This window comes from Streptomyces sp. NPDC015125 (genome assembly GCF_043080045.1).
Lineage (GTDB): Bacteria > Actinomycetota > Actinomycetes > Streptomycetales > Streptomycetaceae > Streptomyces.
The window spans coordinates 57,044-114,714 of sequence record NZ_JBIBVF010000010.1; the positions used below are offsets into that span (position 1 = coordinate 57,044).

Genomic DNA, 57,671 nt, shown 5'->3' on the forward strand with positions numbered 1-57,671 from the left:
CGGTTTGTCGGCGATCACGATCCGCTCGTCGCGGTGAATGATCCGCACCTCGAACGGCACCGGCACCTCCGGCGCGAAGTCCCGGTGGAACCAGACATACCGTCCGGGCTCGTACGGCTCGTGCCCGCCGAGCGCCCCACTGATCCCGACGAACCGCCCCGCGCCCAGCATCGCGTCCACCCGCTGCGCCCCGATCGCCCCCTGGAACCGGTCGACCAGATGCTCCCGGACCGTGCCCCACCTCCCGTCCGGATCGGCGGGCAGCCGCACCCGTACGGGATCGATACCGTCGCGCTGGGGGAGCGGGGCGGGAGGGGCCGGGGATCTGCGTCTCACCCGGCAAGAGAACCCCAACCGGTCCGGCACCGCAAAGCGGGCCCGGGACGGCTCCGGGGCCCGGCCCGCTTTGTGCCTGTGGCAGACGCCGGCCGCGGGTCGTACGCCCGCCGTGACCAGGACATTCCGGCCCGCGACCGGGAAACGCAAAAGGTGCCGGTCGAAGATCGACCGGCACCTCTGTGCGTGATGGTGTCCGAGGGGGGACTTGAACCCCCACGCCCGATAAAGGGCACTAGCACCTCAAGCTAGCGCGTCTGCCATTCCGCCACCCGGACAAGGTGTCTGCCGGTGCGGCCTGGGCCGTTCCGACGTGGAAAACAATAGCAAACGTTCGCGGGTGGTCGATCACCCCTGCATTCGGCCGGAAGCGGGGCTGTGACCAGGGCGTGTCGGGAGTATTGCGGCCTTGGGCGCAGCGGGCGCCGGGTGGAGGATGGCAGTGGACCCGGCCGCGGGCCGTGCCCTCGGGGGCGCGACGCGGCCTTGAAGCCAGAGGAGGCACAGTGAGCGAGCTCGGCGAGCGAACCATGGAGAGGTGCGAGCCCTGCGGATGCGGGGCCGAGCGAAGCGAGGGCGCGGCATGAGCGAGTCGCAGTCGGGCCGTGCGGTGACCGGTGAGGACGAGGTCGTCGACCTGTGCCGGGATCTGATCAGGATGGACACCAGCAACTACGGCGATCATTCGGGCCCGGGAGAGCGGGCCGCCGCCGAATATGTCGCGGAGAAGCTCGCCGAGGTCGGCCTGGAGCCGCAGATCTTCGAGTCCCACCAGGGCCGCGCCTCGACCGTCGCCCGGATCGAGGGCGAGGACCGCTCGCGGCCCGGGCTGCTCATCCACGGGCACACCGACGTGGTGCCGGCCAACGCCGACGACTGGACCCACCACCCGTTCTCCGGGGAGATCGCCGACGGCTGCGTCTGGGGCCGGGGTGCGGTCGACATGAAGGACATGGACGCGATGACGCTGGCCGTCGTCCGTGACCGGCTGCGCACCGGGCGCAAGCCGCCGCGGGACATCGTGCTGGCATTCCTCGCGGACGAGGAGGCGGGTGGCACCTATGGCGCGCGCTACCTCGTCGACCACCACCCGCATCTCTTCGAGGGCGTCACGGAAGCGATCAGCGAGGTCGGCGGCTTCTCCTTCACCGTCAACGAGCAGGTGCGGCTCTACCTCATCGAGACGGCCCAGAAGGGCATGCACTGGATGAAGCTGACGGTGGACGGCAATGCCGGGCACGGTTCGATGATCCACAAGGACAACGCGATCACCGAACTGTCCGAGGCGGTCGGCCGGTTGGGCCGGCACGAGTTCCCGGTGCGCGTGACCAAGACACTGCGGTCCTTCCTCGACCAGCTCGGGGACGCGCTGGGCACCGAGCTCGACCCCGAGAACATGGACGCCACGCTGGCCAAGCTCGGTGGTATCGCCAAGCTGATCGGCGCCTCGCTCAAGAACACCGCCAACCCGACGCAGCTGGGCGCCGGCTACAAGGTCAACGTCATCCCGGGACAGGCCACCGCGCATGTCGACGGCCGTTTCCTGCCGGGCCACGAGGAGGAGTTCCTGGCCGACCTGGACCGGATCCTGGGCCCGCGGGTGAAGCGGGAGGACGTCCACGCGGACAAGGCGCTGGAGACCACCTTCGACGGTGCGCTGGTCGAGGCGATGCAGTCGGCGCTGCAGGCCGAGGACCCGATTGCGCGCGCCGTCCCGTACATGCTCTCCGCCGGTACGGACGCCAAGTCCTTCGACGATCTCGGGATCCGCGGATTCGGCTTCGCCCCGCTCAAGCTGCCGCCGGAGCTGGATTTCGCAGGGATGTTCCACGGGGTGGACGAGCGGGTGCCGGTGGACGGACTGAAGTTCGGGGTGCGGGTGCTCGATCGGTTCATCGACCAGAGCTGAATTCGGCGCGGATTACCTGCCTTTCGCGCCGGCTTCGCTGAAAAGGGTGAACGCGCCGATGTGTTCGTAGCTTCAACAGCATTTTTCTCGTTGCAGTGAGTGCGGTCCGCGGCTGGGATCGTATTGCCTACAAGGAGGAATAATGATCAAGAAGGTCGTCGCCGCTGCGGCAGTGGCCGGTGGTGTCGTGCTCGCCGGTGCGGGCCTGGCCGTTGCTGACTCGGGTGCCCAGGGCGCTTCCCTGAACTCCCCTGGTGTGGTGTCCGGTAACACCATCCAGGTTCCGGTGCACGTTCCGGTGAACGCCTGCGGCAACACGGTCTCCGTGATCGGGCTGCTGAACCCCGCGTTCGGCGCGGGCTGCGTCAACAAGTGACCTTCTGGCGTCCTTTGGCGTTGTATTTGCATCCGTAAGGGTCTGACTCGGTCCGGCTCCGGAAGGCGCACCATGCATTCCGGAGCCGCTGGGTATTCGGCGGGCCGGTGGATCTTTCCGAAGATCGTCACTTGCCCGTATTCCTGTAAGGCACTAGGCAGGGGAACAACCTATGAGACAGGTCGCACGAAAGGGCCTGATCACCATGGCGGCCGCCAGTGGCGTACTTGCCATGGCCGCCGGCTATGCACAGGCCGACGCGGGAGCCGCCGGAGGCGCGGCGAACTCGCCCGGTGTGGGATCCGGCAACAATGTTCAGGTACCGGTGCACGTACCGGTGAACGCCTGTGGCAACACCGTCAATGTCGTCGGGCTGCTGAACCCCGCGTTCGGCAACCACTGCGCCAACGTCGGCAGCGGTCGGCACGTCGGCGGGCACCAGGGCGGGCACCAGGGCGGTGCGAATGCCGCAGGCGGGGCTTCGAACTCGCCCGGTGTCGGGTCGGGCAACAGTGTCCAGGCTCCGGTCGACGTACCGGTGAACGCCTGTGGCAACAATGTCTCGGCGGCCGGGCTGCTGAACCCGGCCTTCGGCAACCACTGCGCCAATGGGTCGACGCCGGCCCCGGGCAGGCCGCACCACCCGGGGAAGCCCCACCACCCCGGCAAGCCGCAGCACCCGGGCAAGCCTCACCAGCCCGGGCAGCCGCACCACCCGGGCAAGCCCCATCAGCCGGGCAAGCCCAGCCAGCAGTCGCCGCACATCCCGGGGACGAAGCCGCAGACCGGGGGCCACAGCCAGATCGTGACGCCTCCCAAGCCTGTCGGGCACCTTGCGCAGACGGGTGCCGGAGGGGTCGGCTACGCGATTCCGGCCAGCGCCGGGCTGCTGCTCGGGGGCGCCTTGATCTACCGCAAGGCGCGCACCGCCCGCCGGTGAGCGGCAGCGGATAGCGCACTGGCGCTCCACGGAGCGGGCCCTGCCCAGCGGGGCCCGCTCTGCCGTGCTCAGGCGCCGGTGGCGCTCACCAGGTGGCGCGGAGCTGGCGGATGATCCGGCGGCGCAGCCGCACCTTGCGGCTCCCGTCCGGGTTCAGGCGCAGTCGGTCCAACTCCCAGTGTCCGTACTCGGCATGGTCGGTCAGCAGGCGAGTGGCGGCCTTCCGGGACACTCCCCGAGGCACGTACACATCGCAGAATTCGTATTCCGGCATCGCATCTATTGTGCGGGACCGGCCCCGGTACGGATAGCGTCTGCACTATGTCTGATGCTGCGCAGCCTTCCGCTGCCGAGGTACGTGCCGCCGCCGAGGCGGTCAAAGCCGCACTGGACCGTCACCTCGACGCGGTCGAACGCCGCTCGGGGCAGGACGATCCGGCCGTCTACGCCGCGTTCGACGAGCTCGCCGCGGCGGCTGAGGTCTATGACGAGCTGCTGTACGACACCTACGACGAGGTCACCCCCTTCGAGATCCCCGGGAGTGACGCACTGCCCGCCTACGCGGGTCCGGAGGAGCCGAGTGCGCTGAGTGTGCTGATCCGGCGCGACTACACCGTCGCCGAACCGCAGCGGCTGCTGCATCAGGCCCAGCGCATCGCCGACCTCGATCCGGATGCCGCCGACGAGGCCACGGGCAACGGCGCCGACGCCGCGGCGGTCGTCGGTACCAGCGTGCATGCGGCGCTGGGTGTGCTCTTCGGGGAGTTCGAGCCGGACGAGATCGCCTCCCGGCACAAGGAGTTCGGCCTGGAGGAGGGCGACTCCACCCTGTGGGTGGCGGCCGCCGACGACCCGGCCGAGCCGGGGGAGTGGCTGTCCGCACCGTTCGATCAGACAGATCCCCAGCGGGTGGTGTGCCGCTTCGACGTCAGCGCGGTCTTCGATGAGGAACTGGGCGACGACGAACTGGAATCGCCCGACCACGGAAGGTGAGGCCGTCCGTGGGGGCGCCCTGATCCGCCACCGCGGCCTGGCCCGCGTGCACCGACCGCTGCCCCGGTCCGTCGGCAGGAGACTGCTGACCGGCCGGGGCAAGCGGCTGTCGGGGGCGTGCGTGCGGGGGAGCGGGCGGGTATCCGGTCAGCCGGCCGCCGGCGGCTCCTCGGCGCTCTGGACACTGTGCTGCAGCAGGGTGCGCAGCCGGGTGGTGCGTTCCTTGACGGGTACTTCGGCGACCGCACGGGGCAGTGCCTGGTCGACACCCTGGACGACCGACAGGTGCTGCTCGCCGCGGCTGAAGGCGGTGTAGACCCAGGCGCGGGTCAGACCGCCGGCGGCGTCCCCGGGCAGGACGACCACCGCGGCGGGCCAGCGCATCCCGGCCGCCTGGTGCGCGGTGAGCGCCCAGCCGTGGCGTACGGCTCCCGCACCGACCTGCTCACGCGCCACCACGGCAGCGGTGCCGTCGCAGTCGAGATGCAGCCCGGACGCGTCCGCGCCGGTGACCGTGCCGGGCACCGTGCGGCCGGGGGCCGGGGTGTAGGCCACGCGGTCGCCGGGGTCGAAACCGCCGAACCGGCCGGGGCCGGGATTGAGCCGTTCCTTGAGGGCGGCGTTCAGTGCGCGGGTGCCGGCCGCGCCGCCGTGGCCGACGGTGATGACCTGGGTCTGCTCCGTGGGGACACCGAGCGCCCGGGGCACGGAGTCGGCGACCAGCTGGACGGTGCGGTGCACCCCTTCTCCGGCATCCCGCGCCGGCACGATCACCACTTCCTTGCCGGGCGCCTCGACCTGGCTCAGCTCGCCGATGCCGATGCCCGAGACCAGCTCGCCGATCGGGCCGAAGTCCGGGGTGCGGGAGGCGACCTGAGGGCAGAAGCGGGCCGCGAGCAGATCGGCGAACAGCCGGCCGGGACCGGCGGACCACAGCACCCCCGGGTCGCCGCTGAGCACCAGACGGGTCCCGTCGGTCAGCGACTCGACGAGCAGCGCGGCGGTCTCCAGATCCAGCTGCGGGGCGTCCAGCACGACCAGCAGATCGAGCGCGAGGGCGCCGTCGGCGTCGCGGCCCGGGCCCTGGCGGCCGGACAGCAGGCCGGACACGGTCACCGCGGCCGTGCCGGGGTCCATGGTCGCGTCAGCGACCTCCGGGGTGCTGGTGGTGAGGTGCGCTGCCAGGCGCCGCCGGCCGTTCTCGGTGTGCGTGGCGCCGAACGCCCGCAGGCCCAGCGAGCGGGCCGCGGCGATCAGCGCGGCAGGCTCGGCGCGGGCCGCCTCGGCACCGGTGTGCGCCACCAGGCCGCTGTGTGCGGCGGCGCGGACGAGCTCCGCGGCCGACGGCGACGGTGCGGCGGCCGCCGCGGCCTCCCAGGCGGCGGCGGAGGGGCGTACGGGCCGGGGGGTGGTGTCGTCGGCGTCGGCGGGGGCGTCGGCGGCTGCACCGGTGCCCGGGGCGCCGGGGGCGGGGGCGTCGGCGCCCTCCGTGGCCGGGCTCCGGTCGGCGTCCGCGGGCTCCATGGCTGCCGTGTCGTCGCCGGGCCCCCCGGCGTCCGCGGCGGTGTCCTGCCCCGGCTCCGCCACCGCTTCGAACGTGTTCAGCAGCCGCGCCAGGCCGTCGGCGACGCTCTCCTCGGCCATCGCGAACCGGTCCAGGCCGAGCAGGATCCGGACCGGCTGCTCTTCCTCCTCGTCGCCCGTGGTGGGACGGGCCCGGCCCGGTTCCTCGATTGCGTCCTGGAAAACCAGCACGGCACCGTCCGCGATGGCGGTCTGCAGGGCCTCGTCGGGGTCGGGCACCGAGCGCTGGGCGAGCGCAGCGCGCAGCGCGGCGGCCTCCAGGGCGGAGTGCCCCGCGACGGCGGCCTGTTCCAGCAGCCAGCCGACCAGCGCCTGTGCGCGCCGTTCGTCGCCCGGCCCGCAGGCGGGGCCGAGCAGTGCCCGGGCAAAGCCGTCGGCCTGCTCGGGGCGCACCCCGGGCACACCGAGCAACTGCCAGGGGTCCTCGCTCAGCGCCTCGGCCGCCCGCTCCCCGAGCACCTCCGCGGCGGGCTCCGCCAGCGTCTGGGGGGCGCCGCCCGCCGCGAGGACCTGTCGTACGCCCTCGATGCCGGGGGCCGTGGCCACGGCGGGGCGGGGGGCGGGAACCGGGCCGGCCGGAGCCGGTGCGGCGGCCGGGTTCATGGCGCCGGTGTCCGTGACGGGGGGCCGGGCCGGGCCGCCGGCGTCGTGTGCGGTGTGGGGCCGGGCGGCCTCCGGGGCGGGGCCGCCCGGTGCGCCCTGTGGGGTGCGGCCGACGGTGTCCGGGCCCTCCCCGGGGGGCCGGGTGGCGGGTGCGGCCTGCCTGGCGGGGCGGGGGGCGTCGTTGAAGAACGAAGCGGCCGTGCGCTCGCCGCTCTCCACCGCGCGTACCGCCGCAGCCAGCGCGTCCGCGGTGGCGTTGGCCGGCGCGGACACCGTGGGCTCCCGCACCGCACCGGAGCCGGGAGCCGGGGCCTCGGCGCCGGGTGCCGCGGGCGCCGGCTCGCTCACCGGCGTCGTCGTGTCCGCGGGCCGTGTCCGGGAGTCTTCCGGCGCTGTCGCGTCGGTGTCCGGTGCGGTGGTGTTTTCCGGTGCCGTCGTGTCCGTGTCCGTGTCCGTGTCCGTGCCCGGCGCCGTGGCGTCCTCCGCTGCCGCGGGGGCCTCCGGTGCCGCGGGGTGGTCGGGTGTCTGGGCATCCGCAGTCCCGGGCGCGGCCTCCTGCTCGGGCGGGGTTTCGCCGGCGAGGCGGTCGGTACTCACAGCGTGCTCCAGTCGTGATCGGGGTAGTGGTGCACCGGAGCCGAAACATCGTCCAGCGCCCGGCGGATCTCGTCAGGAAGACTAAGGGTCTCCACTGACAATGCGGCTCTGAGCTGCTGCTCCGTGCGGGCGCCCAGGATCGGCGCGGTCACTCCGGGGCGGTCGCGGACCCAGGAGAGCGCGACCTGGACCGGGGTGACGGCCAGCCCGTCGGCGGCGGTGGTGACCGCTTCGACGACCCGGCCCGCCGTCTCGTCGAGATAGGGCGCGACGAACGGCGCCAGCTGTTCCGAGGCGCCCCGCGAGTCGGCCGGCGTCGCATGGCGGTACTTGCCGGTCAGCACGCCCCGCCCGAGCGGCGACGACGGCAGCAGGCCCATGCCGAGATCGAGGGCCGCCGGCAGCACCTCCCGCTCGATGCCGCGCTGGAGCAGGGAATACTCCATTTGAGTGCTCGCCAGCCGGGTGCGTACACCGGGCGCAGCCAGCTGCCAGGTGCCCGCCTTGGCGAGCTGCCAGCCGGAGAAGTTCGACAGCCCCACATAGCGCGCCCGGCCGCTGGTCACGGCCAGGTCGAGGGCCTGCAGGGTCTCCTCCAGCGGCGTGTGCGGATCGAAGGCGTGCAGCTGCCACAGGTCGACGTACTCGGTGCCCAGCCGCTCCAGGGAGGCGTCGAGGGCGGCGAGGAGATGGCGCCGGGAGCCGTCGACGCGGCGGTCCGGCTCCAGGACGCTGCCGGCCTTGGTCGCGATGACCAGGTCCTCGCGCGGAACGAGCCCTTCCGTCAGCCGGCCCAGGAGGTACTCGGCGCCGCCGTCGGCGTAGATGTCGGCGGTGTCCACCAGAGTGCCGCCGGCCTCCCAGAACGCCTTGAGCTGGTCGGCGGCTTCCTGCTCGTCCGTGTCGCGGGCCCAGTTCAGGGTGCCGAGCCCGAGGCGGGACACGCGAAGGCCCGTACGGCCGAGGTGCCTTTGCTCCATGGGCCTTGAGATTACTGGCCGCGAGCCGGGAACAGGGGACCTGTGGACAACCCGCCGATGACGCCCGGCGGGGGCGCGCGCTACAGTCCCCGGAACAGCGACGTTACTGATCGGTAAGGGGAGCGGCATGAGGCTTGGCATCAACCTCGGCTACTGGGGCGCCGGTATGGACTCCGACAATCTCGCGGTGGCACAGGAGGCCGACCGCCTCGGCTACTCCGTCTGCTGGGCCGCGGAGGCCTATGGCTCCGACGCAGCCACCGTGCTCTCCTGGGTTGCGGCCCAGACCGAGCGGATCGACATCGGTTCGGCGATCTTCCAGATCCCGGCGCGTACGCCCGCGATGACCGCGATGACGGCCGCCACCCTGGATTCCCTCTCCGGGGGCCGGTTCCGGCTGGGGCTCGGTGTCTCGGGGCCGCAGGTGTCCGAGGGCTGGTACGGCGTCAAGTTCGACAAGCCGCTGGCGCGCACCCGCGAGTACGTGGACATCGTCCGCAAGGCCATGTCGCGCGAGCGGCTGTCCTACGAGGGCGAGCACTGGACGCTGCCGCTGCCGGGCGGCCCGGGCAAGCCCCTGAAGCTCACCGTCCATCCGCAGCGCGAGCACATCCCGCTCTACATCGCCGCGATCGGCCCGAAGAACCTCCAGCAGACCGGTGAGATCGCCGACGGTGCTCTGCTGATCTTCCCCTCGGCCGACCACCTGGAGGAGACCGCGATCTCGCACCTCCGGGCCGGGCGCGAGAAGGCGGGCAAGACGCTGGACGGCTTCGACGTCTGCCCGACGCTGCCGCTGGCCGTCGGCGCGGACCAGGACGTCAGCACGCTCGCCGACATGTTCCGTCCGTACACCGCCCTGTACGTCGGAGGTATGGGCAGCCCGAAGCAGAACTTCTACAACCAGCTCGCCCAGCGCATGGGCTACGGGAAGGAAGCCGCCGAGATCCAGAGCAAGTACCTGTCCGGCGACAAGGAAGGCGCCGCCGCCGCGATCCCGGAGCAGCTGATCGACCAGACCACGCTGCTCGGCTCCGTCGAGCGGATCGCCGAGCGGATGCAGGCCTACGCGGCGGCCGGAGTGACCACGCTGACGCTGGCCCCGGCGGGCTTCACCCTGGAGGACCGCCTCGCCTCGCTGCGGGCCGGCACCGAGGCGCTGGAGCGGGCCGGCCTGGCGTAGGCCACCGGGCCGGCCTGGCGTAGGCCACCGGGCCGGCAGGCTCGTACCGGAAACCGTCCGGGCGCCGGCACACGGCCCGGTGTGCCCGCGGTGCCGGGCCGGTCGGGCCCGCCGCGGCCGTGGCGGGGGCTCGGGGGATCTTCCCCGCCGCGGCCGTCGGGCAGCACAACGCGGTGAAGCACGCCCGGGTTACGCCCGCCACCGGGAAGGACATCGACCGAACGGCCGCACGGGCCGCCGCTCCGGTTGCCTCCCGCGGAACACCCGCTTTGACTTTTCCTACGGGTGTGTCCGTTCGGAGGTGGCGCAGATGATCTCGGCCCGAAGCCTGTTCCAGGAGATCGTCGACAACGACGACTCCTACCGCCTGTTCTGCTCCATCGCGGCCAGCGGAGAGGCTCAGGGCGGTTGGGAGAACGGCCGGATCGCCGCCCTCATGCCCGCCTCGCTGCGTGCGCTGGCGCCCAAGGTCACCCGGCACGGCGCGGACGAGGACAAGCACGGCCGGATCTTCCACGCCCTGTTGCGCAAGCGCGGCCTGACGCCCGCCGAAGTCCCCGCGGAGACCGACTACACCGCGCTGCTGGAGCGGCAGGGCATCGGCCTGGCACACGACAAGCTGCGCCGCGACGAACCGCTCACCGAGCTCGACATCATCACCTACCTCGCCCACAGCCGGGTCACCGAACAGCGTGCCGCCGACCAGATGGTGATGCTCAACAAGTACTTCGGCGACCACCCCGAGGTGGGCAAGGCGATCCGGATGATCTCCCACGACGAGGACAATCACCTGGCGTACTGTCACGAGGAACTGCTGCGGCTGGCCCGCCTCGGCCACGGCCGGACCATCCAACGGATCCTGCACGACTGCGCCCATGCCGAGATGGTCGTCTACCGGGACGTCAGCCTGGCCGTGATGGACCACATGGGCCGCATCCTGCGGTGGCCGAAAGGGAAAAACGGCGGGATCACCACCGGGATCCGGGCGATGTACGGCTATGAGCGGCTCGGCGGCTGGCGGCGGATGGTCAGCCTCCGGATGCCCGAGCGCCGGGACGCGCTGGGTGGCCCGGCCACCTCGGCGCCGGAATTCGCCTGAGCCCTCCGGGGCGCACGGTTGCCGGGACCGCCCACGTCACAGCCAGCCGCGGCGTTTGAACAGCCGGTAGAGCGAGACCTCGATGACGACCATCACCAGCAGGATCGTGGGATAGCCCAGGTGCCACTTCAGCTCCGGCATGTAATCGAAGTTCATGCCGTAGATGCCGGCGATCAGGGTCGGTACGGCCGCCAGCGCCGCCCAGGCCGAGATCTTGCGCATGTCGTCGTTCTGCCGTACGCCCATCTGCGCCAGATGGGCGGCGAGGATGTCCGAGAGCAGCCGGTCCAGGCTCTCCACCGACTCGTTGGCGCGGGTGAGGTGGTCGTCGACGTCGCGGAAGAACGGCCGGGCGTGGTCGTGCACGTACGGCACGCCGGGGTTCTGCAGGAGGGTCATCGGCGCGGCCAGGGGGCCGGTCGCCCGCCGGAATTCCAGCACCTCGCGCTTGAACGCATAGATTTCAGCCGCGGTGTTCTTGGTGTCCCGCCGCACCGGCGCGAACACCTCCGCCTCCAACTCCTCCAGATCCAGCTGGAGTTCGGAGGCCACGTCGATGTAGTGGTCGACCACCGCGTCGCAGACCGCGTACAGCACCGCCCCGGGGCCGTGCCGGAGGATCTTCGGGTGTTCCTCCAGCCGCCGGCGCACCGCCGCCAGCGGGCTGGCCTCGCCGTGCCGGACGGTGACCACGAACGCCTCGCCCAGGAAGACCATCACCTCCGACGCGGTCACCGTGGAGGCCTCGTCGTCGTAGGTGATCGGCTTCAGCACCATGAACAGCGAGTCGTCGTAGACCTCCAGCTTGGGCCGCTGATGCGCCTTGAGCGCATCCTCGACGGCCAGCGGGTGCAGCCCGAATTCGCTGCTGACGAGATCGAACTCCCGCTCCGTCGGCTCGTACATCCCCAGCCACAGGAAGGCATCACCCTCGGCCCGCGCCTCCTCCAGCGCGCGGGAGAAGTCGGTCGCGCACTCGGCGCGGCGGCCGTCCCGGTAGATGGCGCAGTCCACGATCACACCTGGCATTCTCGCTCGTCACACCGCCGTCTGCCAGGAACACGGACCGGGAACGTAGGGTGGCGCTCATGCCCACGCTGATCCTGGTGCGGCACGGCCGCTCCACCGCCAACACCGCCGGAGTGCTCGCCGGGCGGGCCCCCGGTGTCGCCCTCGACGAGCGCGGTGGCGCCCAGGCCGCCGCCCTGCCCGCACGGCTGTCCCAGGTGCCGCTGACCGCCGTCGTCTCCAGCCCGTTGCAGCGCTGCCGGGAGACCGTGGCGCCGCTGCTGGAGGCCCGGCCGTGGCTCACGCTGCACATCGAGGACCGGATCAGCGAATGCGACTACGGCGACTGGTCGGGCCGCAAACTCGCCGAGCTGAGCGACGAGCCGCTGATGGAGGTGGTCCAGCAGCACCCCTCCGCGGCCGCCTTCCCCGGCGGCGAGTCGATGCGCGCGATGCAGGCCCGGGCGGTGGACGCGGTACGCGAGTGGAACGCCCGCATCGAAGAGGCGCACGGCCCCGAGGCGGCCTATGTCATGTGCTCGCACGGCGACCTCATCAAATCCCTGGTCGCCGACGCCCTGGGCATGCACCTCGACCTCTTCCAGCGGATCTCCGTCGAGCCCTGTTCGGTCACCGCGATCCGCTACACCCGGCTGCGCCCCTACCTCGTACGGCTCGGGGACACCGGTGACTTCGGATCTCTCGCGCCCCGGGAGGACGGCGGCAGCGCGGCGGCCGGCCGGGACGCGGCCGTCGGCGGTGGTGCGGGAGCAGCGTGATCAGTCGGCGCAGTAGGGTGGTGCGACGGCGCTGCCCGCCACGCACCTGCGATCCGCGCAGTGACCGCAGGACGTGCAGCGACCGCAGTGACCCCGCAGTCGAGCAATCGGAGCAGGACGTTGTCCCGTCAGGTGTTCTTCTACGACGCGCCGGACCGCTTCGTGGCCGGTACGGTCGGGCTGCCTGGCCGCCGTAGCTTCTACCTCCAGGCCACCGCCTCCGGCCGCACCACCAGCGTCGCCCTGGAGAAGACCCAGGTCGCAGCCCTCGCCGAGCGGATCGACGAGCTGCTGGACGAGGTCGTGCGGCGCAGCGGCGGCAACGCCCCGGTGCCCGCCGTCTCGCCCACCGAGCTGGCCGACGCCGCCCCGCTGGAATCGCCCGTCGAGGAAGAGTTCCGGGTCGGCACGATGGCGCTCGCCTGGGACGGCGAGGACGAGCGGATGATCGTCGAGGCACAGGCCCTGGTCGAGCTGGACGCGGACAGCGACGAGGACCTCGCCGACGCGGAGGAGCGGCTGCTCCAGGACGACGAGAACGGCCCGCCGATGCTGCGGGTGCGCCTGACCGGAACCATGGCCAGGGCATTCGCCAAGCGAGCCCTCGAAGTGGTCAACGCCGGCCGCCCGCCCTGCCCACTGTGCAGCCTGCCGCTCGACCCGGAGGGACACGTATGCCCGCGCCAGAACGGATACCGACGGGACGCCTGAGCGCCGTGCCCGCCGAACCGGCCGGGCGGGCCGCGCCGCTGCCCGGCCCCGTCGCACCCCAGGACCCCCCGTCGGCCGCGGCGGGGCCCACCGGCGACCTGTCGGACGCCTTGCTCACCGACGGCGAGCTGACCGTGCGCGGCCGCATCCAGGAGGCGTCCAACGCCGTGCTCTACTGCACGGTCGCGCAGAACGGCCGCAGTGCCGCCTGCGTCTACAAGCCGGTCGCCGGCGAGCGTCCGCTGTGGGACTTCCCCGACGGCACGCTCGCCCAGCGCGAGGTCGCCGCATACGAGATTTCCCGTGCCTGCGGCTGGGACCTCATCCCGGTGACGGTGCTGCGCGACGGCCCGTACGGCACCGGGATGGTCCAGGAGTGGATCGATCCGCCGGAGAGCAGCGACGAGGTACCCGAGCTGCTGGCCCTGGTGGAGGACGAGGAGCCGGGACCCGGCTGGAAGGCGGTCGGTTCCGCGCAGATCGGCGAGGGCCGCACCGCGCTGCTGGTGCACGCCGACGATCCACGGCTGCGGCGGCTCGCGGTACTCGACGCCGTGATCAACAACGGTGACCGCAAGGGCGGCCATCTGCTGCCCGGCGCCGGCGGGGAGTTCTTCGCCATCGACCACGGCGTCACGTTCCACGCCGAGGACAAGCTGCGCACGCTGCTGTGGGGGTGGGCGGGGGAGCCGCTGACCGACGAGGCGCTGGAGGTGCTGCGGGGCCTTCAGGAGGCACTGGAGGGCGCCGGACCGCTCGCCGCCCGACTGGCCGAACTGATCACACCGGACGAGATCGAGGCGCTGCGGGCGCGGGTGGCCGGGCTGCTGCGCAGCGGCCGGCACCCGGAGCCGAGCGGCGAATGGCCCGCCATTCCCTGGCCGCCGGTCTGAGATCCGCCGTGGGCGCGGCGGGACACCGCCGGATCCGCTTGCATGTTCGGCCACTGAACACAAGACCGCCTTTCCGGCCAGACCTCTGATCCCGTTCGTAGACGGAACATCCGTCCGGTTAGGCTCATGGCATGCATGCATGGCCCGCTTCTGAGGTCCCCGCCCTGCCTGGCCAGGGCCGCGACCTGAGGATCCACGACACCGCGACCGGCGGACGGGTGACCCTCGCCCCCGGTCCCGTCGCCCGTATCTACGTCTGCGGCATCACGCCGTACGACGCCACCCACATGGGGCACGCGGCGACCTACAACGCGTTCGACCTGGTTCAGCGCGTGTGGCTCGACACGAAGCGCCAGGTTCACTACGTGCAGAACGTCACCGATGTCGACGATCCGCTGCTGGAGCGGGCCGTCGCCACCGGCGTCGACTGGACGGCGCTCGCCGAGCGCGAGACCGCCCTCTTCCGCGAGGACATGACGGCCCTGCGGATGCTGCCGCCCCGCCACTACATAGGCGCCGTCGAGGCAATACCCGGCATCGTCCCGCTGGTGGAGCGGCTGCGCGACGCCGGCGCCGCCTACGACCTGGACGGTGACACCTACTTCTCCGTGGAGGCCGACCCGCACTTCGGCGAGGTCTCCGGGCTGGACGCCGAGGCGATGCGGCTGCTGTCCGCAGAGCGCGGCGGCGACCCCGAGCGCGAAGGCAAGAAGAACCCGCTCGACCCGATGCTGTGGATGGCCGCCCGCGACGGCGAGCCGAGCTGGGACGGCGGCTCGCTGGGCCGTGGCCGGCCCGGCTGGCACATCGAGTGTGTCGCCATCGCCCTGGACCACTTCGGCATGGGCTTCGACGTCCAGGGCGGCGGCTCCGACCTCGCCTTCCCGCACCACGAGATGGGCGCCTCGCACGCCCAGGCGCTCACCGGCGAATACCCCTTCGCCAAGGCGTATGTGCACGCCGGGATGGTGGCCCTGGACGGCGAGAAGATGTCCAAGTCCAAGGGCAACCTCGTCTTCGTCTCCGCGGAGCGGCGCAACGGCACCGACCCGGCCGCGATCCGTCTGGCGCTGCTCGCGCACCACTACCGCGCCGACTGGGAGTGGACCGACGCGGTGCTTGCAGAGGCCGTGGAGCGGCTGGCGCGCTGGCGCGCCGCGGTCTCCCGTCCCGACGGCCCGTCCGCCGACGCCCTCCTGGAGGAGCTGCGTACGGCGCTGGCCGACGACCTCGACTCCCCGGCGGCGCTCGCGGCCGTGGACCGCTGGGCCGCGGCGCAGGAGTCCGGCGGCGGCAGTGACGAGGGCGCTCCCGGCCTCGTCTCCCGTGCGGTCGACGCGCTGCTCGGCGTGGCCCTGTGACGGCCGCCCGCTGACCCTCGCCTCCCGTCCCCCGGGGCGCTTCCGCCGAGTGGCGGGGGCGCCCCTTTGTTCGCGCTCGTTTTTCGCACCCCCTTTACTCCCCCCACCCCCGAACCCACCCCCGCCCCCTCCCCCGAAGGGGGAGAGGGGGGAGGGGGCGGGGGAGCGCCAAGGGGCCGGTCCGGAGCGGGGCTTGCTGCCTGCGGCCCGGGCAGAAGTCCAGCAAGCCGCCTGCGGCCCCGGGCAGAAGTCCAGCAACGAGACCCAAGAGTCCATGGTCGCCGTGCTCGCCGGCGCGCTAGAGCTGCGGGCATGAGGAAACCAACAGGACTGCGGGTGGCGGTCGTTGCCGCGCTGCTCGGGCTCGTGGCGGCCGTCGCGGGGCCGGCGGGCAGCGTACGGGCGGACGGCCGCGCACCCGCACAGACCGTCGGCGACATCACCGGCTTCGCTGCGGACGGGCCCGTCTACCATCTGCACGCGGGCCGGGCCGAGGCCCGCGTCAGCTTTGTGACGGACCGGACCTTCCGCGTCGAACTCGCCCCGGACGGCACCTTCTCCGACCCCACCGGCAAGGACATCGTGCTGCCTCAGGGCGCACCGCCCGCCACCCACTGGCGGGATGCCGGCGACGCCTACGAACTCAGCACCTCGCAGGTCACCCTGAAGGCCTTCAAGGCGCCGCTGCGCTTCGAACTGCGACGGGCCGACGGCTCGTTGGTGTGGTCCGAGGCGAAGGGGCTGAGCTGGGACGACACGACCACCACCCAGACCCTGGCGCGCGGCACCGACGAGCAGTTCTACGGCGCAGGGATGCAGAACGGGCGCGGCAACACCTCGCACCGCGGCCACACCGTCGAGGTCGGCGTCGACTACCACTGGGACGACGGCGGACACCCCAACTCCGTCCCGTTCTACCTCTCGTCTGCGGGCTACGGGGTCTTCCGCAATACGTACGCGCCCAATACCTACGCCTTCGGCGAGCCGGTGACGACGCGCACGAAGGAACGGCGGTTCGACGCCTATTACTTCGCCGGGCCGAGCGCCAAGGACGTCATCGGCCAGTACACCTCGCTGACCGGCAAGCCCTTCCTGCCGCCGCTGTACGGCCTGGAGATCGGTGATTCGGACTGCTATCTGCACAATGCGAACCGGGGGGAGAGGCACACCCTGGACGCCTTGAAGGTCGCCGACGGCTACACCGATCACGACCTGCCCAACGGCTGGATGCTGGTCAACGACGGCTACGGCTGCGGCTACGAGAACCTGGCCGAAACCTCCAAGGGCCTCGGCGAGCGGAAGATGAAGCTGGGACTGTGGACCGAGGACGGCATCGGCAAGCTCGCCGACCAGGTCAAGGCGGGCCAGCGGATCGCCAAACTGGACGTCGCCTGGGTCGGCGACGGCTACAAATTCGCCCTGGACGGCTGCAAGGACGCCTACCGGGGCATCGAGGACAACAGCGACGCCCGGGGCTTCACCTGGGCCCCCGAGAGCTGGTCGGGCGCCCAGCGCTGCGGTGTCCAGTGGTCCGGTGACCAGAGCGGCACCTGGGACTACATCCGCTGGCAGATACCGACCTACGCCGGCGCGACGATGTCCGGACTCGCCTACACGACCGGCGATGTGGACGGCATCTTCGGCGGCAGCCCCCGCACCTACGTCCGCGACCTGCAGTGGAAGTCCTTCCTCCCGGCGATGATGACGATGGACGGCTGGGCGGACAGTGACAAACAGCCCTATCGCCAGGGCGAGCCCTACACCTCCATCAACCGGAAGTACCTGAAGCTCAAGGAGTCGCTGCTGCCGTACATGTACTCCTACGCGGCCGAGGCGACCCGGACCGGCGTCGGGCCGGTGCGCCCGTTGTCGCTCGAATACCCCGACGACCCGAAGGCCGCCACCGACGCAGCCAAATACGAGTTCCTGACCGGCCGGGACTTCCTCGTCGCGCCCGTCTACCAGGACAGCGACACCCGCGACGGCATCTATCTCCCGAAGGGCACCTGGGTCGACTACTGGTCCGGACGCACCTACCGGGGACCGGCCACCGTCGACGGCTACAGCGCGCCGTTGGACACCCTGCCGCTCTTCGTCAAGGCCGGTGCCGCCGTCCCGATGTGGCCGGGCATCAGCTCGTACCGGGACCGGACGGCACACTCGCCGCTCGCCTGGGACGTCTACCCGCAGGGCCGTTCCTCGTTCACCCTCTACGAGGACGACGGGGTGACCCGTGCGCACCGGAACGGCAGCAGCGCCACCCAGCGGGTGCAGGTGGCGGCGCCGCGCTCCGGCGGCGGCGACGTACGGATCGGCGTCGGTGCCCTGCGGGGCTCGTTCCGGGGCAAGCAGACGGCCCGGCCGTACCGCTTCACCGTGCACACCGGGGACGCCCCGCGCGGTGTCACCCTGGACGGCCGGCCGCTGAAGCGGCTGCCGTCCGCGGGGGCGTTCGAGGCGGCGGACGAGGGCTGGTTCCACGACCCCGCCGACCGCGCGGGCGTCGTCCGGATCAAGACCGCCTCCCGCTCCACCGGCCGCGCGTTCACCCTGATGCTGAAGGGCGCGAGCGCGGTCGGCGGCAGGACCCCGGGCGGGACGGTCGCGGTGACCACGCCGGGTGGCCAGGAAGTGACCAAGGGCGTGCCGACGGCCGTACGGACGGCGCTCAGCGCGGGCACCCGTACGGCACACGAGGTGTCGGTGTCCTTGTCCGCGCCCAAGGGCTGGACCGTCTCGGCGCCGGTGCGCCATACGCGGATCGCGGCCGGAACCACCCGGCGCGACGCGCTGAGGCTCACCGCGCCCAAGGACGCCGAAAGCGCGAACCCGGTCACCGTCACCGCGACCGTCCGCTACCGCTCGGCCGGCGCGCTGCGGACGGCGGTGCACCGCTTCGGGGTGCGGGCCGTACCACCGGCGCCCACCGCCGACACCTGGGCGAGCGATCTGGAGTGGCTGAGCCGGGCCAACGGCTACGGGCCGGCCGAACGGGACCGCAGCAACGGCGAGTCGGGGGCGGCGGACGGCCATCCGCTCACCCTCGCCGGGAAGACGTACGCCAAGGGCCTCGGGACCCACGCCGACTCCGACCTGGAGTTCTTCACCGGCGGCCGCTGCACGTCCTTCACCGCGGACGCCGGGATCGACGACGAGATCGCCGACTACGGGCAGGTCGCCTTCTCGGTGGAGGGCGACGGCAAGGTGCTGTGGACCTCACCGAAGCTGACCGGCACCTCGGTACCGGTGGCGGTGGACGTGCCGCTCGGCGGCGTCCGGCACGTTCGCCTCAAGGTGACCGATACGGACGGCAAGAAGTCGGGCGATCACGGCGACTGGGCGGGGGCGCGCTTCCACTGCTCGGGGTGAGCGGGGGCCCGCCCCGGCGGGCGGGGCAGCACACGGGCGCCGGGCCCGGCTCGATGGCCGGTCCGGCGCCCGTGGTGTGCTGCGGCGCGGTCTCGGCGCTCAGCTTCCGGCGTCCTCCGGGCCGTCCTCCGGGCGCGCGGAGTCGGCGGAGTCGGCGTTTCCCGACGGGTCGGAGGTGTCCGCGTCTCCCGACGGGCCGGAGGCATCCGCGCCTCCCGACGGGCCGGAGGTGTCCGCCGAGCCCTTGCCCTTGCCGGTGTCCTGCGGCCCCGTACCCGTGTCGTCGCCGGGCTTCGGCTCCCGCGGCTCCTTGGACACCGGGCGGGGCGGTCGGGCGCGGCCGCTGGTGGAGTCGCGGAGGTAGGAGCTGTCGCGGCCCTCGGCGAGCCCGCCCTCGGTCGCCACACCGGGACCGGCCTGCGGGTCACGGCGGCGCAGATAGCGCTCGAACTCGCGGGCGATGGCCTCGCCGGACGCCTCCGGCAGGTCCGCGGTGTCCCGCGCCTCCTCCAGCGACTGGACGTACTCGGCGACCTCGCTGTCCTCCGCCGCCAGCTGGTCCACGCCCAGCTGCCAGGCGCGCGCGTCCTCGCTCAGCTCACCGAGCGGGATACGGACGTCGAGGAGGTCTTCCAGGCGGTTGAGCAGCGCGAGGCTGGCCTTCGGGTTGGGCGGCTGGGACACGTAGTGCGGAACCGCCGCCCACAGGCTCACCGCGGGAACGCCCGCGTGGGTGCAGGCTTCCTGGAGGATGCCGACGATGCCCGTCGGGCCTTCGTAGCGCGACTCCTCCAGATCGAGCCGGCCGGCCAGTTCCGCATCGGAGGTGACCCCGCTGACCGGCACCGGCCGGGTGTGCGGGGTGTCGCCGAGCAGCGAGCCCAGGACCACCAGCATCTCCACGCCCAACTCATGGGCGAAGCCGAGGATTTCGTTGCAGAACGAGCGCCAGCGCATGCTGGGCTCGATACCGCGGACCAGGACGAGATCGCGGGTCCGCCCCTTGCCGTTCTTGTCGCCGACGCGGACGACGGACAGCCGGGTCGTCGGCCAGGTGATCTTGCGTACGCCGCCCTCCAGGAAGACGGTCGGGCGGTTCACCTGGAAGTCGTAGTAGTCCTCCGCGTCCAGCGCGGCGAAGACCTCGCCCTTCCACTCCCGGTCCAGATGCGCGACCGCGGCGGAGGCGGCGTCGCCGGCGTCGTTCCAGCCTTCGAACGCGGCCACCATGACCGGGTCGATCAGCTCGGGCACCCCCTCGAGCTCGATCACCCAGCGCCTCCTTCCGACCGGTCCGGCCACCTGGGGCGGCCGCCGGCAGCAGTTCCATTGCGTGCGTTCCCAAGACTACGGCGTCCGTGGTGCCGGTTCGCAGCCCCTTTGCGTGAGGGGGGCGGGATTCATCCGATCTGTTGTGGGGGATGTTCGGTCAACTTCCGTACGGGGTCTGGACGGTGGCCGACACGCGGGTCTATACATCGGATGACCGGGAGAGGTCCGATGTTCTTCCGCAACATCTCAGGGGGCATGCCCATGGCTGCGGCCGACACCGTCACCGCGTTCGAGGTCCACGACGTCCGCTTCCCCACCTCGGAGCAGCTCGACGGCTCGGACGCCATGAACCCGGACCCCGACTACTCCGCCGCCTATGTCGTGCTGCACACCGACAGCGGACCGCGGGGCCACGGCCTCTGCTTCACGATAGGGCGCGGCAACGATGTCATGGCCGCCGCGATCCGGTCCCTCGCTCCGTACGTCGTCGGCCGCCCCGTACCCGCCACCGCCGCCGCGCTCGCCGCACTCCACCACGACCTCACCCATGACTCCCAGCTGCGCTGGCTCGGCCCCGAAAAGGGCGTGATGCAGATGGCGGCCGGCGCCGTGGTCAACGCCGCCTGGGACCTGGCCGCCGCCCGGGCGGGCCTGCCGGTGTGGGAGTTCCTTGCCGCGCTGACGCCCGAGGAGCTGGTCTCCCTCGTCGACTTCCGCTACCTCTCCGACGCCCTGACCCCGGACGAGGCGCTGGCGATCCTGCGCACCGCGGCGCCCGGCCGGGCCGAGCGCGCCGCCCGCCTCAAGGCCGAGGGCTACCCCGCGTACACCACCTCGCCCGGCTGGCTCGGCTACGACGACGGCAAGCTGGTGCGGCTGGCGAAGAAGGCGGTGGCCGAGGGCTTCGGCCAGATCAAGCTGAAGGTGGGCGCCGACCTCGACGACGACAAGCGGCGGATGCGGCTGGCGAGGGACGCGGTCGGCCCCGGCGTACGGATCGCCGTCGACGCCAACCAGCGCTGGGACGTGGCCGAGGCGGTCCGCTGGATGACCGCGCTCGCGCCGTACGCCCCCTACTGGATCGAGGAACCGACCAGCCCGGACGACGTCCTGGGGCATGCCGCGGTGCGCTCCGGCCAGCCCGTGAAGGTCGCCACCGGCGAGCACGTCGCCAACCGGGTGGTCTTCAAACAGCTGCTGCAGGCCGGTGCCGTGGACTTCGTCCAGATCGACGCGGCGCGGGTGGCCGGGGTCAACGAGAACCTGGCGATCCTCCTGCTGGCCGCGAAGTACGGCGTGCCGGTGTGCCCGCACGCGGGCGGGGTCGGGCTGTGCGAGCTGGTGCAGCATCTGGCGATGTTCGACTACGTGGCGGTGTCCGGGAGCCGGCAGGACCGGGTGATCGAGTACGTCGACCATCTGCACGACCACTTCAGCGATCCCGTCGTCGTCGAGCGCGGCCGCTACCGCGCCCCGACCGCGCCCGGTTTCTCGGCCCGGATGAAGCCGGCGTCGATCGCCGCCCACCGCTTCCCCGACGGGCCGGTGTGGCGCGCCCGTCGCTCCCCGCAGAGCCGGCCCGGCGAACAGGAGGTCTCCGCATGAGTTCCGCCCCGCACCACGCCCGGCCGCCGGCCGACTTCGAGGGGATGGCCGCGCTCGTCACCGGCGGCGGCTCCGGCATCGGGGCGGCCACCGCCGCCCTGCTGCTGGCGCGCGGCGCCAAGGTCGCCGTCCTGGACCGGGACCCCTCCGGCGCGCCCCCCGGGACGATCCGGGTCACGGCCGATGTCACCTCCGACGCCGCGGTACGCGCCGCCGTCGGCGAAGCGGTGGGGGAGCTGGGCGCCCTGCACACCCTCGTCGGCAACGCCGGTATCGGCGCCGTCGGCACGGTCGAGGACAACGACGACGCGGAGTGGGTCCGGGTCCTGGACGTGAACGTGCTGGGCCTGGTGCGCACCGCCCGCGCCGCGCTCCCGGCGCTGCGCCGCACCGCCGCCGGCGCCCCGGGGCGGGTCTCCATCACCCACACCTGTTCCATCGCCGCCACCGCCGGCCTGCCGCAGCGCGCGCTCTACAGCGCCGGCAAGGGCGCGGTTTACTCGCTGACCCTCGCGATGGCCGCGGATCACCTCCGCGAGGGCATCCGCGTCAACTGCGTCAATCCGGGTACCGCCGACACCCCGTGGGTCGGCCGGCTGCTGGAGCGGGCCGACGACCCGGCCGCCGAACGCGCCGCGCTCAACGCCCGCCAGCCGATGGGCCGGATGGTCACCGCGGACGAAGTGGCCGCCGCCATCGCCTCCTTGGCGTCCCCGGCCGCCTCCGGCATCACCGGGACGGCGCTCGCCGTGGACGGCGGGATGCAGGGGCTGCGGCTGCGGCCCGCTACCTGACCGGCCACGACCCGTATCCCGCCACGACCCGTATCCGGGCCACGCCCCGATATCCCGCCGCGACCGTATTCCGGCCACGACCCGCACCAGCCGCACCCCGCACCAGCAGCACCCCGCACCAGCCGCACACCACGACCGAGGGACCACCCATGAGACTGCGTACGACCGGCGCGGCGGCCTGTGCCGCGCTGCTCGCCACCGCCGCGCTCGCCGGCTGCAACCGCGGCAGCAGCGCCGCGGGCGGCAGGATCGGCATCGATATGCCCCGTACGGACACCGACTTCTGGAACTCCTACCAGCAGTACCTCGAAAAGGATCTGGACCACGGCGGACCGGCCGCGCTGCCGCTGTCCAACTCGCAGAACGACATCGCCAAGGTCGTCTCCAATGTGCAGGCGCTCACCGACCAGGGCGCCAAGGCCATCGTCATGGCGCCGCAGGACACCGGGGCCATCGCCGCCGCGCTGCAGCGCCTGGCGGAGAAGAAGATCCCGGTGGTGAGCGTCGACACCCGCCCCGACGAGGGCAAGGTCTACATGGTCGTACGTGCCGACAACCGCGCCTACGGCGAGAAGTCCTGCGACTACCTCGGCCGGAAACTCGGCGGCAAGGGGCGGGTCGCCGAACTCCAGGGCGACCTCAGCTCGATCAACGGACGGGACCGTTCCGAGGCGTTCGCGGCGTGCATGAAGAAGAAGTTCCCGAAGATCACCGTGCACGAGCTGGCCACCGACTGGAAGGGCGAGGTCGCCTCCGGCAAGCTGCAGAGCCTGCTCGCCCAGCACCCGGACGTCAACGGCATCTATCTGCAGGCCGGCGGCGCCTTCCTGCAGCCGACGCTCGCCCTCCTGGAACAGAAGAAACTCCTGCGGCCGGCCGGCTCCGACGGGCACATCACCATCATCTCCAACGACGGCATCCCGGACGAACTGGACGCGATTCGCGCCGGAAAGATCGACGCCACCCTCTCCCAGCCCGCCGATCTGTATGCCAAGTACGCCCTGTACTACGCCAAGGCCGGGCTGGCAGGGAAGACCTTCACGCCGGGCCCCACCGACCACGGCTCGACCATCGTGAAGATCAAGAACGGCCTGGAGGACCAGCTGCCGGCGCCCCTGGTCACCAAGGCGACCGTCGACGACAAGAAACTGTGGGCCAACCAGCTCGACGAGAAGAAGAAGTAGCGGTGGAGGCGGACGAGGTGATGTCCGGCCAGCCCGCGGCGGCGGTGCACGCCGAGGGAATCGTCAAGCGCTACGGCCCCACCGTCGCCCTCGACGGCGCCCGGCTGACCGTACGCCCGGGAGAGGCGCACGCCCTCGTCGGCCGCAACGGCGCCGGCAAATCCACCCTGGTGTCCGTACTGACCGGCATGGAGCGCCCGGACGCCGGCCGGGTCACCTTCGGCGGCGCGCCCGCGCCCGGCTGGGGTGACACCGCCGCCTGGCAGCGCAAGGCCGCCTGCGTCTACCAGAAGTCGATGACCGTGCCGGAGCTGACCGTCGCGGAGAACCTCTACCTGGGCCGCTTCCGGGGCGGACACACCATCCGCTGGCGGGCGCTGCGCGAACGGGCCCGCGAGCTGCTCGCCGGGTACGGCGTCGAGGTCGACCCGGCCGCCCGGATCAAGGAACTCGGCGTCGAGCAGCGGCAGTTCGTGGAGATCGCCCGCGCGCTGTCCTTCGGCGCCGGGCTGATCATCCTCGATGAGCCCACCGCCCGGCTGGACGCCGCCGGCATCGACCGGCTCTTCGGCAAACTGCGTGAACTGCGCGACCGGGGAGTGGCTTTCCTGTTCATCTCGCACCACCTCCAGGAGGTCCACGAGCTGTGCGACACCGTCACCGTCTTCCGTGACGCCCGGCATGTGCTGACCGCACCCGTCCCGGGGCTGGCCAAGGAAGCGCTGGTGGCGGCGATGACGGGTGAGGAGGCGGGCCCCGCGCGGCAGCCGCGGACGGGCGCGCGGCCGGCCGGGGAGACGCTACTGCGTACGCAAGGGCTGGCCGCCGACGGGCACTTCGCGCCGCTCGACCTGACCGTACGGGCCGGGGAGGTGGTGGGGCTCGCGGGCGCCACGGCCAGCGGCAACACCGCGATCGGCCAGACGCTGGCGGGGCTGCGCGCCCCCGACGGCGGCCGGATCACGGTGCGCGGGCGGCCGGTCCGTACCGGCAGCGTGCCGCACGCCCTCGCCGCGGGCATCGGTTACGTCCCCGAGGACCGGCACCGCGAAGGGCTCGTCCCGGGCCGCAGCGTTGCCGAGAACGCCACGCTCACCGTCGCCGACCAGCTCGGGCCGATGGGCACCGTACTGCCCTCCCGGACCCGCGCGTTCGCCCGCCGGATGATCGCGGCACTGGACATCCGGACCACCGGGCCGGGCCAGCCGGTGTCCGGGCTCTCCGGCGGCAACCAGCAGAAGGTCGTGATCGCCCGTGCGCTGGCCCGCGAGCCCGCCGTGCTGGTCGCCGTCCGGCCCACCAACGGCGTCGACGTCAAGTCCAAGGACGCGCTGCTGGGCGTCGTACGGGAGGTCGCGGACGGCGGCAGCGGCGCCCTGATCGTCTCCGACGAACTGGACGATCTGCGGATCTGCGACCGGGTGCTGGCGGTCTTCCACGGCCGGGTGACCGCCGAATTCGCCGCCGGCTGGCGCGACCACGAACTGGTCGCCGCGATGGAGGGCATGGCGGGCGGCGCCGGCGAGGGCGTCCGGCCCGGCCCGTCCGACCCCGGCCGTGCCCCCGCACCGGACACCCGTACCACGCCAGGAACGGAACGAAGGCAAGGACCGGAAGGACCGGAAGGACCGGAAGGACCGCAAGGAACGGAAGGGACCGCGCCATGACCGAGACCGTAGCGCCGCCGGCCACCGACGTGGTGGAGCGCCCGCCGCGCCGACGGCCCCGGGTCGATCCGGCCCGCTGGCGGGATCTCTCCCTGGTGCCGGTGATCTTCGTGCTGGGCCTCATCGGCTTCATCGTGTCGCCCGCGTTCCTCACCCAGGACAACCTCATCGGCGTCATCCAGCAGTCCACGGAGCTGGGCCTGCTGGTGCTCGGCGAGGCGCTCATCCTCATCAGCGGGCGGATGGACCTGTCGTTGGAGTCCACCATCGGCCTGGCACCCGTGATCGCCCTGTGGCTGGTGATGCCCGCACACGGCGGCCGCTTCGCCGGGCTGGAACTCTTCCCCGCATGGACGGCGATCCCGCTCTGCCTGGCCGTGGGCGCGGCGATCGGCGCCGCCAACGGCTTCCTCATCCTCACCCTGCGGGTCAACGGCTTCATCGCCACCCTCGGCATGCTCACCATGCTCCGCGGCCTGCAGGTGGGCGTCTCGGAGGGCCGGTCCATCGGCAATGTCCCGGAATCCTTCGCCTACTTGGGCCAGGCCGACTGGCTGGGCATCCCGGCCGCCGTCTGGATCTGCCTCGCCCTCTTCGCGCTCGGCGGCGCGGCCCTCGGCTACCTCCGGCACGGGCGGGCGCTGTACGCCATCGGCGGCAACCCGGAGGCGGCCCGCGCGGCCGGTATCCGGGTGGACCGCCTCACCTGGATCGTGCTGGCCGTCGGCGGACTGCTCGCCGCCTTCGCGGGGATCCTCTACACCGGCCACTACGGCGCGGTCTCCGCCAGCCAGGGCAACGGCTGGATCTTCCAGGTCTTCGCCGCCGCGGTGATCGGCGGCATCAGCCTCAAGGGCGGCCGGGGCACCCTCTTCGGCGCGCTCACCGGCGTCCTCACGCTCCAGCTCGTCATCAATGTGATGACACTGGGCGGAGTGCCACCGCTGTGGACCCAGTTCCTCAATGGCATGATCATCATCATCGCGCTGGTCATCTCCCGGTTCACCAGCGGCGAGAAGCAGGACTGAAGCCCGCCGTGCACTGTCCCCCGCAGGGGCCGAGAGAGCTGGGACGGACCGGTGTCACCGTCCCGCCCCTGGGTCTGGGCTGCGCACCGCTCGGCAACCTCTACCGCGCCATCCCCGAGGAGCAGGCGCAGCGCGTCGTCCACACCGCCCTCGCCACCGGCGCCGGCTACTTCGACACCGCCCCGCACTACGGCGTGGGCCTGTCCGAGGAACGCCTCGGCCGTGCCCTGCGCGGCCGCGACCGCACCGGCTACACCCTCTCCACCAAGGTCGGCCGCCGGCTGCGGCCGCTCGCGCCGGGGGAGCGGGCAGCCGGCGAAGGTTTTGTGGACACCCCCGCCCGGGCCCGGGTACGGGACCTCTCCCGCGACGGTATCCGCGCCACACTGGACGCGTCCCTGGAGCGGCTCGGCGTGGATGCCGTCGACATCGTCTACCTCCACGACGTCGAGGACCAGTTGCGGGCGGTGTACGAGACCGGCTTCCCGGCCCTTGCCGAGCTGCGCGCCGAGCACATGGTGCGCGCCATCGGCTTCGGCATGAACCACAGCGATCTGCTGGCCCGCCTGGTCGCCGACCTGGACGTGGATGTGGTGCTCTGCGCCGGCCGCTGGACCCTGCTGGAGCGCACCGCCTTCGACGATCTGCTGCCGGAGTGCGAACGCCGCGGCACCTCCGTGGTCGTCGGAGGCGTCTACAACTCCGGTCTGCTGGCGGACCCGTCCCCCGGCGCGCCCTACAACTACGCGCCCGCGCCGCCCGCCCTCCTCGACCGGGCACGTCAACTTGCCGCCGTCTGCGCACAGTTCGCCGTCCCCCTCAAGGCCGCCGCGCTCCGGTTCCCCTTCGGGCACCGTGCCGTCGCCTCCGCCGTCGTCGGCGCCGCCGGTCCCGAGGAGATGGCCGAGAATGCCGCGCTGTTCACCCGTCACATCCCGGACGAGCTGTGGCATACGCTCGTCGCCCGCGGCCTGCTCGACCCCGATCTGCCGCTGCCCTTGCACGACTGAGCCCGAAGCCGAAGCCGAAGCCGAAGCCGACGCCGACGCCGACGCCGACGCCGACGCCGACGCCGACGCCGAGCCCGCCGACGCCGAGCCCGCCGACGCCGAGCCCGACGACGCCGAGCCCGACGAACCCGACCCGGGCGCCGAGCCCGACGAACCCGACCCCGGAGCGCGCCCCTGATGCGTATCGACGCCCATCACCATCTGTGGGATCCGAACCGGCGCGAGCAGCCGTGGATGGACGGGCCGTGGGCCGATCCGATCCGCCGCAGTTATGCGCTGAGCGACCTCACCCCGCAGCTGACCGCGCACGGCCTCGACGGCACGATCCTCGTCCAGTCGTCGCCCTCGTACGAGGAGACCGCCGAACTGCTCACCCTTGCGGCGGGGGAGGGGCCGGTCGCCGGTGTCGTCGGCTGGGCCGACCTCCGCGACCCGGCGCTCGCCGAGGTCCTCGCGGCGCTGCCCGCCCAACTGGTGGGCATCCGGCACCAGGTGCAGGACGAACCGGACCCCGACTGGCTCCTGCGTCCGGACGTGCTCCGGGGCCTGGGCATCGTGGCCGACGCCGGGCTGGTCTACGACCTGCTGGTCACCCCGCGGGAACTGCCCGCCGCGCACGCCGCCGTACGCGCCGTGCCCCAGCTGGCCTTCGTGCTGGACCACGCCGCCAAACCGGCGGTCGCGACGGGGGACTGGCAGCCCTGGGCGCACGCCCTCACCGCGCTCGCCGGGTTGCCGAACATCAGCTGCAAACTGTCCGGGCTGGTCACCGAGGCCGACTGGGAGTCCTGGCGGCCGCAGCAGATCCTGCCCTATGCCCGGCACGTCCTGGAGGCCTTCGGCCCGGGCCGGGTGATGTTCGGCTCCGACTGGCCGGTGTGCACGCTGGCGGCCGGCTACGAAGACGTCGTGGCGCTCGCGGAGTCGGCGACGGCTCACCTCGGCCCGGCCGAACGGGCGGACGTCTTCGGGGGAACTGCGGGGCGGGTGTACGGCGTCGGGGCGCCGGCCGCGCAGGGGCCGCCGGGCCGCTGAAGCGGCGTCCGGATTCCGCCAGCTTCGGAATCCGCGTCGCCGGAGGATCGAGTCGCACCACGGAGAACACCGGCAAAGCGGTGTACCGGGTGCGGACTGCGGCCGGCTCCGTAGGACTGCGGCCGGCTCCGTGGGACTGCGGACGGCTGCGGACGACGACGGACGACTCGATGCGAAGGTGATGACGATGGCGGAGATCGTGATGACGGCGACCGTGATGGCGGCCGTGACGGCGACGACGGGGACTGCGGAGGCGCACGGCACCCGGCCGCTCACCGGCAAGGTGGCCCTGGTGACCGGCGGCAGCCGGGGCATCGGGGAGGCGACGGCGCTGCGGCTGGCCGCCGACGGCGCGGCGGTGGCCCTGACCTATCAGAGCCGGCAGGACAAGGCCGGCCAGGTCGTCAAGGAGATCGAGCAGGACGGCGGGCAGGCCTGGGCGGTACGGGCCGACAGCGGTGACGCGGAAGCGGTGCGGGCCTCGGTGGCCGGCACCGTCGAACGGTTCGGGCGGCTGGACATCCTGGTGAACAACGCGGGCATCGGCGTGCTCGGCCCCTTGGAGGAGATCTCCCTCGACGATGTCGACCGGGTGCTGCGGACCAATGTCCGGGCCCCGTTCCTGGCGGCGCAGGCCGCGGCCGCTCATCTGGCCGAGGGCGGCCGGATCATCTCCATCGGCAGCTGCATGGCCGAGCGGGTCGCCTTCCCCGGCGGCACCCTCTACGCCACCAGCAAGGCCGCCCTCACCGGTCTGACCCGGACCCTGGCCAAGGAGCTGGGGCCGCGCGGTATCACCGCCAACCTCATCACCCCGGGCCCCATCGACACCGATATGAACCCGGCCGACGGCGAGAGCGCAACGATGCAGGCCGGGCTCACCGCCCTGGGGGCGTACGGCCGGGCCTGGGATGTCGCGGCGACCGTGGCCCATCTGGCGGGCGAGGGCGGACGGTACATCTCGGGCGCCTCGATCGCGGTGGACGGAGGCTTCGCGGCCTGACCGGGAGCGCCGGAGGGACCACCGCGGGGGCACCACGGGGGCGGCACGGGGGCGCCAACGACCGGGGCGGCACCGGGCCTCACAGCGACGCGCGCAACCACTGCTCCACACTGGCGATATGCACCGTCGCCCACGCCCGCGCCGCCTCCGCGTCCCGGTCGCGCAGCGCGCCGAGGATCGCCCGGTGCTCGGTGAGGGTGCGGGTCACCGCGTCCTTCTGCGTCAGCCCCCGCCAGATCCTGGCCCGGGTGGTCGGCCCGGACAGCCCGTCCAGCAGCGAGCAGAGCACGGAGTTGCCGGATGCCGCGACGATCCCGCGGTGGAACTCCAGATCGCAGGCGACCAGATCCTCGACCGAGGGACTCGGCCCCAGCGCGTTCAACTGGGCCTCCAGGGCGTTCAGTTCCTCCAGGCCGATCCGGCCGGCCGCCATGGCCGTGGCGGCCGGCTCCAGGATCCGGCGGACGGCGAGGAACTCCAGCACGGTGTCATCGCGGTGGAAGTCCACCACGAAGCTCATGGCCTCCAGCAGGAGTTGCGGATCGAGGCTGGTGACATACGTACCGTCGCCCTGGCGCACATCCAGGATGCGGATGAGGGAGAGCGCGCGGACCGCCTCGCGCAGTGAATTACGGGACAGGCCGAGCTCGGCCGCCAGCTCGCTCTCCTTCGGCAGCCGGTCACCCGGCCGCAGTGCGCCGGAGACGATCATGCCCTTGATCTTCTCGATGGCCTCGTCGGTGACCGCCATGCCGACCTCCCCGCTCGGACCCGCCCGAATGCCGCCCGGATACCGCCCCGGATGCCCTCACAGACATCCGATGTCTGAGCTCATTATGACCCGGCACGCCGCCGCCGTCCGCCGCCGTCCGCCGCTGTCCCCCGCCGTCCGCTCCCGTCCGCCCCGTCCGCGGTGCTGTCCGTGGCCACGACGATGGGGCGGCCCCGTGGACCGCCCCATCGTCATGCGCCGTACGTCACCGTTGAGGCGCCGTCAGCTCCCCGCCGCCGCCCGCAGCGGCCCGGTGCCGCCGTCAGCCGGCCAGCATGTCCTTGACCTTGGCCCGCACGTCCTCCGTGTCCAGGCCACGGATCATCAGCGTGGTACGGCGCCGCAGCACATCGTCGACCGTCTCGGCCCACTCGTTGTCACGGGCGTAGGCGACCTGGGCCCAGATCTCCGGCGCATCGGGGTGGACGCGCTCGGCCAGTGCCGGGTTGTCGTTCGCCAGCCGGGCGATGTCGAAGGACAGCGAACCGTAGTGGGTGGCGAGGTGTCGCGCGGTCTCCGGGGCCATCCGCGGACCGGGCGTACCGCCGTCGACGAGCAGCCGGTGCGCGACCGCGTTCGGATTGGCGATACCGGGCAGCGGGAGCTTCTTCGGCAGCTGCGCGATCGGCTCCATGTCCTCGGCCAGCGGGTGGCCGGGCAGCGCGGCGAGCTTGTTCATGACCGTACGGCCGATGTGCCGGAAGGTCGTCCACTTGCCGCCGGCCACCGACAGCATGCCGCCGCTGCCCTCGGTCACGACCGTCTCGCGCTTGGCCTTGGAGGTGTCGCCGGGACCGCCGGGCAGCACCCGCAGACCCGCGAAGGAGTACGTGATCAGATCGCGCGACAGCTGCTGGTCGCGGACGGAGAAGGCCGCCTCGTCCAGGATCTGGGCGGTGTCCTTCTCGGTGACCGCGACATCCGCCGGGTCGCCCTCGAACTCCTCGTCCGTGGTGCCCAGCAGCAGCATGTCCTCCCAGGGGAGGGCGAAGGTGATGCGGTACTTGTCGATCGGGGTGGCCAGCGCGGCCTTCCACGGCGCGGTCCGCTTGAGGACCAGGTGCGCACCCTTCGACAGCCGGATGGAGGGGGCCGCGTTCGCGTCCTCCATCTTGCGCAGGTGGTCCACCCACGGGCCGGTGGCGTTGAGCACCAGGCGGGCGTTGACGCCGAACTCCGCGCCCTCCATGCGGTCCTTGAGCTCCGCACCGGTGACCCGGCCCTGGGTGAAGCGCAGGCCGGTGACCTCGGCGTGGTTGAGGACCGTGGCGCCGGCCTCGACCGCCGCACGGACGGTCATCAGGGCCATCCGGGAGTCGTTCATCTGGTCGTCGCCGTACACGGCCACGGCCTTGAGGTTGTCCGTCCGCAGCTCCGGCACGTCGCGCTGGGCCTTGGCCGGGGATATGACGTGACCGACGCCGTCGCCGAACGCGGACAGCGCCGAGTAGGCGAACACGCCCGCACCGAGCTTGGCCGCGCCGTGCGGGCCGCCCTTGTAGACGGGCAGGTAGAAGGTCAGGGGGTTGGCGAGGTGCGGTGCGACCTCGCGGGACACCGCACGCCGCTCGAAGTGGTTCTCCGCCACCAGCTTGACCGCGCCGGTCTGCAGGTAGCGCAGACCGCCGTGCAGCAGCTTGGAGGAGGCGGAGGAGGTGGCGCCGGCGAAGTCACCGGCGTCCACCAGGGCAACCCGCAGTCCGGCCTGGGCGGCGTGCCAGGCGGTGGAGATGCCCAGGATGCCGCCGCCGATCACCAGGAGGTCGTACGTCGCCTTGGAAAGCTGCTCCCGAGTCTCGGCGCGGCTCGCGTGCGAACCACTGGCCGGGTGCGTCCCGAGTGCCGGGACGCTCTGCAGGGTGCTCATTTTTACTCCTCGACAGTGCTGTCATCGAGCCAGCCCATGGAACGTTCCACAGCCTTGAGCCAGCTCTTGTACTCGCGGTCACGGGTGGCCGCATCCATCCGGGGGGTCCACTCGGCGGCCCGGCGCCAGTTGGCGCGCAGTTCGTCGGTGCTGGACCAGAAGCCGACGGCCAGTCCGGCCGCGTAGGCGGCGCCGAGGCAGGTCGTCTCGGCGACCATCGGGCGCACCACGGGCGCGTCCAGGAAGTCCGAGATGGTCTGCATCAGCAGGTTGTTGGAGGTCATTCCGCCGTCGACCTTGAGCGCGGTCAGCTCGACGCCGGAGTCCTTGGTCATGGCGTCGGTGATCTCGCGGGTCTGCCAGGCGGTGGCCTCGAGTACGGCGCGCGCGATGTGCGCCTTGGTGACGTAGCGGGTCAGGCCCGCGATGACACCGCGCGCGTCCGAGCGCCAGTAGGGGGCGAACAGGCCGGAGAAGGCCGGCACGAAGTACGCGCCGCCGTTGTCCTCGACCGTGCTGGCCAGGGTCTCGATCTCGGCCGCGCTGTTGATCAGGCCCATCTGGTCGCGCATCCACTGGACGAGCGAGCCGGTGACGGCGATGGAGCCTTCCAGGGCGTAGACCGGCTGCTGGTCGCCGATGCGGTAGCCGACCGTGGTCAGCAGTCCGTTGTAGGAGTTCACCGGCTCGTGGCCGGTGTTCATCAGCATGAAGGTGCCGGTGCCGTACGTGGACTTGGCCTCGCCCTGCTCGAAGCAGGTCTGGCCGAACAGCGCGGCCTGCTGGTCACCGAGCGCCGAGGCGACCGGGACACCGGCCAGCACACCGCTGGTGGTACGGCCGTAGACCTCGGCGGACGACTTGATCTCCGGCAGGACGGCCGCCGGGATCTCCATCGACGTCAGGATCTTCGGGTCCCACTCCAGGCGGTGGAGGTTCATCAGCATGGTGCGCGAGGCGTTGGTGACGTCGGTGACGTGCACGCCGCCGTCGACCCCGCCGGTCAGGTTCCAGATGACCCAGGAATCCATGGTGCCGAAGAGGATGTCGCCGCGCTCGGCGCGCTCGCGCAGGCCCTCGACGTTGTCGAGCAGCCAGCGGATCTTCGGGCCGGCGAAGTACGAGGCCAGCGGCAGGCCGGTCTCGCGGCGGAAGCGGTCCTGGCCGACGTTGCGGCCGAGCTCCTTGCAGAGCGCGTCGGTGCGGGTGTCCTGCCAGACGATGGCGTTGTGGACGGGCTCACCGGTGGTGCGGTCCCACAGGAGGGTGGTCTCGCGCTGGTTGGTGATACCGATCGCCTTGACGTCGGCGGCGGTGAGCCCGGCCTTGTGGACGGCGCTGTCGACGACCTGCTGGACGTTGTTCCAGATCTCGGTGGCGTCGTGCTCGACCCAGCCCGGCTTCGGGAAGATCTGCTCGTGTTCCTTCTGGTCGACCGAGACGATCCGGCCGTCCTTGTCGAAGACGATGCAGCGGCTGGACGTGGTGCCCTGGTCGATGGCCGCGATGAACGGGCCGTGCCCGTGGGAGGAAGCGCTGGTGGTGTCGCTCATGGTGTGCTCCAAGAAGTCTGTGCGGGCGGAGTCGGGGCGGTCAGGCGGCTCAGGCGAACGCCACCTGGTAGATGCCCCCGGCGATGGCTCCGCCGACGAGCGGGCCGACGACCGGAATCCAGGCGTAACCCCAGTCTGAACCGCCCTTGTTCTTCAGGGGCAGCAGCGCATGCACAATGCGCGGACCGAGGTCGCGGACCGGGTTGATCGCGTACCCGGTCGGACCGCCCAGCGACAGACCGATGCCGGTGACGACCAGCGCGACCAGCAGGGTGCCGATGACGCCGACGCCCTTTCCGTTGTCGCTCAGACCGAGCGTGAGGATCGCCAGCACGAGCACGACGGTGGCGATGATCTCGGTGGCCAGGTTCTGCACCGCGTTCCGGATCTCCGGGCCGGTGGAGAAGATGCCGAGGACCGGTCCGGCCGACGGCGCGGCCGACTGGTCGACCATGCCCTCCTCGCAGGTGTCGTCGGCCAGCACCTCGGGGTCACTCAGATGGGCCTGGAACTGCCCGTAGTAGGTGATCCACACCAGCACCGCGCCGATCATGGCGCCGAGCATCTCGCCGGCGAAGTAGACCGGCACCTGGCTCCACTCGATGCCGCCCTTGATGGCGAGACCGATGGTGACCGCAGGGTTGAGGTTGGCGCCGGACTTCGCGGCGATGTAGGCACCCGTGAGGACGGCGAAGCCCCACCCGAAGGCGATGGCGACCCATCCGGCGTTGAACGCCTTGGAGCGCTTGAAGGTGACGGCGGCGCAGACGCCACCGCCGAGCAAGATCAGAACAGCGGTACCGATGGTCTCGCTGATGAAGATGTCGGAGCTGGACACCCGCGACTCCTTTGTCCTTCGTCCAGGGGAAGGCGAACCCCGGGTCCCGTCCGGTGGTCCGCGCCCTCCTAGAGGGCGGTGGTCGGCCCGCGGCAATGCCCCACCATAGCGAATATTGCCGTTAGGTGTTCGACAATGCCGACCGACGAACGGCAGTTTTGTTCACCGGTAGAACCCCGTCAAGGGTTCCGTGGCGAAAAACTTAGGTGAACTTATGGGGTGAATCCGGTCAGAATCGCCCTGCGCCAAGATCCCGGGACACAGCGCGTGCGCAATCCCTCACAGCGGCGATGATTTCCGGCCGCAGATCACCCTCCTGACAGACCCGCTCGACCGCCCCCGTGACGCCCACCGCACCCACCGGCATCCGCCGCCGGTCATGGATCGGCGCGGCCACCGACGCCACGCCCTCCCAGGTCTCCTCCACGTCCGCGGCCCAGCCCCGCGCCCGGATCAGGTCCAGCAGCCGCTCGAAGTCCCCCAGGCCGGTCACCGTGTGCGGCGTGAACGCCGTCCGGTCCGCCTCGACGATCTCGCTGTGCGCCACCGGGTCGTACGCCGACAGCACCTTGCCCAGCGCCGTACTGTGCAGCGGGTGCATCGCGCCCACCTCCAGCACCTGCCGGCTGTCGTCCGGACGGAAGACGTGGTGGACGATCAGCACCCCCTGCTGGTGCAGGACGCCCAGGTAGACGGCCTCGCCGCTGGAGCGGGCCAGATCGTCGGTCCAGACGAGGGCCCGGGCGCGCAGCTCGTGCACGTCCAGATAGCTGTTGCCCAGCCGCAGCAGCTCCGCGCCCAGCTGGTAGCGGCCGGACGTGGCGTCCTGCTCGACGAAGCCCTCCTGCTGCAGCGTGCGCAGGATGCCGTGGGCGGTGCCCTTGGCCAGTCCCAGCGAGGAGGAGATGTCGGAGAGCCCCAGTCGCCGTTCCCCTCCTGCGAGCAGCCGCAGCATCGCTGCGGCGCGCTCCAGCGACTGGATGGTGCGTGCCATCGGGCAACCTCCGAAGTGAGCGGTTCGACAATGCTGAACGATATCGGTCCATGCCGACTGGGGTCAGCGTTCTGCAACCTTTTGCCGGGCGAACGGAGTCTGCCAACGATCAAGGGTGGTGCGCGCAGGGGGGTGGAAGGGGGGCGGAGCAGTGCTGTCCACGGCGTGGAACGGGGAACACGTGTACCGGACCGGCAGCTACGCTGGCCGGGTGCGCCCTCTGAAGGAGGGTGCAAAGCCGACAGCCGTCGCAACCACGGGAGCATCTCCATGGCCTCGAACACGCCAACGTCCGTCAACACGTCCCGCGTCACCTCCCTGCGTGAGGCGCTGGCCTCGCGGGTGGTGGTCGCCGACGGGGCGATGGGCACCATGCTGCAGGCGCAGGATCCGACCATGGAGGACTTCCAGCAGCTGGAGGGCTGCAACGAGATCCTCAATGTCACGCGGCCCGACATCGTGCGTTCGGTGCACGAGGAGTACTTCGCGGTCGGTGTCGACTGCGTGGAGACCAATACCTTCGGTGCGAATTTCGCGGCGCTCGCGGAGTACGACATTCCCGAGCGGGTCTTCGAGCTGTCCGAGTCCGGTGCCCGGATCGCCCGTGAGGTGGCCGACGAATTCACCGCCTCGACCGGTCAGCAGCGCTACGTCCTCGGCTCCATGGGGCCCGGCACCAAGCTGCCGACGCTGGGCCACGCCCCGTATGTCACGCTGCGTGACGCCTACCAGCAGAACGCCGAGGGCATGATCGCCGGCGGCGCGGACGCCCTGCTGGTGGAGACCACCCAGGACCTCCTGCAGACCAAGGCCGCCATCCTCGGCGCCCGCCGGGCGCTCAAGGCCACCGGCAGCAACCTGCCGGTGATCTGTTCGGTGACCGTGGAGACGACCGGCACCATGCTGCTGGGTTCGGAGATCGGTGCCGCGCTGACGGCGCTGGAGCCGCTGGGCATCGACATGATCGGCCTGAACTGCGCCACCGGTCCCGCCGAGATGAGCGAGCACCTGCGCTACCTGGCCCGGCACTCCCGTATCCCGCTGGCGTGCATGCCGAACGCGGGTCTGCCGGTGCTGGGCAAGAACGGGGCGCACTATCCGCTGACGGCCGAGGAGCTGGCCGACGCCCAGGAGACCTTCGTCGCCGAGTACGGCCTCTCCCTGGTCGGCGGCTGCTGCGGCACGACGCCCGAGCATCTGCGGCAGGTCGTCGAGCGGGTCCGCGGCACCGCCCCCACCGCCCGTGAGCCGCGCCCCGAGCCGGGCGCCGCCTCGCTGTACCAGACGGTGCCGTTCCGCCAGGACACCTCGTATCTGGCGATCGGCGAGCGGACGAACGCCAACGGGTCGAAGAAGTTCCGGGAGGCGATGCTGGAGGGCCGCTGGGACGACTGTGTGGAGCTGGCGCGCGACCAGATCCGTGAGGGCGCGCACATGCTCGACCTGTGCGTCGACTACGTGGGCCGGGACGGGGTGGCCGACATGGAGGAGCTGGCCGGCCGGTTCGCCACCGCCTCCACCCTGCCGATCGTGCTGGACTCCACCGAGCTGAACGTCATCCAGGCCGGACTGGAGAAGCTCGGCGGCCGTGCGGTGATCAACTCCGTCAACTACGAGGACGGGGACGGCCCGGAGTCGCGGTTCGCGAAGGTCACGGAGCTGGCGGCCGAGCACGGTGCGGCGCTGATCGCGCTGACCATCGACGAGGAGGGCCAGGCCCGCACCGTCGAGCACAAGGTCGCCATCGCCGAGCGCCTCATCGAGGACCTGACGGGCAACTGGGGCATCCACGAGTCGGACATCCTCATCGACTGCCTGACCTTCACCATCTGCACGGGCCAGGAGGAGTCCCGCAAGGACGGCATCGCCACCATCGAGGCGATCCGCGAGCTGAAGCGGCGTCACCCGGACGTCCAGACCACGCTCGGCCTGTCGAACATCTCCTTCGGTCTGAACCCGGCCGCGCGCATCGTCCTCAACTCCGTCTTCCTGGACGAGTGCGTCAAGGCCGGCCTGGACTCCGCGATCGTGCACGCGAGCAAGATCCTGCCGATCGCCCGGCTGGAGGAGGAGCAGGTCAAGGCCGCCCTCGACCTCGTCTACGACCGGCGCAGCGAGGGCTACGACCCGCTGCAGAAGCTGATGGAGCTGTTCGAGGGCGTCAACACCAAGTCGATGAAGGCCGGACGGGCCGAGGAACTCCTCGCCCTGCCGCTGGAGGAGCGCCTCAAGCGGCGCATCATCGACGGCGAGAAGAACGGCCTCGACACCGACCTGGAGGAGGCCCTCCAGGACCGTCCGGCCCTCGAAATCGTCAACGACACCCTGCTGGAGGGCATGAAGGTCGTCGGCGAGCTGTTCGGGTCGGGGCAGATGCAGCTGCCGTTCGTGCTGCAGTCCGCCGAGGTCATGAAGAGCGCGGTGGCCTACCTGGAGCCGCACATGGAGAAGTCGGACGACGAGGGCAAGGGCACCATCGTGCTGGCCACCGTCCGCGGCGACGTCCATGACATCGGCAAGAACCTCGTCGACATCATCCTGTCCAACAACGGCTACAACGTGGTCAACCTCGGCATCAAGCAGCCGGTCTCGGCGATCCTGGAAGCCGCCGAGGAACACCGCGCCGATGTCATCGGGATGTCCGGTCTCCTGGTCAAGTCCACGGTGATCATGAAGGAGAACCTGGAAGAGCTCAACCAGCGCAAGATGGCGGCCGACTTCCCCGTCATCCTCGGCGGCGCCGCCCTCACCCGCGCCTACGTCGAACAGGACCTCCACGAGATCTACGAGGGCGAGGTCCGCTACGCCCGCGACGCGTTCGAGGGCCTGCGGCTGATGGACGCCCTGATCGCCGTCAAGCGCGGCGTGCCCGGCGCCACCCTCCCCGAGCTCAAGCAGCGCCGGGTGCCCAAGCGGGACACGGCCGTGCTGGAGGTCGAGGAGCCCGAGGGCGCGGTGCGCTCCGACGTCGCCTTCGACAACCCGGTCCCCGAGCCGCCGTTCTGGGGCACCCGTGTCGTCAAGGGCATCCAGCTCGCCGACTATGCGTCCTGGCTGGACGAGGGCGCCCTCTTCAAGGGGCAGTGGGGCCTCAAGCAGGCCCGCACGGGCGACGGCCCGACGTATGAGGAGCTGGTGGAGACCGAGGGCCGCCCCCGGCTGCGCGGCTGGCTCGACAAGCTCCAGACCGAGAACCTGCTGGAAGCCGCCGTCGTGCACGGCTACTTCCCGTGTGTGTCCAAGGGCGAGGACCTGATCCTGCTGCACGAGGACGGCACCGAGCGCACCCGCTTCACCTTCCCCCGCCAGCGCCGCGGCCGGCGCCTGTGTCTGGCCGACTACTTCCGCCCCGAGGAGACCGGCGAGAGGGATGTCGTCGGCCTCCAGGTCGTCACCGTCGGCTCCAGGATCGGCGGCGCCACCGCCGAACTCTTCGAGGCCAACTCCTACCGCGACTACCTCGAACTCCACGGCCTGTCCGTCCAGTTGGCCGAGGCCCTCGCCGAGTACTGGCACGCCCGGGTCCGCGCCGAGCTGGGCTTCGCGGGCGAGGACCCGGCCGATGTCGAGGACATGTTCGCGCTCAAGTACCGCGGCGCGCGCTTCTCGCTGGGCTACGGCGCCTGCCCCGATCTGGAGGACCGCGCCAAGATCGCCGACCTGCTGCAGCCGGAGCGGATCGGCGTCGAGCTCTCCGAGGAGTTCCAGCTGCACCCCGAGCAGTCCACCGACGCCATCGTCATCCACCACCCGGAGGCGAAGTACTTCAACGCGCGGTAGCGGGGCGAGCCCGGGCGAACCGGGTGCGCCCCCGGGGCGGCCCGGGCACGACTCCGGGGCGGCCCGGGAGCGCCACGGGCAGCGCCGTGACGCTCGGTAATTCCGCGTGAGCGGGTCAGGGCCGCCCCAGAATCCCTCCGGGACGGCCCTGACCTCCGTCACCACGCATTTCCGCCCGTACCGTCGTACACTTATCGGTCCGGTAGTGGCCGGTCGTTTCCCCAGCCGGGGATGGCGACCGGCCCTTTCGTCCCTTCGGGGACGTCGCAACGGAGGTGGATGGATGACCAGCAGCATCCCCGCAGTCGGCACCCGAACGGCCGAAGCCGCGACCCTCCAAGCCGTATTCCTCGATCTGGACGGCACGCTCGTCGACACCGAGGGATTCTGGTGGGAGGCGGAGGCGGAAGTCTTTGCCGAGCTCGGCCACATCCTCGACGACACCCACCGCGAGGTCGTGGTCGGCGGCCCGATGACCCGCAGCGCCGGGTATCTGATTCAGGCCACCGGCGTCGACATCAGCCTGACCGAGCTCAGCGTGCTGCTCAATGCCGCCTTCCTGGCCCGGATCGGGCGCGGCGTCCCCCTGATGCCGGGCGCCCGCAGACTGCTGGCCGAGCTGGCCGCCCACGAGGTGCCGACCGCTCTGGTCTCCGCCTCGCACCGCGCCATCGTCGACCAGATGCTGCATTCCCTGGGCCCGGAGAACTTCCGGCTGACCCTGGCGGGCGACGACCTGGAGCGCACCAAACCGCACCCGGACCCGTACCTGACGGCCGCCGCGCGCCTGGGGGCCGACCCGGCGTGCTGTGCGGTCATCGAGGACACGCTGACCGGTGTGACCGCAGGTGAGGCGGCGGGCTGCCCGGTCGTCGCGGTGCCCTCGGTGACCCGGATCCCGCCGGCCGCGGGCCGCACGGTCGTGCCCTCGCTCGAAGAAGTCGATCTCCCATTTCTCCGTACGCTCATCACGGAAAGCCGGGGAGCTGTGCACTGAGCGTGTCCCGGAGAATGCCGCCGAGAACCGAGGGGAGCGGCCCGCTCATTTTCCGTGACGAATGCGATGACCGAATTCCGGCCTCGCCACGGTTCCTTGAACGCGTGACCTTTCTCACGTGCCGGGCCGTCGACAGTGGAACCCATGGGTGTTCCAGAGGGGGCGCCGGGGGGTTTGGGCGGGGGTAAGTGTCCGGATTGGTGGAGCAACGCGCGAATCGTTCCACCGTCCGGATATCGATCACCCACCTGTCGTTATCCGGAGCCCATATCGAATCAACTCCTTTGTGTCTGAGAGTGGCTGGCCGTTCCTACTAATGTCGACGCGAGCAACACCTCTGCGCTGATAAGGAACCTGCCGACGATGAATCGCAAGACCCTGGTGCTGCCGGCGCTGGCCGGTCTCCTCGCCCCCGTTCTCGCAGCCTGTGGCAGCACGGACGGCGCGGGCGAAGGCGGCGATCCGATCGTCGTGGGCGTCCCCACCGTGATCGAGGCGACCAAGGCGGCGCCCGCGCCGCTCGACCCGGCGCAGGCCTACGACGTCGATGCGTGGAACATGCTGCGCGGCACCCTCCAGACGCTGATGCGGCTGCCCAGGACCGGCACCGCGCCGGTACCCGAGGCCGCCGAGTCCTGCGGGTTCCGCGACACCCAGAACGAGCAGTACCGCTGCACCCTGCGCAGCGGTCTGAAGTTCTCCAACGGGCACGCCCTGACGGCACAGGACGTCAAGTTCTCCTTCGACCGCATGCGGACCATCAACAACACCAACGGTCCGGTCGCGCTGCTCGACGACATCGACAAGGTCGAGACGCCCAACGACAAGGAGGTGGTCTTCCACCTCCGCAAGCCGGACGCCACCTTCCCGCAGAAGCTCGCCACCCCCGCCGCGGCCATCGTCGACAGCGAGGTGTACCCCAAGGGCCGCCTCTACAGCGGCTTCGACGTGGTCGGCTCCGGCCCGTACACGGTGAAGACGGAGCACAAGAACAACCGCATCACCAAGGCCACCTTCACCAAGAACCCCAGCTACAAGGGCGGGGTGAACGTGAAGAACGACAAGGTCGAGATGCGCTTCTTCGCCGACTCCAAGGCCACGGAGCAGTCGCTGCGCAAGGGCGATGTCGACCTGATGTACCGCGGGTTGTCGCCCGACCAGATCAGGGGCCTGGAGAACTCCCAGGACAAGCACATCATGATCCAGGAGATGCCGGGGCAGGAGATCCGCTACCTCGCCTTCAACACCAAGGACCCGGCCGTCTCCAACAAGGCCGTGCGGAAGGCGATGGCGCAGATCGTCAACCGCTCGGAGCTGGTGCGCGACGTCTACTCCTACACCGGTGACCCCCTCTACTCGATGGTTCCCACCGGTCTCACCGGTCACATCAACTCGTTCTTCACCAAGTACGGGAACCCCAGTGTGACCGCGGCCCGTAAGACGCTGCAGCAGGCGAACATCACCACCCCGGTGAAGTTCACCCTCACGTACACCACGAACCACTACGGCTCCAGCACCGCCAAGGAAGTGCGTGCGCTGCAGAGCCAGCTCAACAGCACCAAGCTGTTCGACATCAGCGTCAAGGGCGTCGACAGCTGGCAGCAGTTCCGGACCGACTCCCTGCACGGCAAATACAGCGTCTACAACATGGGCTGGTTCGCCGACATCCCGGACGCGGACAACTACATCGCGCCGTTCATCGGCAAGCAGAACTTCCTCGGTTCCCCGTACCGCAACACCAAGATCGAGTCGCAGCTGATCCCGGACAGCCGGCAGCAGACCGACCGCAACGCCGCCGGCGCCAACTTCAAGCAGGCGCAGGACCTCATCGCCGACGACGTACCGCTCCTCCCGCTGTGGCAGGGCAAGCAGTACGTGGTCGCCCGCGACGACGTCACCGGCATCGAGTGGGCCCTCAACTCCTCCTCGTCGCTGCAGATCTGGGAGCTCAGCCGCGGCGTCGCCGACTGAGCCCGCGGACCCGACCGATGCAGCACACCCCCGCCGCGGTCTCCCCGCCGCGGCCCGACAGGCACCACCCAGAACGTGAGGACCGTTTAGTGAGGAAGCGTGACCAGTGGCTGGCCGCCCCGATCGGAGCGGGGCTGGCCACAGCCCTGCTCGCGGTCGCCGGGTGCGGCACGGACGACTCGGGGGCGGCCGGTACCGGCGAGCCCGTGGTCATGGGAATGACGGACAAGGTCCAGTCCACCGACCCGGCATCCGGCTACGAGCCGGGATCATGGCTGTTGTTCAACAACGTCTTCCAGTCCCTGCTGAGTTTCCCCAAGGGAGGCACCACCCCCGAGCCGGAGGCCGCCGAACGGTGCGGCTTCACCGGCGGCGACAGCAAGGTCTACCGCTGCACCCTCAAGGACGGCCTCAAGTTCAGCAATGGTGACGCGCTGACCTCCAAGGACGTCAAGTACTCCTTCGACCGCACCCGGCGCATCAACGACACCAACGGCCCCGCCGTGATGTTCTCCGCGCTCGACAAGGTCGAGGCGCCGGACGCCAAAACCGTGATTTTCCGGCTGAAGGCGCCCGATGCGACCTTCCCGATGAAGATAGCCTCGGGCGCCGGCTCGATCGTCGACCACGCCGACTACCCCGCCGACCGGTTGCGCACCGACGGCAAGGCCACCGGCTCCGGGGTCTACACCCTCAAGGAGTACAGCCCCCAGAAGGCCGTCTTCGGCGTCAACGGCTCGTACAAGGGCTCCGCCAAGGTCAAGAACTCCGGGATGACCGTGAAGTTCTTCAACCGCCCCGACAAGCTCAAGACGGCCGTCGAGAAGGGCGATGTCGATGTCGCCTACCGCGGCCTGTCCATGAAGGACATTGCGGCACTCGACAACGCCTCGCTGAAGCAGCAGCACGGCACCCAGGTCGTCGAGGGCGCCAGCGCCGAGGTCATGCACCTGGTCTTCAACCTCAAGGACCCGGTCGCCGGCAAGCTGGGCGTCCGCAAGGCGATCGCCTACCTCCTGGACCGCTCGACCCTGGTCCGGGACGTCTACCAGCGCACCGCGGTGCCGCTGTACTCGATCGTCCCGGCCGGCATCACCGGCCACAGCACCTCCTTCTTCAACACCTACGGCGACAGCCCGAAGCCCGCCAAGGCGAAGGACGCGCTGCGCTCCGCCGGCCTCAACGGCAAGGTGCCGCTCACCCTGTGGGCCACCCCCGACCGCTTCGGCCCCGGCACCGTCCCGGCCTTCGAGGAAATCGCCCAACAGCTGAACGGCAGCGGCCTGTTCGACGCCAAGGTGCGCACCCTGCCCACCAAGGAGTACGCGCAGGGCGTGGCCTCCGGCCGGTTCGGCGTCTACGTCAAGGGCTGGATCCCCGACTATCCGGACCCCGACAACTTCACCGCGCCGTTCTTCGGCAAGGACAGCGTGGTGGCCAACCACTACAGTTCGCCCACCATCACCGGACACCTGCTGCCCAAGACGGCCGACCAGCCGGACCGGGGCGCCACCAAGTCCGAATTCCGGGAGCTGCAGGACATCGTCGCGCAGGACGTGCCGATGATCCCGCTCTGGCAGGGCAAGCAGTACGCGGTGGCCCGTGAAGGGGTCTCCGGCCTGGAATGGACCCTGGACCCCTCGACCGTCTTCCGGTTCTGGGAGATCAGCAAGTCGGCCGAGGCCTGACCGCACCTGTCACACGACGGCGGGGCCGGCCCGGGAAATCTCCCCGGGCCGGCCCCGCCGCCGTCCGTCTGCCGGGCCGTCAGGCCCCGCCGGCTACTGGGCGCCGGGGCGGACCAGCCCGCTCTCGTACGCGTACACCGCCGCCTGCACCCGGTCGCGCAGCCCCAGCTTCGTCAGCACATGACCCACATGCGTCTTCACCGTCGTCTCGCTCACGAACAGATCCGCGGCGATCTCCGCATTCGACAACCCGCGCGCCACCAGCTTCAGCACCTCCACCTCGCGTTCGGTGAGGGTGTGCAGCGTGTCCGGCACCGGCTCCTCGCCCGACGGCAGATGCCCGGCGTACTTGTCCAGCAGCCGGCGCGTGATGCTCGGCGCGAGCATCGCCTCGCCCCCCGCCACCACCCGGATCGCCTGCACCAGCTCATTGGCCGGCGCGTCCTTGAGCAGGAAGCCGCTCGCCCCCGCCCGCAGCGCCTCGACGACATACTCGTCCAGATCGAACGTCGTCAGCACCAGCACCTTCGCCGGGCCGTCCTTCGCCGGCCCGGTGATCTGCCGGGTCGCCTCGACGCCGTCCATCCGGGGCATCCGGATGTCCATCAGCACCACATCGGGCTGCAGCGCCCGCACCTGCTCCAGCGCCTGTAGACCGTCACCGGCCTCCCCGACGACCGCAAGATCCTGCTCCGCCTCCAGAATCATCCGGAATCCCGTACGCAGCAGGGGCTGGTCGTCGACCAGCAGGACGCGGATGGCCACGAGCTCTCCTTTGACAGGCCTGTCCGGGCGATCGGCGCCTGGTACAGGCAACTGCGCTAGATTTCCCCCATTCTGCCCTGCGGCACCCCGCCGCCCTCCGGCGGGCGGACCTGGAGCGGATACACCGGGGGAGTGCCGCCGAATTCCGGACAGTGGGCCTGGTGGTCGCACCAGCCGCACAGCTTCGTCGGCCGCGGCCGCCAGTCGCCGGTCGCGGTCGCCAGCCGGATCGCCTCCCACAGCGCCAGCAACTTCCGCTCCACCCCCCGCAGATCGGCCTCGCCCGGGTCGTACGTCACCACATCGCCGCTGCCCAGATAGACCAGCTGCAGCCGCCGCGGCACCACACCGCGCAGCCGCCACATCACCAGCGCATAGAACTTCATCTGGAACAGCGCGCCCTCGGCGAACTGCGGCCGCGGCGCCTTGCCGGTCTTGTAGTCGACGATCCGCACCTCACCCGTCGGCGCGACATCCACCCGGTCGATGAACCCCCGCAGCTGCAGCCCCGAATCCAGCACCGTCTCGACATAGAGCTCACGGTCCGCCGGCTCCAGCCGCGTCGGATCCTCCAGCGAGAACCACCGCTCCACCAGCGCCTCGGCCTGGGCCAGCCACTGCGCCAGCCGCTCACCCTCCACGTCGTCCGCGAAAAGCTCCGCCAGCTCCGGCCGCTTGGCCAGCAGCTTCTCCCACTCGCCCGGGACCATCGCCCGTGCCCCGACGGCCGTACGCTCCGCCGCCGGCGCGTCGAAGAGCCGCTCCAGCACCGCATGCACGACCGTGCCGCGCGTCGCCGCCGCGCTCGGCTTCTCGGGCAGTCGGTCGATCACCCGGAAGCGGTACAGCAGCGGACACTGCATGAAATCGCTCGCCCGCGACGGCGACAGCGCCACCGGCGGCCGCTGCTGCTCTCCGCCGCCCCGCGCCCCCGCAGCCTCCATGCCCCGCCCGGCTTCCCCGCCCTGTGCGCCCGCCTCGGCCTGCTCCGTGCTCCATCCCATGCCACAAAACCCTACGGCCCGCCACTGACAGGCGCGGACGGGTCACCGGCGCAGGGGCCCCGCAGCGGATCGGGCCAGGGCACTCCGCATACCATCGACCTTGGACCCCTGCACCCTGCATGATCGAGATATCAGGCCTAGCAGGGGCGAATGCCGTATTCGATGAGGGGACGCCGTGGACGAGAGCGGGAAGTCGCAGGACCCCGAGGAGTCCGTGCGGCCCCAGCCGCCCGAGCCGCCCGAGCACAACAACGGGCCCAAGGCACCCCCGCCGGGCAAGAGGAAGCCCAGCGGTGGCGGCATCCTGATGGGCCGTCCCTTCGGCGTGCCCGTCTACGTCGCGCCCAGCTGGTTCCTCGTCGCCGCCCTGATCACCTGGGTCTTCGGTGGCCAGCTGGAGCGCGTACTGCCCGAGCTCGGCGCCGCCCGCTATCTCGTCTCGCTGTTCTTCGCGGTCGCCTTCTACGCCTCGGTGCTCGTCCACGAGCTGGCCCACACCGTTGCCGCGCTCCGCTTCAAGCTCCCCGTACGGCGCATCCAGCTGCAGTTCTTCGGCGGAGTCTCGGAGATCGAGAAGGAGACCGAGACCCCCGGCAGGGAGTTCATCCTCGCCTTCGTCGGCCCGCTGCTCTCCCTCGTCCTCGCCGGGGTCTTCTACGCCGGAGTGCAGCTGGTCGAACCGGGCACCGTCCCCGGCGTGCTGCTCGCCGGCCTGATGATCTCCAACCTCATCGTGGCGATCTTCAACCTGCTGCCCGGGCTTCCCCTCGACGGCGGCCGGATGCTCCGCGCCATCGTCTGGAAGATCACCGGCAAGCCCATGAGCGGCACCATCGCCGCCGCCTGGGTCGGCCGCGCGCTCGCCGTCACCGTCCTCATCGGCCTGCCGCTGCTCACCCACACCGGCGCCCTCGGCACCGCCCGCCCCGAGATCGGCGGCGCCGACTCGCTCACCGACGCCCTGCTCGCCGCGATCCTCGCCGCGATCATCTGGACCGGCGCCGGCAACAGCCTGCGCATGGCCCGGCTACGGGAACGGCTCCCCGACCTCACCGCCCGCACCCTGACCCGGCGCGCCGTCCCCGTCGAGGCCGACACCCCGCTCTCCGAGGCACTCCGCCGCGCCAACGACGCCGGCGCCCGCGCCCTGGTCGTCGTCGACCGCCAGGGCACCCCCACCGCCGTCGTCCGCGAGGCCGCCATCATCGGCGTCCCCGACCACCGCCGCCCCTGGGTCGCCGTCGGCACCCTCGCCCAAGACCTCAAGGACGGTATGCGGGTCTCCGCCGAACTCGCCGGCGAGGACCTTCTGGAGTACCTGCGCGCCACCCCCGCCACCGAATACCTCGTCATCGAGGAGACCGGCGAGATCTACGGCGTACTGTCCACCGCCGACGTCGAGCGGGCCTTCGTCTCCGCCATGGCCCGCAAGGCCTGACCCCGCGCCGGCCGTCCCCCGGCCGTCTCCCGGCCGCCCACTGGTCCGCGGCGTCCCGACGGGCCGGTAGGCTGGTCACATGTCCGAACCGACCGGTGCCGCCCGCCGTCGCGGGCCCTTCAAGGTCGGGGACCAGGTCCAGCTCACCGATCCCAAGGGACGCCACTACACCTTCACGCTCGAAGAGGGAAAAAGCTTCCACACCCACAAGGGAGCTTTCCCCCACGACGAGCTGATCGGTGCTCCCGAGGGCAGCGTTGTCCGTACCACCGGGAACGTCGCCTACCTCGCGCTGCGCCCGCTGCTCCCCGACTATGTCCTGTCCATGCCCCGCGGCGCCGCCGTGGTCTACCCCAAGGACGCGGGGCAGATCCTGGCGATGGCCGACATCTTCCCCGGCGCCCGCGTCGTCGAGGCCGGTGTGGGCTCCGGCTCGCTCAGCAGCTTCCTGCTGCGCGCCATCGGCGACGACGGCATGCTGCACTCCTACGAGCGCCGTGCCGACTTCGCCGAGATCGCCACCCAGAACGTCGAGCGCTACTTCGGCGGTCCGCACCCGGCGTGGACGCTCACCGTCGGTGACCTGCAGGACAACCTCTCCGACACCGACGTCGACCGCGTCATCCTCGACATGCTCGCCCCCTGGGAGTGCCTGGAGGCCGTCTCCAAGGCCCTGGTCCCCGGCGGCATCCTCTGCGCCTACGTCGCGACGACGACGCAGATGGCCCGCACGGTCGAGGCGATCCGCGAACACGGCACCTTCAACGAGCCCTCGGCCTGGGAAACCATGGTCCGCACCTGGCACGTCGAAGGCCTCGCCGTCCGCCCCGACCACCGCATGATCGGCCACACCGGCTTCCTGCTGACCGCCCGCCGGCTCGCCGACGGCGTCGAGCCCCCGCTGCGCCGCCGCCGCCCCGCCAAGGGCGCCTACGGCGAGGACTACACAGGACCGGGCAAGGACCAGGCAGCCGCCTCCCAAGGCGGCTCCGCCGAGCGCGGCTGACCGCCCGGATCCGGCCACCGAACCACCAGGCGCCGCCGACGAGTTCCCGACCGGGAACCGCCGGCGGCGCTCCTTCGTTTCCCCCACCGGATCTGCACGGAAAACTCCGGCCCGGCCGGTTCCTTGGCGCACCCTCCTGTGGAACGATGCTGGGCACTCCCACCGGTACAGCACTTCACAGGAGTTACCCCGCGTGCAGCCCATGGCAGGCCAGGACCTTTTGCACACCCAGCCGCGCCCCATGCACTGGCTCGCCACCGCCACCGCCATCTCGGCGGTCGTGGCGGCCGCGTCCTTCGTCCAGCCCCCCGACGCCAAGGCCACGACCTCCCCCGTTGCCGCGGCGGGACCCCGCCCCGCCGCCGCCCCCGACCCGGGCAAGGTGACCTTTCCGGTCGACTGCGGCCCCAACCGCCTCGACGTGGTGAAGAAGGCCTCCGGCGACCTCGACGGCGACGGGACGACCGAGACCGTCGCCGTGGTCCGCTGCCACAGCCAGACCGGCACCCCGCCCAGCGGCGTCTACGTCCTCGCGCAGCCGTCCGACCCCAAGGCCGCACCCCGGATCGTGGCGACACTCCTCGACCCCGCCCGCCGCCGCACCGTCCAAACCCTCACGGTCGAGAACGGCGCGATCTCAGCGGCCCTGCTGGGCTACTCCACGCTCGACGTCCCGCGCTGCTGCCCCGATGTGCACCGGAGCGTCAAGTGGCAGTGGAAGGGCGGGAAGTTCGTCCAGAGCGAACTCCCCGCGGCCATGAGCACCGAGCGTCTGTGATCTGTCACATCATGTGTCCGGCCGACGCGGTCCGCGCCGCGCCGGCTACTCCGCGTCCGGTCCGTAGACCTCGACCAGGTCCTTGACACGGCGGACGTGGATGCAGTCCCCGGGGCACTCCTTCGCGGAGTCCCGGACGTCATCGAGCAGCTTCAGCGGGACGGGGGTTGTGGCCCCCTTGTCCTGCAGCAGCTCGTCCTCGGTGCTCTTCACATAGGCCAGCCCGTCGATGTCGAGCTCGAAGACCTCCGGCGCGTACTGCGCACAGATGCCGTCCCCGGTGCACAGATCCTGGTCGATCCACACTTCCAGCTCTGGGGCTTCGTCCTGCGCGGTCATCTCGCCTGCCGTTCCTGCGTACGTGAACCGTTTTTGTCTAAGTGGCGCCAGCCCTGACGGGTGTTGACCGACTCGACCATACAACCGCTCGCTTTCCGATGTTGTTGGGTGGGTATTCCCTTGGCGTGAGGACGTGCGCAAGGGTGAAGATCGGACACGCCCCGACAGTCTTTTCGATCTAGGGGTTTCAACCTGCACCGGCCCAGGTAGGGTCAGGAAGCGTCCAGCTCCTTGGAGGAGGTGAGGACCGTGGCAGCCCACGACGACGACATCAACCGCGGCATCCGGCCGGGGCGGGGGTCTGAAGATCCCGCCGGCCAGGTTGCCTATCTTGAGCAGGAGATCGCCGTCCTGCGACGCAAGCTCGCCGACTCTCCGCGTCACACGAGGATTCTCGAAGAGCGGATCGTCGAGCTGCAGACCAACCTGGCCGGCGTCTCGGCGCAGAACGAGCGTCTCGCCAATACTCTCCGCGAGGCCCGCGACCAGATCGTCGCGCTCAAGGAGGAGGTCGACCGGCTCGCACAGCCGCCGGCCGGTTTCGGTGTCTTCCTGCAGGCGAACGAGGACGACACGGTCGACATTTTCACCGGAGGCAGAAAGCTCCGGGTGAATGTCAGCCCCAGTGTGGAGACCGGGGACCTCAGGCGTGGCCAGGAGGTCATGCTCAATGAAGCGCTCAACGTGGTCGAGGCCATGGAGTTCGAGAGCGCCGGCGACATCGTCACCCTCAAGGAGATCCTCGAGGACGGCGAGCGCGCCCTGGTGATCGGGCACACCGACGAGGAACGGGTGGTCAGGCTCGCCGAGCCGCTGCTGGACATCACCATCCGCCCCGGCGACGCCCTGCTCCTCGAGCCCCGTTCCGGCTACGTCTACGAGGTCATCCCGAAGAGCGAGGTCGAGGAGCTCGTCCTCGAAGAGGTCCCGGACATCGACTACACCAAGATCGGCGGTCTGGGCGGCCAGATCGAACTGATCCGGGACGCGGTCGAGCTTCCGTACCTCTACCCCGACCTCTTCAAGGAGCACGAACTCCGCCCGCCCAAGGGTGTCTTGCTCTACGGCCCGCCGGGCTGCGGCAAGACGCTCATCGCCAAGGCGGTCGCCAACTCCCTTGCCAAAAAGGTCGCCGAGGTGACCGGGCAACCCGCGGGGAAGAGCTTCTTCCTCAACATCAAGGGTCCCGAGCTGCTCAACAAATACGTCGGTGAGACGGAGCGGCACATCCGGCTGGTCTTCCAGCGGGCCAGGGAAAAGGCGAGCGAGGGCACCCCCGTCATCGTCTTCTTCGACGAGATGGACTCCCTCTTCCGTACCCGGGGGTCCGGTGTCAGCTCGGACGTGGAGAACACCATCGTCCCGCAGCTGCTCTCCGAGATCGACGGCGTCGAGGGCCTCGAAAACGTGATCGTGATCGGTGCCTCGAACCGCGAGGACATGATCGACCCCGCGATCCTGCGTCCCGGCCGTCTCGACGTGAAGATCAAGATCGAGCGTCCGGACGCCGAGGCCGCCAAGGACATCTTCTCGAAGTACCTCACCGAAAGGCTCCCGCTGCACTCCGACGATCTCGCCGAACACGGCGACTCGCGGAAGGCCGCAGTAAGCGGAATGATTCAATCCGTCGTCGAGCAGATGTACGCGGAATCCGAGGAAAATCGCTTCCTGGAGGTCACCTACGCCAATGGTGACAAGGAAGTCCTCTATTTCAAGGACTTCAACTCCGGTGCGATGATCGAAAACATCGTAGGACGCGCAAAGAAGATGGCCATCAAGGCCTTCCTCGAACACAACCAGAAGGGCCTTCGCGTCTCCCACCTCCTCCAGGCATGCGTGGACGAGTTCAAGGAGAACGAGGACCTGCCCAACACCACCAACCCGGACGACTGGGCCCGGATCTCCGGAAAGAAGGGCGAGCGGATCGTCTACATCCGTACGCTCGTCACCGGAAAGCAGGGCGCGGACACCGGTCGCTCCATCGATACGGTGGCGAATACCGGCCAATACCTGTAACACCGCTCTCCGGCTGCGGATGTCCTGCACGGGGCGTCCGCAGCCGGACGCTTTTCCGGGGGCGCCAGAACCGCGCCCCATAAGGGCGCGGTGGACCAGGGAAAACCGGACTGGAGCAATGACTGTAATGATCTCCCCAGCGCCGCAAAGGCGTTCTAGGCTCTTCGGTACCGCTGCGTCACACTGTGCGGGTGCGGGGCACGCGCACGGACCGGAGGCACCGCGGTACTTGAGCGCCGACCCCATCCGGGGGCGCCGCCGGGCAAGGAGGGCCGCATGACCGTACGGCGAGTAATGGGAATCGAGACGGAGTACGGGATCTCCGTCCCGGGTCACCCGAACGCCAATGCCATGCTCACCTCGTCCCAGGTCGTCAACGCCTACGCGGCCGCGATGCACCGGGCACGCCGTGCCCGCTGGGATTTCGAGGAGGAGAACCCGCTGCGGGACGCCCGCGGCTTCGACCTCTCGCGTGAAAATGCGGACGCCAGCCAGCTCACGGACGAGGACATCGGCCTGGCGAACGTGATCCTCACCAATGGCGCCAGGCTGTACGTCGACCATGCCCACCCCGAATACAGCGCCCCCGAGGTCACCAACCCGCGTGACGCCGTGCTGTGGGACAAGGCCGGCGAGCGGATCATGGCCGAGGCCGCCGAACGGGCCGCCCAGGTCCCCGGCGCCCAGCCCATCCACCTCTACAAGAACAACACCGACAACAAGGGCGCCTCCTACGGGACGCACGAGAACTACCTGATGAAGCGGGAGACCCCCTTCTCGGACATCGTGCGGCACCTGACGCCGTTCTTCGTCTCTCGCCAGGTGGTCACCGGCGCCGGCCGGGTCGGAATCGGTCAGGACGGCCATGACCACGGATTCCAGCTCAGCCAGCGCGCCGACTACTTCGAGGTGGAGGTCGGGCTGGAGACGACGCTCAAACGGCCCATCATCAACACCCGCGACGAACCGCACGCGGACGCGGAGAAGTACCGCCGGCTCCATGTGATCATCGGGGACGCGAACCTCTCCGAGATCTCGACGTATCTGAAGCTGGGCACCACCTCCCTGGTGCTCTCGATGATCGAGGACGGCTTCATCGCCGTCGATCTGGCCGTGGACCAGCCGGTCCGCACCCTCCACCAGGTCTCGCACGACCCCTCCCTGCAGCATCTGATCACGCTCCGCAGTGGCCGCACGCTCACCGGTGTACAGCTCCAGATGGAGTACTTCGAGCTGGCCCGCAAATACGTCGAGGACCGCTACGGCGCGGATGCGGACGAGCAGACCAAGGACGTCCTGACCCGGTGGGAGGACGTGCTCGGCCGGCTGGAGAACGACCCGATGAGCCTGTCCGGCGAGCTGGACTGGGTCGCCAAGCGGGAGCTGATGGAGGGCTACCGGCGCCGCGACGGCCTGGAGTGGGACGCGGCGCGACTGCACCTCATCGACCTGCAGTACGCCGACGTGCGGCCCGACAAGGGCTTGTACAACCGTCTGGCGGCCCGCGGGAAGATGAAACGGCTCCTGGACGAGCCGCAGGTCGAGCGGGCCGAGCAGAAGCCTCCAGAGGACACCAGGGCCTACTTCCGCGGCCGCTGCCTGGAGCAGTACGCGGACGATGTCGCGGCCGCCTCATGGGATTCGGTCATCTTCGATCTGCCCGGACGTGACTCCCTGCAACGGGTTCCCACGCTGGAGCCACTGCGGGGGACCCGGAAGCATGTCAAGGAGCTTCTTGACCGCTGCCGTACCGCGGAGGAGCTGGTGAGGACGCTGTCCGGCCGCTGAGCTTCGGCAGGTGCACGACAGAATTCATCAAGATCCACAGCCGATCCGCGGCTGAAATCGTCGCGGTGCGGGAATCAATGAGGTGACTCCCGGGCGTTGCAGCAACTGCAGGGCCGATGTCGGACCCTGCTTGTAGGGTCGGATCTTGAAGGGTCACATCGAGCGGGGCGAACCGAGCGGGGTGAGGGACATGGCGACCAAGGACAGCGGCGGCGGACAGGCGAAGGCCACGCGTTCCACGGAAGAGGTCGAGGAGCAGACAGAGGACGCGCAGGCCTCGGAAGACCTCAAGGAACGCCAGGAGAAGTTGTCGGACGACGTGGACTCGGTGCTGGACGAGATTGACGATGTCCTCGAGGAGAACGCAGAGGATTTTGTGCGCTCCTTCGTACAAAAGGGCGGACAATAGGCCTAGTTGCCTTAGAATCGAAGACTTGTGGGTGGCGGGGGCTTCGAGTGTCAGAAGACCAACGTGCGAAGCGCTGTCCGCGGTGCAAGGAGGGCAGGCCGCGGACGGCCTTCGCAGGGAATAAGGCGATGCGTGATGGGCTGCAGGCCTACCGCCGGGGTTGCGCGTCGGCTTACCACCAGGCTCGTCAGGTGGCCAAGGGGCGCAACGTTCGGCCGCGAGTGGAGGTACCGGCGGGCCACAAGCACTGCCGCACGTACGGCAGTGAACAAACCGCACAGTGAGTGGACGCGGAATCGGAGCGCTTCGGACGGTTTGGCGACACTCTGCACGTCGTGCACGTCGATGAAGGGGCGCGCAGGCCACCTGAAGCGCCACTACGGCATGAGCGAAGCTGAGCGCGACGCGCTCATCAAGGAGCAGCGCTGGATGTGCCGGATCTGCCTGGATGCCGACCCCGTGCAGGTGGATCACGATCACGAGACGGGTAGGGTCCGAGGCGTACTGTGCTTCAGTTGCAGTGCAGCCTTGGGTCAATTCAAGGATCGGCCGGACGTATTGAGGCGGGCGGCCGAGTATCCGGAAGGAAACGTGTGGAAGCCAATATTCAAAGCACCGGGCGTCTACCAGCTGCCTTCCTGACGCCTGGATCCTCGTCCTTCATGGATTTCCTCGGCGAGCACTCGCCCGCACTGCTGCCGGGCAACCGCCCGTTGCCGCCGGTGCAGGGTGTCATCGAGGCGCCGCACGGCACGACGATCGTTGCCGCGGCGTTCCCCGGAGGCGCGGTGCTCGCCGGTGACCGGCGGGCGACAATGGGCAATGTCATCGCGCAGCGTGATATCGAGAAGGTTTTCCCGGCCGACGAGTATTCGGCGGTCGGCATCGCGGGCACGGCCGGTCTCGCGGTGGAGATGGTCAAGCTCTTCCAGCTGGAGCTGGAGCACTTCGAGAAGGTCGAGGGTGCCCAACTCTCCCTGGAGGGCAAGGCGAATCGTCTGTCGACGATGATTCGCAGCAATCTGGGGATGGCCATGCAGGGCCTGGCCGTGGTGCCGTTGTTCGCCGGCTATGACCTCGACCGCGAGAAGGGCCGTATCTTCTCGTACGACGTGACCGGCGGGCGCTCGGAGGAGCACGGCTTCGCGGCGACGGGTTCCGGCTCGGTCTTTGCGCGCAGTGCGCTGAAGAAGCTCTTCCGGGAAGATTTCACGGCGGATCAGGCAGCCACCGCCGTCGTCCAGGCGCTTTACGACGCGGCCGATGACGACTCGGCGACCGGCGGGCCCGATATGGGGCGGAGGATCTACCCCATCGTCACGGTGATCACCGAGGACGGCTTCAAGAGGCTCACCGAGGACGAGGTCTCGGAGATCGCCCGTGCCGTGCACGAGCGCCGCCTCGAACAGCCCGACGGCCCGCGCGCCGCGCTGCTCTGACGGGACGGATGTTCCGCAATGCTCCCCCAGCTACCGAGAGAGCTTTTGACAGGAAGGGACGGATAGCCGGTGTCGACGCCGTTCTATGTCTCACCCCAGCAAGCCATGGCCGATCGCGCCGAGTACGCCCGCAAGGGCATCGCGCGTGGTCGCAGTGTCGTGGTGCTGCAGTACACCGACGGCGTGGTCTTCGTCGCCGAGAATCCCTCCCGCGCCCTGCACAAGGTAAGCGAGATCTATGACCGGATCGCCTTTGCGGCGGTCGGTAAGTACAACGAGTTCGAGAACCTGCGGATCGGCGGTGTGCGCTACGCCGATCTGCGGGGCTACACCTACGACCGTGGGGATGTGACCGCGCGGGGCCTGGCGAATGTCTATGCCCAGACGCTCGGCACGATTTTCTCCAGCGCCGCCGAGAAGCCCTATGAGGTCGAGCTGATCGTCGCCGAGGTCGGCGCGGCCCCCGAGGACGACCAGATCTACCGGCTTCCGCACGACGGCTCGATCGTCGACGAGCACGGCTCGGTGGCGGTCGGCGGCAATGCGGACCAGATCAGCAGCTATCTCGACCAGCGCCACCGCGACGGTATGACGCTGGCCGAGGCGCTCACGCTGGCCGTGGAGTCGCTGTCGCGGGACAACAACGGCGGCGAACGCCGGCTGACCGCCGAGCAGCTGGAGGTTGCGACGCTGGACCGTACGCGTCCGCAGCAGCGCAAGTTCCAGCGGATCCTGGGGCGGCAGCTGTCCCGGCTGCTGGACGAGAGCGGCGGGGCGGACGCCGACGAGGCGGCGGACGCGGATGCGGGCGCCGGTGCCGGGGAGTCCGGGACCACCGCCGGGGGAACCGGCGACAAGGGCTCGAAGGGCAAGGGAAGCAAGGGCAGCAACGGTAAGGGAGCGTCGGGCGAGGAGGGCTCCGAAGGGGAGCCCCTGCTCTGACGTCAGGCTGCGGGGCGTGTCCCCGGTCGCGCGCCCCGGTGGGTCACTGCCCGCCGGGGCGCGCGGCGTTTCGTGGGGCGTCCGCGGGCGGGGCGGTGGAGCCCCGGGGGATCAGTTCGACCGGCAGGATGGGGGCCTCGGCCGGGCGGCCGTCGAGCACGCTCATCAGGGCCCGCAGCCCGGCCTCGCCGAACTCCTCGGCGGGCAGCCGTACGGTCGTCAGTTCCGGCTCGACGGCGAGGGCCAGGGCCAGGTCGTCGAAACCGGTGACGGAGACGTCCTCGGGCACCCGCAGGCCCAGTCGGCGTACGGCTTTGCAGGCACCCGCGGCGATGATGTCGTCGTCGCAGAGCAGGGCCGTGGGACGGGGTCCGGGGACGGTCAGGGCGGTCTGGGCGGCGTGCAGGCCGGCGTCGACGTCGAGGGCGGCCGGTTGCCGGCGCAGCAGTGCGCCGGGGATGCCCTCCAGGGCTTCGGTGACGGCGCGGGCGCGGAGGTCGAAGGTCCAGGAGTCCACATCGGCGGCGAGATGGGTGATGCGGCGGTGGCCGAGGGCCGTCAGATGGCCGGTCATCTGCCGTACGCCGTCGGCGATGTCGAGGTTGACGGTGGCGGTGGCCCGGTCGTCGTCGGGGTCGCTGTCCAGCATGACCAGTGGCAGGTCCGCGTCGCGGAGCGCGGTGAGGGCTTCGGCGGCCATGGATGAGGCGATCACGCCGTCCAGGGTGGCCGCCGCGGAGTCGAAGGGGTCGCGGGCCGGGCCGATGCCCTCGGGGGAGGGGTAGAGGACCACTCCGAAGCCGTGCTCGGCGGCGACCCGGGCCGCGCCGGTGTAGACGCGGGCGAAGAATTCGCTGGTCAGGGCGGGGACGACCAGCAGGACGGTGCGGGTGCGGCCCATCCGCAGGCTGCGCGCGGCGAGGTTGGGCCGGTAGCCCAGCTCGCGGGCGGCGGTGCGGACGGCTTCGGCCTTGGCGGGGGAGACCCGGCCGCGCCATTTGTCGCCCAGGACGAGTGAGACGGTGGCCTGGGAGACGCCGGCGGCACGGGCCACGTCCCGGCTGGTCGTGCGCGCGGCGGCCGGGCGCCGGCCGGGTGTGCTGGTCTCGTTGCTGGTCACCGGGTGTTTTGCTCCTTGCGCACGGCCATTGCGGGTGGACTGAGGGTGAGGGTCATGGTACGTATAACGGCGAAGGTTATACGTAACATGTCCGGCCCGGTCCGGACGGAAATGGGGCAGGGATGGCCGCGGGATATGCGGAGCTGCTCAGAACCCGGCACGCGGCCCGGCTCCTGGCGGGGACGCTGGTCGGCAGGCTGCCGAACGCCACCGCGCCGCTGGCGGTGATCCTCTTCGTACGGGCCGAGGGCGGCAGCTACGCCCTGGCCGGTGCGCTCTCCGCGGTCTACGGCGTCTGCAACGCCCTCGGCCAGCCGCTGCTGGGCCGGGCGGTGGACCTCCACGGCCAGCCGCGGGTGATGCTGCCCGCCGCGGTGCTCTCCGCGCTCGGTATGGCGCTGCTCGCGGCGGTCGGCCTGGATGTGCCGTGGCTCGCCTACGCCGCCATGGTGATCGCCGGTTTCTTCACCCCGCCCCTGGAGGGTGGCCTGCGGGCGCTGTGGCCCGGGGTCCTCAAGCGCGCGGACCGGGTGCACGCCGCCTATGCGCTGGACGCGGTGGCGCAGGAAGTCATGTTCGCGGTGGGACCGTTGCTGGTGACGCTGTGCGTGGCGGCCTGGTCGGAGGGGGCGGCGCTGTTGGTGATCAACCTGCTCGGGGTCCTCGGGGCGCTCTCCGTCGTGGTCTCCCAACCGTCCCGGCAGTGGCGCAGCGGGCCGCGTGAGGCGCACTGGCTGGGTGCGTTGCGCTCGGCCGGGATGCTGGTGCTGATCGGGGCGTTCTTCTTCGTGGGGCTGGCGCTGGGGTCGATCGCGGTCGCGGCGGTGGCGTATGCGGAGGAGCACGGC

At 70.7% G+C, this 57,671-nt stretch carries 48 protein-coding genes and 1 tRNA gene (2 of these 49 running past the window's edge); 33 read left to right on the top strand and 16 right to left on the bottom strand.

Annotation, left to right across the window (positions count from 1 at the left end):
• Nucleotides 1–336: the start of a pseudouridine synthase gene (locus ACF088_RS21820; protein ID WP_392377440.1), read on the bottom strand. Its footprint begins 606 nt before the window's first position; only the first 336 of its 942 coding nucleotides appear in the window; the start codon lies at nt 334–336; its stop codon lies off the left edge, out of view.
• A gap of 190 nt (nt 337–526) precedes the next feature.
• A tRNA-Leu gene (locus ACF088_RS21825) sits at nt 527–614 on the bottom strand.
• 305 nt (nt 615–919) lie between these two features.
• Between ACF088_RS21825 and ACF088_RS21830 the strand changes: the two genes are divergently transcribed.
• From ACF088_RS21830 to ACF088_RS21840, 3 genes are all read left to right on the top strand, one after another.
• A complete protein-coding gene (locus ACF088_RS21830; RefSeq protein ID WP_392377441.1) occupies nt 920–2,245 on the top strand; it encodes a M20/M25/M40 family metallo-hydrolase in 1,326 nt (441 codons plus the stop codon).
• Nucleotides 2,246–2,387: 142 nt separating this feature from the next.
• Nucleotides 2,388–2,621, top strand: coding sequence for a chaplin (locus ACF088_RS21835; RefSeq protein ID WP_328388250.1), 234 nt, complete (start codon nt 2,388–2,390; stop codon nt 2,619–2,621).
• A gap of 172 nt (nt 2,622–2,793) precedes the next feature.
• Nucleotides 2,794–3,561: a chaplin gene (locus tag ACF088_RS21840; RefSeq protein WP_392377442.1), complete on the top strand. Its 768-nt coding sequence runs from the start codon at nt 2,794–2,796 to the stop codon at nt 3,559–3,561.
• 85 nt (nt 3,562–3,646) lie between these two features.
• Here the strand turns inward: ACF088_RS21840 and ACF088_RS21845 are convergent, their stop codons facing one another.
• Nucleotides 3,647–3,835 (bottom strand): DUF5703 family protein, encoded by a 189-nt coding sequence (locus ACF088_RS21845; RefSeq protein ID WP_006607658.1) that lies wholly within the window; start codon nt 3,833–3,835, stop codon nt 3,647–3,649.
• 47 nt (nt 3,836–3,882) lie between these two features.
• On the opposite strand from ACF088_RS21845, the gene ACF088_RS21850 reads away from it, so the two are divergent.
• On the top strand, nt 3,883–4,554 hold the full coding sequence (locus tag ACF088_RS21850; RefSeq protein ID WP_392377443.1) for a hypothetical protein: 672 nt from the start codon (nt 3,883–3,885) through the stop codon (nt 4,552–4,554).
• Between the two features lie 147 nt (nt 4,555–4,701).
• Here ACF088_RS21850 and ACF088_RS21855 read toward each other — a convergent pair whose 3' ends face one another.
• Together ACF088_RS21855 and ACF088_RS21860 are read right to left on the bottom strand one after the other, a co-directional pair.
• Nucleotides 4,702–7,338 carry a helix-hairpin-helix domain-containing protein gene (locus ACF088_RS21855; protein WP_392377444.1) on the bottom strand — a complete coding sequence of 879 codons (2,637 nt, stop codon included), beginning with the start codon at nt 7,336–7,338 and terminating at the stop codon, nt 4,702–4,704.
• Nucleotides 7,335–8,318, bottom strand: a complete 984-nt coding sequence (locus tag ACF088_RS21860) for an aldo/keto reductase (RefSeq protein WP_392377445.1) — start codon at nt 8,316–8,318, stop codon at nt 7,335–7,337. The genes ACF088_RS21855 and ACF088_RS21860 overlap by 4 nt, the downstream gene beginning before the upstream one ends.
• 127 nt (nt 8,319–8,445) lie before the next feature.
• Here ACF088_RS21860 and ACF088_RS21865 point away from each other — a divergent pair, with 127 nt between their 5' ends.
• Both ACF088_RS21865 and ACF088_RS21870 read left to right on the top strand, forming a co-directional pair.
• Entirely contained in the window at nt 8,446–9,501 is a 1,056-nt protein-coding gene (locus ACF088_RS21865; protein WP_392377446.1) for an LLM class F420-dependent oxidoreductase, read from the top strand.
• A 310-nt stretch (nt 9,502–9,811) separates the two neighbouring features.
• A complete protein-coding gene (locus ACF088_RS21870) occupies nt 9,812–10,600 on the top strand; it encodes a ferritin-like domain-containing protein (RefSeq protein WP_392377447.1) in 789 nt (262 codons plus the stop codon).
• Between the two features lie 36 nt (nt 10,601–10,636).
• Here the strand turns inward: ACF088_RS21870 and corA are convergent, their stop codons facing one another.
• Entirely contained in the window at nt 10,637–11,629 is a 993-nt protein-coding gene (gene corA / locus ACF088_RS21875; protein WP_392377448.1) for a magnesium/cobalt transporter CorA, read from the bottom strand.
• Between the two features lie 59 nt (nt 11,630–11,688).
• Here corA and ACF088_RS21880 point away from each other — a divergent pair, with 59 nt between their 5' ends.
• The 5 genes from ACF088_RS21880 (at nt 11,689) to ACF088_RS21900 (ending at nt 18,721) form a co-directional block, all read left to right on the top strand.
• A complete protein-coding gene (locus tag ACF088_RS21880; RefSeq protein WP_392377449.1) occupies nt 11,689–12,387 on the top strand; it encodes a histidine phosphatase family protein in 699 nt (232 codons plus the stop codon).
• 120 nt (nt 12,388–12,507) lie between these two features.
• Complete coding sequence (locus ACF088_RS21885; RefSeq protein ID WP_392377450.1) at nt 12,508–13,098, top strand: DUF3090 domain-containing protein; 591 nt, start codon at nt 12,508–12,510, stop codon at nt 13,096–13,098.
• Nucleotides 13,062–13,991: an SCO1664 family protein gene (locus ACF088_RS21890; protein WP_392377451.1), complete on the top strand. Its 930-nt coding sequence runs from the start codon at nt 13,062–13,064 to the stop codon at nt 13,989–13,991. The genes ACF088_RS21885 and ACF088_RS21890 overlap by 37 nt, the downstream gene beginning before the upstream one ends.
• A 131-nt stretch (nt 13,992–14,122) precedes the next feature.
• Complete coding sequence (mshC, locus tag ACF088_RS21895; RefSeq protein ID WP_392377452.1) at nt 14,123–15,352, top strand: cysteine--1-D-myo-inosityl 2-amino-2-deoxy-alpha-D-glucopyranoside ligase; 1,230 nt, start codon at nt 14,123–14,125, stop codon at nt 15,350–15,352.
• A 312-nt stretch (nt 15,353–15,664) separates the two neighbouring features.
• Nucleotides 15,665–18,721 carry an NPCBM/NEW2 domain-containing protein gene (locus ACF088_RS21900; RefSeq protein ID WP_392377453.1) on the top strand — a complete coding sequence of 1,019 codons (3,057 nt, stop codon included), beginning with the start codon at nt 15,665–15,667 and terminating at the stop codon, nt 18,719–18,721.
• A 99-nt stretch (nt 18,722–18,820) separates the two neighbouring features.
• On the opposite strand, the gene ACF088_RS21905 is transcribed toward ACF088_RS21900, so the two are convergent.
• Entirely contained in the window at nt 18,821–19,993 is a 1,173-nt protein-coding gene (locus ACF088_RS21905) for a PAC2 family protein (RefSeq protein WP_392377454.1), read from the bottom strand.
• Between the two features lie 261 nt (nt 19,994–20,254).
• Between ACF088_RS21905 and ACF088_RS21910 the strand changes: the two genes are divergently transcribed.
• The 8 genes from ACF088_RS21910 (at nt 20,255) to ACF088_RS21945 (ending at nt 29,319) form a co-directional block, all read left to right on the top strand.
• Entirely contained in the window at nt 20,255–21,598 is a 1,344-nt protein-coding gene (locus ACF088_RS21910; protein ID WP_392377455.1) for an enolase C-terminal domain-like protein, read from the top strand.
• Nucleotides 21,595–22,392: an SDR family NAD(P)-dependent oxidoreductase gene (locus tag ACF088_RS21915; RefSeq protein WP_392377456.1), complete on the top strand. Its 798-nt coding sequence runs from the start codon at nt 21,595–21,597 to the stop codon at nt 22,390–22,392. The genes ACF088_RS21910 and ACF088_RS21915 overlap by 4 nt, the downstream gene beginning before the upstream one ends.
• Nucleotides 22,393–22,541: 149 nt before the next feature.
• Nucleotides 22,542–23,576: a sugar ABC transporter substrate-binding protein gene (locus ACF088_RS21920; RefSeq protein ID WP_392377457.1), complete on the top strand. Its 1,035-nt coding sequence runs from the start codon at nt 22,542–22,544 to the stop codon at nt 23,574–23,576.
• A gap of 20 nt (nt 23,577–23,596) precedes the next feature.
• Nucleotides 23,597–25,243: a sugar ABC transporter ATP-binding protein gene (locus ACF088_RS21925; protein ID WP_392377601.1), complete on the top strand. Its 1,647-nt coding sequence runs from the start codon at nt 23,597–23,599 to the stop codon at nt 25,241–25,243.
• Nucleotides 25,240–26,271 (top strand): ABC transporter permease, encoded by a 1,032-nt coding sequence (locus tag ACF088_RS21930; protein ID WP_392377458.1) that lies wholly within the window; start codon nt 25,240–25,242, stop codon nt 26,269–26,271. Before ACF088_RS21925 ends, ACF088_RS21930 begins: the two co-directional genes overlap by 4 nt.
• A 38-nt stretch (nt 26,272–26,309) precedes the next feature.
• Nucleotides 26,310–27,281, top strand: coding sequence for an aldo/keto reductase (locus ACF088_RS21935; RefSeq protein WP_392377602.1), 972 nt, complete (start codon nt 26,310–26,312; stop codon nt 27,279–27,281).
• A 177-nt stretch (nt 27,282–27,458) separates the two neighbouring features.
• The gene (locus ACF088_RS21940; RefSeq protein ID WP_392377459.1) at nt 27,459–28,316 is read left to right on the top strand and encodes an amidohydrolase family protein; all 858 of its coding nucleotides are present in this window, start codon (nt 27,459–27,461) and stop codon (nt 28,314–28,316) included.
• Nucleotides 28,317–28,533: 217 nt separating this feature from the next.
• Nucleotides 28,534–29,319 carry an SDR family oxidoreductase gene (locus ACF088_RS21945; RefSeq protein WP_392377603.1) on the top strand — a complete coding sequence of 262 codons (786 nt, stop codon included), beginning with the start codon at nt 28,534–28,536 and terminating at the stop codon, nt 29,317–29,319.
• Between the two features lie 79 nt (nt 29,320–29,398).
• Here the strand turns inward: ACF088_RS21945 and ACF088_RS21950 are convergent, their stop codons facing one another.
• From ACF088_RS21950 to ACF088_RS21970, 5 genes are all read right to left on the bottom strand, one after another.
• Nucleotides 29,399–30,070, bottom strand: coding sequence for a FadR/GntR family transcriptional regulator (locus tag ACF088_RS21950; RefSeq protein WP_350250011.1), 672 nt, complete (start codon nt 30,068–30,070; stop codon nt 29,399–29,401).
• A gap of 283 nt (nt 30,071–30,353) precedes the next feature.
• Nucleotides 30,354–31,958, bottom strand: a complete 1,605-nt coding sequence (locus tag ACF088_RS21955) for an FAD-dependent oxidoreductase (RefSeq protein ID WP_392377460.1) — start codon at nt 31,956–31,958, stop codon at nt 30,354–30,356.
• Between the two features lie 2 nt (nt 31,959–31,960).
• The gene (gene glpK, locus ACF088_RS21960) at nt 31,961–33,511 is read right to left on the bottom strand and encodes a glycerol kinase GlpK (RefSeq protein WP_392377461.1); all 1,551 of its coding nucleotides are present in this window, start codon (nt 33,509–33,511) and stop codon (nt 31,961–31,963) included.
• A 49-nt stretch (nt 33,512–33,560) separates the two neighbouring features.
• Entirely contained in the window at nt 33,561–34,349 is a 789-nt protein-coding gene (locus ACF088_RS21965) for an MIP/aquaporin family protein (RefSeq protein WP_392377462.1), read from the bottom strand.
• A 229-nt stretch (nt 34,350–34,578) separates the two neighbouring features.
• Entirely contained in the window at nt 34,579–35,343 is a 765-nt protein-coding gene (locus ACF088_RS21970) for an IclR family transcriptional regulator (RefSeq protein WP_129297205.1), read from the bottom strand.
• A 270-nt stretch (nt 35,344–35,613) separates the two neighbouring features.
• On the opposite strand from ACF088_RS21970, the gene metH reads away from it, so the two are divergent.
• From metH to ACF088_RS21990, 4 genes are all read left to right on the top strand, one after another.
• Entirely contained in the window at nt 35,614–39,123 is a 3,510-nt protein-coding gene (gene metH / locus ACF088_RS21975; RefSeq protein WP_392377463.1) for a methionine synthase, read from the top strand.
• A gap of 283 nt (nt 39,124–39,406) precedes the next feature.
• Nucleotides 39,407–40,120: an HAD family hydrolase gene (locus ACF088_RS21980; RefSeq protein WP_392377464.1), complete on the top strand. Its 714-nt coding sequence runs from the start codon at nt 39,407–39,409 to the stop codon at nt 40,118–40,120.
• A gap of 363 nt (nt 40,121–40,483) precedes the next feature.
• Nucleotides 40,484–42,091, top strand: a complete 1,608-nt coding sequence (locus ACF088_RS21985) for an ABC transporter substrate-binding protein (RefSeq protein ID WP_392377465.1) — start codon at nt 40,484–40,486, stop codon at nt 42,089–42,091.
• An 89-nt stretch (nt 42,092–42,180) separates the two neighbouring features.
• The gene (locus ACF088_RS21990) at nt 42,181–43,779 is read left to right on the top strand and encodes an ABC transporter substrate-binding protein (RefSeq protein WP_392377466.1); all 1,599 of its coding nucleotides are present in this window, start codon (nt 42,181–42,183) and stop codon (nt 43,777–43,779) included.
• 93 nt (nt 43,780–43,872) lie between these two features.
• Here the strand turns inward: ACF088_RS21990 and ACF088_RS21995 are convergent, their stop codons facing one another.
• Both ACF088_RS21995 and ACF088_RS22000 read right to left on the bottom strand, forming a co-directional pair.
• Nucleotides 43,873–44,544, bottom strand: a complete 672-nt coding sequence (locus ACF088_RS21995; RefSeq protein ID WP_020929992.1) for a response regulator transcription factor — start codon at nt 44,542–44,544, stop codon at nt 43,873–43,875.
• 56 nt (nt 44,545–44,600) lie between these two features.
• Nucleotides 44,601–45,548, bottom strand: coding sequence for a RecB family exonuclease (locus ACF088_RS22000; RefSeq protein ID WP_392377467.1), 948 nt, complete (start codon nt 45,546–45,548; stop codon nt 44,601–44,603).
• A gap of 175 nt (nt 45,549–45,723) precedes the next feature.
• Here ACF088_RS22000 and ACF088_RS22005 point away from each other — a divergent pair, with 175 nt between their 5' ends.
• The 3 genes from ACF088_RS22005 to ACF088_RS22015 all read left to right on the top strand — a co-directional run bounded on the left by ACF088_RS22005 (nt 45,724) and on the right by ACF088_RS22015 (nt 48,770).
• Nucleotides 45,724–46,986, top strand: a complete 1,263-nt coding sequence (locus ACF088_RS22005; protein ID WP_392377468.1) for a site-2 protease family protein — start codon at nt 45,724–45,726, stop codon at nt 46,984–46,986.
• A gap of 79 nt (nt 46,987–47,065) precedes the next feature.
• On the top strand, nt 47,066–47,992 hold the full coding sequence (locus ACF088_RS22010; RefSeq protein ID WP_392377469.1) for a tRNA (adenine-N1)-methyltransferase: 927 nt from the start codon (nt 47,066–47,068) through the stop codon (nt 47,990–47,992).
• A gap of 202 nt (nt 47,993–48,194) precedes the next feature.
• Complete coding sequence (locus tag ACF088_RS22015; RefSeq protein ID WP_392377604.1) at nt 48,195–48,770, top strand: hypothetical protein; 576 nt, start codon at nt 48,195–48,197, stop codon at nt 48,768–48,770.
• A gap of 45 nt (nt 48,771–48,815) precedes the next feature.
• Here the strand turns inward: ACF088_RS22015 and ACF088_RS22020 are convergent, their stop codons facing one another.
• Nucleotides 48,816–49,109, bottom strand: coding sequence for a ferredoxin (locus ACF088_RS22020; RefSeq protein ID WP_088796882.1), 294 nt, complete (start codon nt 49,107–49,109; stop codon nt 48,816–48,818).
• Between the two features lie 249 nt (nt 49,110–49,358).
• On the opposite strand from ACF088_RS22020, the gene arc reads away from it, so the two are divergent.
• The 6 genes from arc (at nt 49,359) to prcA (ending at nt 55,703) form a co-directional block, all read left to right on the top strand.
• The gene (arc, locus tag ACF088_RS22025) at nt 49,359–51,125 is read left to right on the top strand and encodes a proteasome ATPase (RefSeq protein WP_392377470.1); all 1,767 of its coding nucleotides are present in this window, start codon (nt 49,359–49,361) and stop codon (nt 51,123–51,125) included.
• Nucleotides 51,126–51,401: 276 nt separating this feature from the next.
• The gene (gene dop / locus ACF088_RS22030) at nt 51,402–52,913 is read left to right on the top strand and encodes a depupylase/deamidase Dop (protein WP_392377471.1); all 1,512 of its coding nucleotides are present in this window, start codon (nt 51,402–51,404) and stop codon (nt 52,911–52,913) included.
• A 190-nt stretch (nt 52,914–53,103) separates the two neighbouring features.
• Complete coding sequence (locus ACF088_RS22035; protein WP_088796879.1) at nt 53,104–53,322, top strand: ubiquitin-like protein Pup; 219 nt, start codon at nt 53,104–53,106, stop codon at nt 53,320–53,322.
• Between the two features lie 345 nt (nt 53,323–53,667).
• Complete coding sequence (locus ACF088_RS22040; RefSeq protein ID WP_392377472.1) at nt 53,668–53,964, top strand: endonuclease VII domain-containing protein; 297 nt, start codon at nt 53,668–53,670, stop codon at nt 53,962–53,964.
• Nucleotides 53,916–54,761: a proteasome subunit beta gene (prcB, locus tag ACF088_RS22045; protein ID WP_392377473.1), complete on the top strand. Its 846-nt coding sequence runs from the start codon at nt 53,916–53,918 to the stop codon at nt 54,759–54,761. Before ACF088_RS22040 ends, prcB begins: the two co-directional genes overlap by 49 nt.
• A gap of 69 nt (nt 54,762–54,830) precedes the next feature.
• Nucleotides 54,831–55,703: a proteasome subunit alpha gene (gene prcA / locus ACF088_RS22050; RefSeq protein ID WP_392377474.1), complete on the top strand. Its 873-nt coding sequence runs from the start codon at nt 54,831–54,833 to the stop codon at nt 55,701–55,703.
• Nucleotides 55,704–55,746: 43 nt separating this feature from the next.
• On the opposite strand, the gene ACF088_RS22055 is transcribed toward prcA, so the two are convergent.
• Nucleotides 55,747–56,823 (bottom strand): LacI family DNA-binding transcriptional regulator, encoded by a 1,077-nt coding sequence (locus ACF088_RS22055; RefSeq protein WP_392377475.1) that lies wholly within the window; start codon nt 56,821–56,823, stop codon nt 55,747–55,749.
• Nucleotides 56,824–56,945: 122 nt separating this feature from the next.
• Between ACF088_RS22055 and ACF088_RS22060 the strand changes: the two genes are divergently transcribed.
• Nucleotides 56,946–57,671: the 5' portion of an MFS transporter gene (locus ACF088_RS22060; protein ID WP_392377476.1), read on the top strand. Its footprint extends 534 nt past the window's final position; only the first 726 of its 1,260 coding nucleotides appear in the window; its start codon is at nt 56,946–56,948; its stop codon lies beyond the right edge, outside the window.

Coding starts and splice junctions, on each gene's coding strand:
- ACF088_RS21830 (WP_392377441.1), top strand. CDS start 920: ATGAGCGAGTCGCAGTCGGGCCGTGCGGTGACCGGTGAGGACGAGGTC.
- ACF088_RS21835 (WP_328388250.1), top strand. CDS start 2,388: ATGATCAAGAAGGTCGTCGCCGCTGCGGCAGTGGCCGGTGGTGTCGTG.
- ACF088_RS21840 (WP_392377442.1), top strand. CDS start 2,794: ATGAGACAGGTCGCACGAAAGGGCCTGATCACCATGGCGGCCGCCAGT.
- ACF088_RS21845 (WP_006607658.1), bottom strand. CDS start 3,835: ATGCCGGAATACGAATTCTGCGATGTGTACGTGCCTCGGGGAGTGTCC.
- ACF088_RS21850 (WP_392377443.1), top strand. CDS start 3,883: ATGTCTGATGCTGCGCAGCCTTCCGCTGCCGAGGTACGTGCCGCCGCC.
- ACF088_RS21860 (WP_392377445.1), bottom strand. CDS start 8,318: ATGGAGCAAAGGCACCTCGGCCGTACGGGCCTTCGCGTGTCCCGCCTC.
- ACF088_RS21865 (WP_392377446.1), top strand. CDS start 8,446: ATGAGGCTTGGCATCAACCTCGGCTACTGGGGCGCCGGTATGGACTCC.
- ACF088_RS21870 (WP_392377447.1), top strand. CDS start 9,812: ATGATCTCGGCCCGAAGCCTGTTCCAGGAGATCGTCGACAACGACGAC.
- corA (WP_392377448.1), bottom strand. CDS start 11,629: ATGCCAGGTGTGATCGTGGACTGCGCCATCTACCGGGACGGCCGCCGC.
- ACF088_RS21880 (WP_392377449.1), top strand. CDS start 11,689: ATGCCCACGCTGATCCTGGTGCGGCACGGCCGCTCCACCGCCAACACC.
- ACF088_RS21890 (WP_392377451.1), top strand. CDS start 13,062: ATGCCCGCGCCAGAACGGATACCGACGGGACGCCTGAGCGCCGTGCCC.
- mshC (WP_392377452.1), top strand. CDS start 14,123: ATGCATGCATGGCCCGCTTCTGAGGTCCCCGCCCTGCCTGGCCAGGGC.
- ACF088_RS21900 (WP_392377453.1), top strand. CDS start 15,665: ATGAGGAAACCAACAGGACTGCGGGTGGCGGTCGTTGCCGCGCTGCTC.
- ACF088_RS21910 (WP_392377455.1), top strand. CDS start 20,255: ATGGCTGCGGCCGACACCGTCACCGCGTTCGAGGTCCACGACGTCCGC.
- ACF088_RS21915 (WP_392377456.1), top strand. CDS start 21,595: ATGAGTTCCGCCCCGCACCACGCCCGGCCGCCGGCCGACTTCGAGGGG.
- ACF088_RS21920 (WP_392377457.1), top strand. CDS start 22,542: ATGAGACTGCGTACGACCGGCGCGGCGGCCTGTGCCGCGCTGCTCGCC.
- ACF088_RS21925 (WP_392377601.1), top strand. CDS start 23,597: ATGTCCGGCCAGCCCGCGGCGGCGGTGCACGCCGAGGGAATCGTCAAG.
- ACF088_RS21930 (WP_392377458.1), top strand. CDS start 25,240: ATGACCGAGACCGTAGCGCCGCCGGCCACCGACGTGGTGGAGCGCCCG.
- ACF088_RS21940 (WP_392377459.1), top strand. CDS start 27,459: ATGCGTATCGACGCCCATCACCATCTGTGGGATCCGAACCGGCGCGAG.
- ACF088_RS21945 (WP_392377603.1), top strand. CDS start 28,534: ATGGCGGCCGTGACGGCGACGACGGGGACTGCGGAGGCGCACGGCACC.
- ACF088_RS21950 (WP_350250011.1), bottom strand. CDS start 30,070: ATGGCGGTCACCGACGAGGCCATCGAGAAGATCAAGGGCATGATCGTC.
- ACF088_RS21955 (WP_392377460.1), bottom strand. CDS start 31,958: ATGAGCACCCTGCAGAGCGTCCCGGCACTCGGGACGCACCCGGCCAGT.
- glpK (WP_392377461.1), bottom strand. CDS start 33,511: ATGAGCGACACCACCAGCGCTTCCTCCCACGGGCACGGCCCGTTCATC.
- ACF088_RS21970 (WP_129297205.1), bottom strand. CDS start 35,343: ATGGCACGCACCATCCAGTCGCTGGAGCGCGCCGCAGCGATGCTGCGG.
- metH (WP_392377463.1), top strand. CDS start 35,614: ATGGCCTCGAACACGCCAACGTCCGTCAACACGTCCCGCGTCACCTCC.
- ACF088_RS21980 (WP_392377464.1), top strand. CDS start 39,407: ATGACCAGCAGCATCCCCGCAGTCGGCACCCGAACGGCCGAAGCCGCG.
- ACF088_RS21985 (WP_392377465.1), top strand. CDS start 40,484: ATGAATCGCAAGACCCTGGTGCTGCCGGCGCTGGCCGGTCTCCTCGCC.
- ACF088_RS22000 (WP_392377467.1), bottom strand. CDS start 45,548: ATGGGATGGAGCACGGAGCAGGCCGAGGCGGGCGCACAGGGCGGGGAA.
- ACF088_RS22010 (WP_392377469.1), top strand. CDS start 47,066: ATGTCCGAACCGACCGGTGCCGCCCGCCGTCGCGGGCCCTTCAAGGTC.
- ACF088_RS22015 (WP_392377604.1), top strand. CDS start 48,195: ATGGCAGGCCAGGACCTTTTGCACACCCAGCCGCGCCCCATGCACTGG.
- ACF088_RS22020 (WP_088796882.1), bottom strand. CDS start 49,109: ATGACCGCGCAGGACGAAGCCCCAGAGCTGGAAGTGTGGATCGACCAG.
- dop (WP_392377471.1), top strand. CDS start 51,402: ATGACCGTACGGCGAGTAATGGGAATCGAGACGGAGTACGGGATCTCC.
- ACF088_RS22035 (WP_088796879.1), top strand. CDS start 53,104: ATGGCGACCAAGGACAGCGGCGGCGGACAGGCGAAGGCCACGCGTTCC.
- ACF088_RS22040 (WP_392377472.1), top strand. CDS start 53,668: ATGAAGGGGCGCGCAGGCCACCTGAAGCGCCACTACGGCATGAGCGAA.